The sequence below is a fragment of the Nocardiopsis sp. L17-MgMaSL7 genome (assembly GCF_003182025.1).
In the GTDB taxonomy this organism is placed as follows: domain Bacteria; phylum Actinomycetota; class Actinomycetes; order Streptosporangiales; family Streptosporangiaceae; genus Nocardiopsis; species Nocardiopsis prasina.
This window is the reverse complement of the sequence record NZ_QGTF01000023.1, coordinates 1-52,659: the sequence shown is the minus strand read 5'-3', so window position 1 is coordinate 52,659 and position 52,659 is coordinate 1. Positions and strand designations below refer to the sequence as shown.

Genomic DNA, 52,659 nt, shown 5'->3' with positions numbered 1-52,659 from the left:
TGGCAGCCACCCCGTCCCACCCCACCTCCAGACCCTCGCCCCGCCCACACACCGGGCACACCACCGACCGGTCGTCACCGTGGTCGTCGGGCACCACGAGGCGGCCCGAGAAGATCGTGAGCACGCGAATCTTCCCGTCCTCGGGTACGTCCCGACCCTGGCTGATGATGTCGGCGTCGCCCAGCAGGGCGAGCCGCACCCCGATCCGTACCCGGACCCGCTCCTCCTCGCTGGCCTCCAGCACCCGCTCCAGCAGCATCCGGTCGTAGTCGGTGGCGGCGGCGGGCACCTCGGTGGGCCACTCCAGGTCCAGCCCGTCCACCCCGGGATGCTGCGCCTCCGGTCGGCCGCGTCCCTGGTCCCACAGCTGCCAGGAGAGCACGATCAGCAGCACGTCGTCGGGCACGCCGGGGCACACGTCCAGACGGGCCCCGACTCCGCGCTCGGTCAGAGCGGCCAGCCGGGCCCGGTACATCACCTGCACTCCGATCCGGTAGCCCAGAATCCACGCGTCATCATCGGTCAGCAGAGTCATGCCGCCAGTGTGGCCGCCCCGCGGGCACGGGTGCCACAGCCCGGGAGGCTGGTCTCAGTGGCCGGTGCGCAGCGGAGGTCGGCGTCCCATGGCTGGCCACCGCTCGCCCGGATCCACCACCGGGCGGAACCCACACGCGGCCAGCCACTGCACCCGTGCCTCGACCTCGAGGTCCTCGTCCGGGACGGCGAACACCCACCCCACCCCCGCCCGGGACGCGGCCGCGACGAACTCCTCGACCAGCGCCCGACCGATTCCGGCCCGCCGGTGTGCGGGGTCGACGACGACCGCCTGGACGTACCCGTGCGGCGGCGGAACCGGTGCCCCCGGGCCCGGGTAGACACCGGCGAGCGTCCCCGACAGCCACCCGACCACGACGCCGTCGTCCTCGGCGGCCAGGAGCACGTCCCCGTCCGGGGCGTAGGCCACCCCGGCCCGGACGGCCAGAGCCCGCAGCTCCCCCACCTCGACCTCGTTCATCCCCCCAGGATGCCCCTCCGGGGGCGGGGCATCCCGGATGGCACACTGGCACCCCACCCCGCACCCGAGGAGGACACGTGCGTGATCATCTGGCCGTACTCACCTGCGACGCCCCCGGGTGTCCTGCCCAGATCTCCGGACCCGCGTCCCGGCTGACCACACACGCCGAGACCGCCGGGTGGCAGGTCACCGCCCCCACCACCGCGTCAGTCGACGAGGACGACGCTTACGTGGACACCACCGACAGGTGCCCTGACCATCCCGTCGAGGTGATCGACTTGCCCACCGCCGAGGCGGAGCTGCGTTTGCCCCGCGGGATGCTCGCCCAGATGATCGACCACCGCCGGACCCTGCCGTGAAGCCGACCCTGCGCCTGCCCGACGACGGCGGCGGCGGCGGGCAGGGTGTGGTGTTCAGCGGATGGGTCCTGGCCCCCGGCGTGTGGGTGCCCCAGGTCATCCGCCCCATCATCCGCAACCACAGGAACGACGGAGCAGTCCTCTACGGCACCGCCCGCGAGTGGGTCTTCTGGCCACCCCAGGACCCCGACCCCGAGACCGGAGAAGCCGTCTGGACGACCCGCCGCGAGGAGTACTCCCCCTACACCGGGACGGGCGGCGGACTGCGCCAGGTGGCCACACCAACCATCACGGTCGGTGCCGGCACCGCCCACCACTGCGCCTGCGGAGCGAGCGGCCCCTGGGTGCTGGAGTGGGTGGTCGGGGCCCTGGCGGCCACCGCCCGCCTGGAGTGCCGCGTCTGCTGGGAGCAGGAGGAACGCCACCCCACGTGGGTGGTCGAGCTGGTGCGCCGGCTTCAGCCCCTGGACCTCCCCGAGGACGTCGCCGTCGACCTTGGACCCACCTGACGAGCAGGATCTGGCGACTGGCCGAAGTCGGCCATGAACCGATTGGTGTGCACGTGCAGATGCACGCGCACATCTGGCGTGATCCGCGATACATTCGCCTCGTGCCGGGCCCGGAAGGCGGGTGCCCCTCCACCCCTGATCGCGTCACGCCGCTGAGCGTGACGCGGCCCCCGCCCCCGAAGAAGGAAGGTCCGGCATGAGGTTCCCGAAGAAGCGCGCCCTCGAGGAGGGCGGCGGCCCGCGGTGGTGGCTGTGGCGCCTGGCGGCTGAGGCCGCCCGCACACTGCTCGCCGCGATCCGCACGCTGCTGTGGCTGTGGCGCGAGAGCGGGGACGGCCCCGGCGGCCGGTAGACCGCCGGGACCCCAGAGGGCCCGCGTCGTGTCTGGCAACCGGGCGCGGGTCCTCCTCCTCGACGACCCGCGTGCGGATCGACCCGGTGAGCCTACTCCGATGACCACCAGGAACCCCGCCTGCACCCCCACAAACCCCGCGAACCCCTAACATCCCAACCCCTGGCCCGGTCACCCCGGCGGCGGCCCGCCACGATGTGTTGCTGCGTGGGTTCTCGCGCGGACGGCCCACACCCCGCGCACACCCGGTGTCGCGCGAGGTTCCGCGTAGCGCTCGGGGGTCCCGGGGGCAGAGCCCCCGGGTACTGCCAGTCCCTGAACAGGGGTGATACGTCTCGCACGTGTAGCACCCGTGCGAGAGGTGCGAGGGGTGCTACAGCCCCAGGCTTGGGGCGTCACGCTCGGCCGCCGCTCGCTGGGCGGCCTCGCGCTGAATGCGCTCCTGGTACTCCCGCTGCTCCTGATCGGCGGATTGGGTGCGCGGCTCCCGTTCGGGGATCTCCTGGACGCGGTCACGGCGCTCGGGATCGCGGGTGAGGTCGCTCAGCTCGATGGCATGGCGCCGCTGCATGTGCTCCAGGTCCTCGCGCTCCATCTGTGCCAGCTCGGCCCGGGTGATGGCTCGTTGTTCGGCGATGTGCTGGACCCGCTCACGAAGTTCCTCGACCTGGTCGCTGACCTGGTCCATCTGAGCGCGGCCCACGTCCCGCTCCACGGCCCGATCCTGTAGTTCCCGGGCCCGGCCCCGGGCCTGGTCGCGGTCGTCGATCGCCTCGTCGAGGGCTTGGAGGGCCTGGTCGCGTTCGCGGCCGGCCGCGGATCGGGTGGTGCCCTCCAGCATCAGGGCCAGGTGCCCGCGTCCGGCCCGCTGTTCGGCCTGCTGGTAGCGCTCGCGCAGCTCGGTCAGCTCGACCTCGCGTTCGGCGGCCCGCTCCCGCAGCGCGGTGACTTCCTCGGCGACCTCTCGGCAGGCCGGGCCCTGGCCCTGACGGGCCGCTTCCACACTCACCCGCTCGACCTCGACCTCGACGTCGAGGTCGGGTTCGTGGGCCTGTTCGGGCTCGCGTGAGGCGTGGAGGTCGTCCTCGCGGACCGGTTCGTGCTCGGGGTCCACCTCGTGGCCGGTGCCGGGCAGGTCGGGGTGGCCCAGCTCGTCCAGGACCATCCCCGGCGGGTCCTGGGTCAGCGATGCGGCGTAGGCGGCCACCACCCGCTCGCACCGCTCCTTCTCGGTGCGGGCCTGGCCCAGTTGCCGGGTGATCTCCTCGCGCTCCAGGTTCGCGGAGGGCAGGTACAGATCGGTGCGCTCCCGGGCCCGGGACATGCCCGCGTACAGGGAGTGGGCATCAGCCCCCAGCCCGTAGACGTGAGCGCGGTCAGCGGTCACCCCTTGGGCGGCCGCGATCGTGATGGCATACCCCAACGACAGGTCACCGCGCCGCAGCTGCTCCGGGTCCAGGCGGGCCTGCTCGGCGCGCTCCTCACGGCGCCACTGGACCAGCGCGCCCCGACGCTCGTCGACCTCCAGGACGATGCCGCGGTACCCGTTGAGCACGTCCGGGTCCGAGGAGGTTCGGGAGCGGTAGTCGTTGCGGCGCACCCGCACCTGGTCCCCGGCGGCCAGCTCCAGGCGCTGCCCACTGTCCAGGGTGAAGGCGACGTCCTGGCCCTGGAGCAGGCCCCCGCCCCGGGCCGCCGCCCGCGCTCGTTGGTTCAGTTCGTTGACGTCGGCGTTGGTGGCGGCCAGCATGAGCAGCCGCTCGACCGCCTCGTGCGGGTCCTCGTGGCGCTGCCGGTCGGCCCACCAGCAGGCCGCCATCTGGTTGTGGGCGGCGTCGGCGTCGAGGGTGGCGTGGAGCATGCCGCGCTCGCCCCAGGCGGCCAGGGCGGACCTGCGCGCCCCCAGCCGCCAGTGGTCCAGGGTCCGCCGGTCCGCCTCGGAGCGTTGGCGGCGGTTCTCGGTCAGCTCCACCCCCGCCACGATCCGGTGCACGGTGGCGAAGGACCCTCCGGCGGCTACCGGCCGCAGCTGTTTGGGGTCGCCCACCAGGACCAACTTGGTGCGGGCCCGGCTCGCGGCCTGGGTCAGCACGGCCAGGTCGCGGTCACCGATCATCGCGGCCTCGTCCACCACCAGCACGTCCACGCCCTCCAGGGCGCGGGGGTTCTCGGTCAGCTTCTGGGTCCAGGCCGCCACCGTGCGGGAGGTGATGCCGGCTTCGGCGCGCAGCCCGGCGGCCGCGACCGCGGCGACGGCGGCGCCCTCGACGCGGTACCCGGCCGCTTCCCAGGCGGTGCGGGCCGCCGAGAGCAGGGTGGTCTTCCCGGCCCCGGCCACACCCAGGACGGTCTCCACACCGTGGCCCGTCTTGATGAGGCGCCCCACGGCCCGAGCCTGCTGGCCGGAGAGGGTGAACCCCTTCTGGCGCACCCAGCTGGCCAGGGCGCGCTCGGCGCGAGTCCGCTCGACCACGGCCGCCCTGGCCCCGGTGCGGGAGGCGGTGGTGGCCACGATCAGCGCCTCGGCATCCACGATGTCCGCGCTGGTGAACCGCTGGCTGTGGGACATGTGGACGGGGCCGCTCTCGGGCAGGGGCACCGCCCGGGGATCGGCCAGCACGTGACGGGTCAGCTCCTCCAGAGCGGCGCTGTCGGCCAGCCCGCCACCGTAGGCACCGGCCACATGCGCCATGACCTTCGCGGTCGTGACGACCTTCTCGTGGGCGGTCACTCCGACCTGGGGGTCCCAGACCGCGGCCGCGACCCGATCCGGATCAGGCCCGCCAGGGTCGTTCCCGCCCCCGGCCCGGGTGCCGGGGCCGTCCTCTCCCAGGACGTCGGCGACCACGTGGGCGGGATCGAACCCCGCCTCGACGGCGCGCTCGTGCCAGGACGCGCGCTCGGTGGTGGGGGTGGAGGCGTGCTTGGCCCGCGCGGTGGCGCGAGCGGCGCTGCGCTGCTGAGCCACGCTCGCGTCGTGTCCGGCGGCCTTGAGCACCTGCTGTTGCCTGCGCGAGAACGTCGCCTTGAGTTCGGCCGGGACCCCGGCCACGTCCCAGCGCTGGGTCTTGGGGTCGGCCTCGAACCGAACCCCGAACTCGGCGGTGAGCTTGTGGCGCTCCAGGGCGCGGTAGAGCTGGCCCACGGCCGGGATGTGGCGCATCAGGTCCCGGCCCCCGGCCGCGATGGTCCGCCACTTCCCATCCCGACCCAACGCCATGTTCGCGACCAGGACGTGGGTGTGCAGGTGCGGGTCCCCGGGGGAGCCGTCCACGGGCCGGGCGGTGCGGTGCACCGTCATCGTGCCGGTGAAGCCGCGGGTGGCCACCCGCTCCGCTCGCTGGCCGTCGCCGTGGTGGCCGGCCATCGCGTAGGCGGTCCAGGACTCCAGCGCGGCCATGGACTCACGGACCGCTTCGAGGTGGATCTTCTCCATCCGGGCCGCCATCTCCGGCGGCGCCATGGCCTGCAACACGCTGATGCCCTTGGGGCGGTCGAAGGTGACGTCGAACCCCATCACCCCGACCCGGACACGATCCTCGCGGTGGTCCTGAGCGCAGGTGAGCTCCTGGTCCTCGTAGACCGTCGCCAGGTCGATCCCGGCGACCTTGGCCATGCGCTCCAGGTCAGCGACCGGCACCCGGTGGCGGTCCCCTTCGCGCCGGATGCCTCGGGCGAGTCGGCCGGCGCGCTTGAGCGACCAGGGGTCGGCCTCCAGCAGGGCCTCGATCGTGGTCTCGCGTTCGGCGGCCGCCGCCTGGAGCGCGGCGCCGAACAGGTTGGCGGTCAGCTTCGCGGCGGGGGCGACGGCGACTTTGGGCTTGACCAGCTGGGTGCGCTCGGTGGGGTGGCGCCCGGCCAGCAGACGGCGCACGGCCTCGACGTCCTCGCTGTTGGCCAGCACGCTCCCGGCCTGCTGGTCGAACACCGACCAGCCGCTGCCCACGCGTTCGATGGGGCGGGCACCGCCGTTCAGGCGGTAGGAGACCGCGACGTTCTCGGCGGTGATGTCGTCGGCCCCGCACTGCTGCGCGAGCCGGTAGTCGCCCTGGGAGGGGTCATGGATCGGGGTCGCCATCGCCACCCTGCCACCCACCTCCCGGGGGTCCTGGGAGCGCCCTGAGCGCTCTATCGCGTATCGGAGATACCTGCGTGCTCCTTTGTGTGAACTATGGCAGATCCAAAATTCATAGGATGATAGGACGACTGGGATATGTCAGTGGGATCGAGCATGGGAATGTCATTGGTTGGCCAATGATCGGTTCCTCGGTTCCTGGCCTGTCCGTGTGCAGGGGCGGCTCCACGTGGACCTGGCCACCGGGCTCGCGCCGGAACACTCCCACCGTGTCCCGGTACACCCCGCCGGGCCGGACCCAGGCCTCTACGCTGCCCGCACCACACCCGCACCGACCCAAGGGCGAGCACATGGGCAAGCGCAACAAGAAGGCCCGCAACAAGCGGCTGGGACCGCAGAACCCGGCCGCCCGCGAGGAAACCGCGGCCGCCGCCTTCGGCCTGCCGGACCTGGCCTTCGACGACTTCGACGACCCGATCCCGATGACCTACCAAGGGCGCGTCATCACCCCCGAGGTCATCGCGCAGATGCGCGCCCAGGACCCCGAGCACGCCGACCAGATCGACGCCGAGTGGGAGGCCATGGTGTTGGAGAACAACCGGCCCTGGCTCGAGGACCACGGCCGACTCCAGGACACCGAACAGACCTGGGACTGGGCCCGCCAGGCCTTCCCCGGCGCCTTCACCGACTGCGGGTGCGAAGACGAAGACCAGGCGCCCGACCCGGAGCAGGAGACCTCAGGACGATCGCGGGAGCAGGTGCGCGACGAACTCGTGGAACGTCTTGCCCGTATGGTCCCCACGGAAGGGCTGGACCCGGTGCAGATCCTGTTGCGGGTGGAAGGGATGAACTCGATCGAGGACTTCGAGGCCACTGACGCCCGGGAGTGGCGTATCGACGGTCGTCCGTTGACCCGGGAGGAGATGCTGACGGTGCTGGAGATGGAGCCCACCGACTTCATGCGCTACCACCTGGCCCAGGAGGGGTTCGGCTCTGAGATGACCCAGGAGACCACGTCCGACTGAGGGGCGGGGAAGGCCTCTCACCCCCGCAGGAGCGGGGGTGAGAGGAAGATGTCGGGGCCCGGCAACCCTTCGGCAACCCTGCTGTCCTGCGACGACGGCGACGATCACCGAGCGTCGATGAACCCCCGCTCGAACCGTTGCTTCAACCGATGCCGCAACCATTGGTTGAACTGTTCTCTCAACCGTTGTTCGAACCATTGGTTCAACCCCGCCACTCCCCGCTCACGCGCGATGAGGCAACCCGCTGGAACCGCCCCCACGCCCGCCCCTGTGTCGGCACACTGGGCCACATGAGCCAGGAACAGCGGCCGGTAGCCGACCCGCCGTCGCGGGGGCGCGGCGGTTCACCCGCAGCCATCCGTGGAGTCCTGGCCCGCCCCGGCCCGGCCGGGCTCGCGCACTGGAGCGGGCAGCCTCCACATCGCCCGCCCCACGAGGTGCCGGTCGACGTCGTTGGCGTGCGGCCGCCGGGGCGATTGCCGCCGACCTGACCCCTGAAACACGACCACCCCCGCAACCAAGAGTTTGCGGGGGTGGTGGCTGGCGGACGTGCCTGCCCAGCCATCGCATCACGCGATGAAGGGGGTCCATCCCATCCAGGTCGCTACGGTCACCAGTGAGCTCAGCAAGGTTGTCACAGCTACCACCAGGCCCAGGTGACTACGTAGCCATGCCGAATGCCTGGGGGGCCTAGGCATGTCGGGCGCGGTTGACATAGTCTTCTCCTGTCAAGTCTTACGTGCAGATTTGATCACGCCCCGGATTTCAGGCCTGAAATCCGGGGCCTTTTCTTTGTTTCCAGTGAGACGCAGTCGATCATACGCCCTTTCGGAGTGGGGTGTGCGGCGCGCCCAGTCGCGCCAAATCCCGTGCGACATCTCCCTTTGGAGTGCTGTGGTATGGGGCAAGGAGAAACCCGGTTGAGCTGCACAGATTCTTCGCTTGCGCATGACCAAAGCCCCTGGTTGCTCGCCTGCGGCGAGATGTTCTCGCTCTTCCTCAAGTCGCTAACGTTCGTTTTCTCAAAAAAAATGATCCTCGTAATTAACGCTCCGTGAACCACGAGAGGGAAAACGGCACGCTTTCGCTTTGGAGCCTCCTTGGGGGTCTGGGGGCTGGCGCCTGAGGCAGGCCCGGTTGGTTGAATCACCTCCAGTCCTCTGCGGACAGTGTCAGGCTCGATCCCATGAGCGAGACCACCCCCTCCACGACCCATGTCCGCCTGATCGGCGGGCCCGACGACTGGCGCGAGCAGCTCCTGGACCACGTCACCCGAGAAGAGCTCGCGGGCCCCCGTGAGGACCTCGGTGGCTACTTGATCAGTTCCCACGTCCCGCCCGGCCACCCCGACCCTGGAGCTCGGGCGGTGTACGAACCCGACAGTGAGCCCGCGCGTGCCGACGTCTGGTTCTTCCGGGGATGGATGCCCACGGGTCCCGCGGACCTCGAGCTGCGCAGCGCCGACCACCACCAGGCCGCCACCGTGGTCCTGGACCACGACGGCCTGGTGGTGGAGTGGGCCTCCGGGGATGGTGGCCTTCACCGGGTCGAGCGAGTGCTCGCGCACTGGGAAGCGAGCGGGGAGGACGACCTCGGGTTCGACGTGTGGCACGTCCACAGCGCGGGGCGCGACTGGGAGCTGCGGTGCCACGGCCCCGACATGTGGGAGGCCGGCCGACTTCCCGACCTCTAGACCGGCCCCAACCGAACGAGTGATGGGAGCACAGCCTCATGCCATGGTGGAAAAGGAAGAAGCTCAAACCCCGAAGGCCTCTCGACACCGACCCGGACCTGGCCAGGTTCCGACAAGACCTCGTTTACCACCTCGGAGAGGACGCCGCCTACCAGGTCCGGCTCTCGCCGCAGGGAACACCCACCGAGTTCCGCGCCACATGGGACCCCCTCTCCTCCCACGAGGCCGTAGAACACGTCGGCCACTTGACCAAAGGTCCGAGGAGAAAGATCATCCCCGCCGACCTCGAAGTCCAGCCGAAAGGGGCGGGCCTCTGGGTCGTCCTGTGCCGTCCCGGTGCCGGATGGTCGCCCCGCTGATCTCCCGCAGGCCCTTCCAGGGGTCGCTGACAAGGCCCTGTCCCGGAACTCGTGTTCCGGGACAGGGCCTTGTGGGCTGGATAGGGCCTCGTGCTGTTCTTAGGCCGCGTCCAGCTCATCGAGCAGGCTCTTGATCGCAGCAGCCTGGAGGTGACCCAGGAGCCCAGGACGAGCGACTCGACGTAGCTGGGTTGGCAGCAATTCCATGCGGGACAGAACATTGCGGTGCAGACGGGTCCCGGACGAGCGCGTTGCTGGCGGACGAAGCCCCTGCGCGACCTGATACGAGATGGCCCACTCCGCAGCAGTCTCGGCCCGGTCCGGGATGCGTTCCAGCGCGGCATAGATGTAGTGGCTCATGGCCAGTGAGGGCAGACCGTAGGAGCGCTGGTCCGCCTCCAGGCGCTCTTCCAGCCGTGTCCACAGCGCCTCGGGCAGGCGCACGCTGTACGGTTCCCAGCTGCGCGGATCGGTTCGGGCGAGGATCACGGCGGCTTCCCATCCAGCACGAGCACCGGCAGACGCGGCTGGCTTCGGAGCGGGGACAGACCGCTCTACCGAAGGCGAAGGAGTGGGGGGCTCTGCGGTCTTGGTGTCTCCCACGATGAGGTCCTCCTGGGCGGGCTTCAGCGGAGTCCTGGACGCGGCTTCTCCCGGCCGCTGGCCACGGCGCTTGGCGCTCACAGGCCCACCCGCTTGGCCAGGGTACGGGCGTGGACGTCGAAGAAGTCGGCCATCTTGCGACCTCCCGGAGTGCTGCGCATGGGGACGGCGTCGTCGTTGGTTTCCTTGATCGCCGTCATCTCCGGAAGGCGTGGCTGCCAGATGTTCTCCACACCGAAGGTGGTGTCGTAGCCCTCCAGCTGGTACTTGTGCGCTGCGAGCTGCTCCCGCACTCGCGTGGGCACCACGCCCAGGAACTCGAGCTCGGGGTTGTACAGGTTCACGCCCTGCTCGGTGATGAACTCCTGTACTCGGATGGCGCCCTCGACGTCGTCGTACTCGGGTGCCGACATCACCAGCGCTCCCCCGACTGCCGCGAGGACCATTTGGGTGAGGTGGCCCAGAGACGGCTGGGTGTCGACGAGGGTGATGTCGATGTCGTCATCCACTCCTTCCAGCACGACGTCCAGCCGCCTCACGGCCCCGGGGACTCCGGCCTCGCTGATCCGGTTCTCCAACGCCTTGACCGCGGGAAGAACCGTGATGCGCTCAGCGAAACCCTCCTCCCACCCGCATGGGTGAAGGGCCTGTGCTGCGATCCCGGGTGCTGCGTCCCTGATGGCATCAGACACGCTAGGCCGAGAGTTTTGTGGGTCGAGTGGAACGCCGAGACGTCGTGAGGCGTTCCTCTGCGGGTCCATGTCGACCACTAGGACGCTGTATCCAGCGTCCGCGAACGCCTCAGCTAGGCCGGTCACACCGGAGGTCTTCATTGTGCCGCCCTTGTTGTTGCAAAGGGCGACCCGCCGCTTCTTGCGCGGGTTCATTGTCATCTCCCGTCTTTGTGCGATCGCTTGTGCGAATGACTGTGCGACTGTGCGATCGCTTGTGCGAATGACTGTGCGACTGTCGCTCCAGGCTTTCGCAGTATGGCATGTACCGTGGCGAGACCCCTGGAGTGACCTCTTCGCCTATCCCAGCAGCCGGTGGAAGAACCGCTCCTTGCCCTCGGACGCGATCGACGCGGGCAGGGCGAGCATCGTCTCCAGACGAAGCGGTTCCCCCAGATCCAGCACTGTGAAGTGCTGACGGCGGTAGAACGGCTCCAGGTCACGATCGGCGGTGAACTGCCCGTACATCACGTGGAAGCCGCTCTGGGCGTACAGCTGCACACTGCGCTTGACCAGCGCCGCACCGATCCCTTGTCCGCGGTACGCGGGGTCCACCGCCAACCCTTTGAGCTTGGTGATGACCAGCATCAGCGCCAGCCCCTGGACCTCGTTGACCCGTCGCACCTGGGCCAGGAAGCGGCCCGGCGGGATCATCAAGGCGCAGCCGATGACCTGCCCTGCCCGGTCGGTTGCCACCAGCAGAGCTGACAGGCCCGCCATGGGGTCGATCTGACGACCGTCCAGTGTGCCACCGGCGACGGCGCGCATCGCGCTCTCCTTGTTCCGATGGGTCAGGCACTCGTGGAGCAGTACCGAGGTGTTCGCGTCCCCGGCGGCGATGTTCAGGTCCTGGGTGATGTCGGTGCCCACGTCGGCCAGTAGTTCGGCGGCCCGAGGAAGATCGTCGGGGCGGGCCGGGCGGATGCGGCCGCCGACGGGGGCCGCCCATCCCTGGGCGAGTTTGGAGGGGGTGATAGAGGGAGCGGGAGCGGAGCGCTTCTTCTGTTTGGCCACGAGCTCACTCTAGAGACGGGGCGAACACGATACGGGGGGATGGGGCAACGACCTCCGTTGCCCCATCCCCCCGCACTGTGGCGGTCCCTAGTCCTCGGTGGGTGGTGCGTGCAGGGTCTGGGCTTCGACCCGGTCGACGTCGGCCTCGACCATCCGCACGAGCAGCTCACCGCGTTCCTCGGCGGTGAGCCCGATCAGCTCGGTGACCTCGTCCAGCAGCGCCTGACCGCGTGAGCGCACCGGCCCGTCCGGGGTGGGGAAGGCATACTCCACGAGAACGCTGGCGCCCATATCGACGATCCGGGTGATGCGCTCATCCTCCGACTCCAGGACCTGGCCGTCCTTGGCGGTAGGGACCTCGGGATATCCGGCCAGCCCGGCGATGCCCTCGCGGGACTTCTCCATGTACTGCTGGGCGCTGATCAGGCGCTTGTTCATCCTCTGGCGGGTGTCCTCGGGGATGGGCCGGTCCGGGTGGCGCATCAGCTCGGAGTCGAACTCCGCGCCCAGCAGGGCGGCCTCGTAGGCGGCGACCAGGCACCCGTTGGCCATCGTGACCACGCCCCGTCCACCGACCGGGGTCAGGGCCAGGCCGGTGAACCGGATGCGGTCGGCGAAGCGCTCGTACATCGGTGTGCGCTCCTGCGGCGGGGTGTCGTTGTGGTCCAGGAAGTGGTTGTAGGAGCTGACCGTGTGCATGATCAGCTCGTCGTCCTGGCGGTGCAGGAGCTCGTCGGTGTAGGGGGTTGAGGAACATCGGAACAGGAATCCGCGCTAAGCAACTTTGATCTGCTCGTACCGTCTGTGGGCATGCCAGTTGAGTTCCTCACCGATGAGCAGGCGGCCGCCTACGGCCGCTACACAAGCCCCGTCCCCCGAGCGGACCTGGACCGCTACTTCTTCCCGGCGCATCACCGAGATGGCCCGCTACGGGCTCTCCGGCAAGGCCACCCTGCTGCGCCGCCACGGCTCCGAGCGCCGCCTGGCCACGCTGGTGGCCACCGTGGTCCAGCTCCAGGCCCGCACAGTCGATGACGCCCTGGAACTGCTGGATCTATTGATGACCACCCGCCTGCTGGCCCAGGCCGAACGCGAGTCGGTCAAGGAGAAGGTACGGCGCCTGCCGCGGTTGAGCGCGGAGTCGGCCAAGCTCGCCGCCGCGGTGAACGTGCTCCTGGAGGCCGCCCCGGCGCGGGAGGAGGCCGAGGGGGTGAACCTGGCGCAGGTGTGGGAGCGCATCGAACGGGTGGTGCCGCGCGGGGAACTGGCGGCCGCGCTACTGGCGCTGGAAGAGCTGCTGCCCGCACCCGGCTCCGACGATGACGAGGCGTGGCGGGCCGAGCTGGTCAACCGCTACGCCAGCGTGCGCGGCTTCCTGCCGATGCTGTGCGAGGTCATCGACTTCGGCGCCACCGTCGAAGGCACCGCGGTACTGGAGGCCATGCGCGCCCTGCCGGAGCTGATCGGCCGCAAGAAGATCCGCGCCCGCGAGGTCGACACCGACCTGATCACCGGGTCCTGGCACCGGCTCGTCTTCCCCGAAGACCCTGACGTGGTGCACAAGGCCGCCTACGTCTTCTGCGTCCTGGAGCAGTTCCACCGCCACCTCAAGCGCCGCGACATCTTCGCCCCGGCCTCGGCCCGGTGGGCCGACCCGCGCGCCAAGTTGCTCTCGGGGTCCGCGTGGGAGCAGGCCAAGCCCCAGGCTCTGGCCGCCCTGGGGCTTCCCGAGTGCCCGGATGAGCTGTTGGCCGAGCACGCCCGGCTGCTGGACGCCACCTACCGCCAGGTCGGCGGGCGGATGCGCGTCAACGACGCGGTCACCGTGGACGAGGGCGGCCGCGTCCACCTGCGCAACCTCACCGCCATCAAGGACCCTCCCAGCCTGGTGGACCTGCGCAAACGGGTGGTGCGGATGCTCCCCCGGGTGGACCTGCCCGAGCTGATCTTGGAGGTGATGAGCTGGAACCCGGCCTTCATGGACGCCTTCACCAGCCTCTCCGGGGCCGAATCACGGTTGGCCGACCTGCATGTCACCGTGGCCGCGCTGCTGGTGTGTCGGGCCTGCAACCTGGACTACACACCCATCGTCAAGAACGGCGTCACTCCGCTGACCCGCGACCGGCTCTCCCACGTGGACCAGAACTACCTGCGCCCGGACACCTACTCTGCGGCCAACGTCCCCCTCATCGAGGGCCAGGCCGACAACGCTCTCGCCCGGGCCTGGGGCGGCGGCCGGGTCGCCTCGGTGGACGGGATGCGGTTCGTGGTCCCGGTCAACACCATCCACGCCCGCCCCAACCGCCGCTACTTCGGCCGCCGCAGGGGTTCCACCTGGCTGAACATGGTCAACGACCAGGCCGCCGGGCTCGCGAGCCGGGTGGTGGCCGGCACCCCGCGCGACACCCTGCACCTGCTGGACGTGCTCTACAACCAGGACGGCGGTCTGGCCCCCGACATCATCGTCACCGACGAGGGCTCCTACTCCGACCTCATCTTCGGCCTGGTCCACCTGCTCGGGCGCCAGTACCGGCCCCAGCTTGCCGACGTGCCCGACCACCGGCTGTGGAGGATCGACCGCACCGCCGACTACGGACCCCTGGACACCGCCGCCCGCGGCCGCATCGACACCGAACGCATCCGCCGCCACTGGGACGACATCTGCCGGGTGGTCGCCTCCATCCACACCGGCGCTGTGCGCGCCTACGACGTCATCCGCATGCTCTCCCGGGACGGCAACCCCACCCCGCTGGGCCAAGCCATCGCCCACTTCGGCCGCCTGTTCAAGAGCCTGCACGTGCTCACCTACCTGGACGACGAGACCTACCGGCGGGCGATCAAGTCCCAGACCACGTTGCAGGAGTCCCGCCACGCCCTGGGGCGGCACATCTTCCACGGCAAGCGCGGCGAGCTACGTCAGCGGTACATCGAGGGCATGGAGGACCAGCTCGGCGCCCTCGGTCTGGTTCTGAACTGCGTCACCTTGTGGAACACCGTGTACATGGACGCGGCTTTGGACCAGCTCCGCGGCCAGGGCTACACGGTGCGCGAGGAGGACGTGGTGCACCTGTCGGCGTTCGCCCGCACCCACATCAACGTGCACGGCCACTACTCGTTCCTGCTCCCGGACATGCCGGGCGGTCGCCGCGACCTGCGCGATCCCGACCAGGTGCTCGATGGCGAGGAGGAGTAGCAGACCGTGGTGTTCACGTCAGGGCCCCGGCCTGTGCGGTGCCCACCGCAGGGGACCCCATGTGTGAACGGTGCCGTGGTGATGGCTGGCGGTTCGGGTCGGCTGCCGGGTGAGCGCGGACGTGGGGTCCTGCCTCACCCCGCGGCGCCCTCCCCCGTGGCGGTGCGCAGCAGGGCGTGCAGCTGTGCGTCGACGGCGTCCAGGGCGGCCGTGGAGCGTTGGGCTCGGCACATGGCGACGGCGCCCTCGACGGCGGCGACCGTGAGCGCGGCGAGCTGCGCGGCCTGCTCCGGCGGTGTCCGGTGTTCGCGCAGCGAGGCCGCCAGCAGGCTCTGCCAGGTGTCGAAGGCCTCGGCCGCCGCGTCCAGGGCCGCGGGCCGCTCTCCGGATCCCGGCTCCTCGATGGCCACAGCCAGGACCGGGCAGCCCACCCGGTAGTCACCGTCCACGATGATGGTGCGCCACAGGTCGAGATAGGCGCCCAGCCCGGCGACCGGCCCCTGGCGCAGTGCGCGCTCCAGCCCCGCGGCGACCCTGCCTCCGGCGTAGCGCACGGCCTCGGCGGCCAGCTGGGTCTTGCCGTGGGGAAAGTAGTGGTAGGTCGAGCCCAGCGGCGCCCCGGCGTGCTTGGCCGTCTCCCGGATGCTCGTGGCGTTCAGGCCGCGCCGGCCGAGCATGTCGGCGGCTCCGGCCACGATCTTCTCCCGCGGGGACGGCTCCTTCTCGCTCACTCGGGCGTCCCTTCCACTCCACTGGTCATGACAGTCGTTATAGTCTACGCTCACCGCGACTTATAACGGTCGTTATAGCCAGGTTTTTCCTGGTGGAGGGAGAACACCATGCCGATGATCCGACTGACCTGCCCTGCGGGTGCGTTGACCGAACAGGGGCGCGCTGGTGTGCAGCGCGACCTGGCCGCCGCCCTGTTGCAGTGGGAGGGCGCCCCGGACACGGACTTCTTCCGCGCCCAAGCGTGGAGCTACCTGGAGGAGCTGCCCGCAGGGGCGCAGACCACCGCCGGGGACGCCGAGCCCCGGTTCCTGGTCAACGTGACCGTGCCCCAAGGGGCGCTCTCGGAGCGGCGCAGGGCCGGGCTGGTCCAGGACGCGACCCGGATCGTCCTGGACGCGGCCGGACTGGCCCAGGACCAGGCGCTGCGGGTGTGGGTGCTCATCCACGAACAGCCCGAGGGCACCTGGGGCGTGGGCGGGTCGATCGTGCGCTTGGCCGACCTGGCCGACCTGGCCGGCGGCGGACCGAACACGGACGGGGAGGGGCGGGCCGATGCGTGAGCTGACCTACACCGGCCGCTGGGCGGCCGCATGGCGCCAGGCTCCCGACCCCGTGCTCGATTCCGACCTGGGGGCGATCGTGGCCCCCGTGGCCGCGACCTCGTGCGATGTGGACTCGGCGATCCTGGCCGGGCACGGCTTCCTCGACCCGCCCTTCCCCCTTGGACATGAGTGCGTCGCCCGCGTCGTGGACGTCGGCGACGCGGTGACCGGCGTGGTCCCGGGGGACCTGGTCGTCGTGCCCTGGTCGATCAGCTGCGGCACCTGCGACCCGTGCCGGTCCGGGCTCACCGCGCACTGCGCCTCGGTGCCGCACATGGCCATGTACGGGGCCCCGATCGGCGGCGCCTGGGGAGGGCTGTTCTCCGACCTGGTCCGCGTGCCCTGGGCCGACGCGATGCTCGTGCCCCTGCCCGCCGGACTGGACCCGGTGGCCATGGCCGCGGCCAGCGACAACTGGTCGCTGTCCTGGCGCCTGGTCGCCCCGCACCTGAAGGCACGGCCCGGGGCCCGCGTGCTGGTCGTGGCCCGCGGCAGCATCGGCCTGTACGTGTGCGACATCGCCCGCGCCCTGGGGGCCGGGGACGTGCTGTACGTGGACCCCGACCCCGGCCACCGGGCGATCGCCGAGAGCTTCGGCGCCCGCACCGTCGAGGCCTTGGAGCCCATCCGCCACGGGTTCGACATCGCGGTGGAGGCCACCGGCCGCGTCGACCAGTTGGAGTCCGCCCTCAAGAGCCTGGCCCCCGAAGGGATCTGTGAGAGCGCCGGCAACCACTTCCGCCCCGGCGGGCTTCCCCTGCTGGACATGTACCTGACCGGCGTCACCTTGAGGATCGCCCGCGACAACGTGCGCGGGCACATCCCCCACGCCCTGGAGCTGGCGGCCTCGGGAACCGTGGCCCCCGGCCGGGTGGTCTCGCACGTCCTGGACTGGGAGGACCTGCCCCAGGGCCTGGTGGCACGCCACCTCAAGCCCGTGTTCGTGCGCCGCGACCTCCTGCCCGACCGCGCGAGCTGAACCCGCCCTGCGCGGACCCGGTGCCGCCCCGCCGGGAGCGGGGCGGCACCGGTGCGTCAACAGGAGGGTTCGGTGGCCAGGAGCGGCTCGCGGCGCAGCACCACCTTGGTGGCGCGCTGTGCGTAGGCGTGGGGCGCCTGTTCCCAGTCGGCGGTCAGGGTGGTGACCCGTTCGGCCTCGAACCCGGTGCGCGCCACGAAGCCCAGCAGTTCCTCCAGCACCGCCCGGGGGTGGGAGACCCCCAGGCGCAGGGTGGAGTCGTTGGCGTACATCTGCATGAGCGGCACCCGGGTGGTGGGGGCGACGTAATAGCCCACGGCCGTGCACACCCCGCCCGGGGCCAGGGCGCGGACTGCGCGCTGCAGGCCGCGGGACTTCGAGGTGGCCTCCACCGTGACGTCGTAGCCGCCCCGGCGGGGCCGGGTGCCGGGGTCGTTCAGCGGCCGGGTCCGGACCCCGAAGGACTCGGCGATGGCGCGGCGGTCGGGATCGTCGTCGAAGTAGTCGACCTCGGCGGCGCCCAGGGCGACGGCGAGGCCGGCGGCGTACAGGCCGATGCTCTTGGCGCCCCCGCCCAGGACCAGCACGGTCCCCCCGGGCCGCTCGGCGAGGGGCCCGGCCACCGTGCGCCAGGCGTCGGCGAGGTTGTCGCTGGCCGCGGCCACGCGCGCGGAGGGCACCCCGTCCGGGACGGGGACCAGCATGTGGTCGGCGAAGGGCACCCGGAAGGCGTCGGCGACCATGCCGCCCCACTCCCCGCTGGCGGGCCCGAACCCGTAGGCGGCCAGGGTGGAGCGGGCGGTGGTGGCGCACTTGGAGGTCAGCCCGCGGCGGCACCGCTCGCACGTGCCGCAGGAGACCGACCAGGGCACGACGACGCGGTCGCCCGGCCGCACCCCGCGCACGTCCGAGCCGGTTTCAAGGACCTCGGCGACGCATTCGTGGCCGATCCCGAAGGGCCCCTGGAAGGGGACACGTCCGCAGATCGAGCCCACGACCGGGTCTATGGCGCCCAGGGCCATCCCGGCCTGCATGGCGCGCGAGACGGGCCGGTGGATGGGCAGGGTGTCGCCGTCGCAGCGCCCGGCCAGGATGGGCCGCACGATCGCGTCGGTCCCCTCCTCCAAGGTCGGGGCCGGGCGCTCGCCCCATTCGAGTACGCCTGAGCGGCGGAACAGGAGTTCTCGCACAGTGTTCTCGCGGGCAGGGTGGTGGTGCATGAACGCCTCCGGGGCGGCAGAGAAAGAACCTGAGATTATAACGAACGTTATAACAGGGGATCAGTGGTTCTGCCGTGCCCCCTCGGCGCCGCGGCCTTCGATGGGCTGCAGCAAGGCATTCGGGAGACAGCTGCTTCTGGAAATACGCATTTCCGGAAGTAGACTGCCGGGGTGACTTCTGGAAACACGACCCCTGGCCCGACGCAGTCCCCCGAAATCACTTCTGGAAACACACGAACCGGACGGCCCCGCCACACCCCCGAACTCCCGGCGGATCTGGCGGGCGAGCTCGCCGCGTTCACCGGCCGCCTGGCCTCGGCCACCGACCTGGGTCCGGCCACCCGGGACAAGTACCGGCGCAGCGCCGCCGCGTTCCTGGTCTGGCTGGCCCAGGCCCGGCAGGACGGCGCAGTGGACGGCGACCCCCTCACCGATGCGGCCGCGCGGGACTGGGCGGTGCGCGACTGGCGCCGGCACCTGAAGAACACCCGCACCGCGCGGGGCACCCACCTGGGCGCGGCCACCATCAACAACCGCCTGGCCGCCGTGGACGCCTTCTTCGCCCTGCGCGGCTCGGGTCGGCCCGCGGTGGTGCGCGAACACCTGCCCCGCCCGAGCGCGCCCCGCGCCCTGGACCAGCGCACGCTGCTGCGGTTTTTGCGGACCGTGGCCCGCGACGCCTCGGCGCGGGACCGGGCGATCTGCCACCTGGCCTACTATGCCGGCCTGCGGGTCGCCGAGATCATCGCCCTGGACGTGGCCGACCTCCGCCTCTCCGCGAGGAAGGGCAGCGTGCGGGTACGCGGCAAGGGCAGGTCGGGCGGCAAGGACCGCACCGTCCCCCTGCACGCCCAGGTGCGCACCACCCTGGAGGAGCTGCTCGACGAACTCGGCCGCCCCGCCGCGGGCCCGCTCATCCGCAACCGCGACGGCGCCGGCCTGTCCACCCGCGCCGCCAGCACCGTGGTGACCACCCTGGGGGCCGCGGCGGGCATCGGCCCCTCAGACGACGGCGAATCCTTCGGCCCGCACGTGTTGCGCCACACCTTCGGCACCGACCTCGTCCGGGGCCGCGGCGAGGTGGCCGCCGCACCGGTCGACGTGGTCCTGGTCGCCGAGCTGATGGGCCACGCCGACCTCAACACCACCCGCCGCTACACGTTGCCCACCGACGCCGACAAGACCCGCGCCCTGAACGCGCTCACCACCGACCGGTGAACAGGCCGGGGAGCCTTAGCGCGGATTCCTGTTCCGATGTTCCTCAACCCCCACCTCCGAGACGATACGGGTCCCTCCAGTCCGGATGGCGCGGGTCCAGCAGGCTCGCCGTACCCCAGCCCCCGCGGTCGCCCACATGGCGCCCCTGGCGTTCGTGGATCCACGCCAGCCCCGTGTTGTCCAGGCGGTCCATGGCGCGGGTGACGGTGACGTAGGCCAGCATCGAGTCCGCCCGGGCGACCTTCTGACCCGGCTGGGGTTCACGGAAGTCGTCCGCCACCTCGACCTTCGACCACTCGCGCCCCTTGGCCTTGTGCGCGGTGGAGAACAGCGTCTGGGCGCCCTTCTCGTTGCCCAGACGGCCGGTGGCGGTGATGATCTCCTCGGCTCCGTGGTCGTCGATCAGCTCCACGAACGTGCTCAACTCGCCTGCCTCTTCGGGCTGGTCCTCGACGTAGGTGCGGACCTGCTGCCAGGTCTCGAACGCGAACAGCTCGGGGTGGGAAGTGGCCTTGCCGGCCTGGAGGTCGCGGGCGGCATCGGCCAGGCGCCGCATGGAGCTGGTCCCGCCCACGATCGCCGCCTTCTCCCCGTCGGCCAACGCGCTCATGGCGCGGCCCATGGCGGTGGCGTTGGTGCGGCACAGCACCGTGCGCGGCCCGCCCCCGAGGGGGCCGATCACCGAGTTCTTGCCGGGGTTGCCGGACAGGCGCATGCCCATGCCGAGTTCGGCCAACCAGACGTTGGCCTCGTTCGCGACGGCCGGGCCGAACCTCCAGGACTGGGTGAGCTGGAGGCGCTGCTGGGTCGGCCAGGTGACCAGGGCGTCCTCCGCGCCGCGCCAGCCGTAGATCTGCTGCGCGGAGTCCCCGACCACGATCTGCTGGGCGTCCTGGCGGCGGATGACGTCGACGAGCACGGGGTTGGAGTCCTGGCCCTCGTCCAGGAGCACGAAGTCCGCCGACAGCGACGGCCCCGAGAGCTGCCACAGCTTGAGGTAGTGGTCGTGGCCGAACTTCAGATTGCCCGAGGTGCGCTGTAGGTCCTCCCACGCCCGGCGGGCGATCGGCACCAGGTGGCGGGCCAGCGCGTCGCGCTCGCCGGGGGTGAGGCCCTTGACGAACGGCACGTGCTCGGTGGTGATGTCACGGGCCGCGCTGTAACAGAAACGCCCCACGGTCTCCTGCGACAGGACGGCCTGCTTGGCCGGGGACAGACGCACCTCCCCCACGATGAAGTCCTGACTCAACCCCAGGAACACGGCGGCCTTGGCGGCCGGCACCCGGGGCCCGTCCAGGCGGTCCTTGTAGCGGCGCCCCACCGCCCTGAACGCGAGGCTGTGCGCGGTGGAGGCGGTGACGTTGTCGGGCATCTTCGCCTGCGCCTCGCGGGCGATGCTCCTGTTGAACGCGATGTAGAGGCCGCGACGGCGGGGCATGGCCTTGGCGGCCAACACCAGCGTGCTGGTCTTGCCGGTCCCGGCTCCGGCCTCCACGACCAGGTGCCCGCCATCGGCGGCCGCCGCGATGATCGCCTCCTGCTCGTGGGTGGGCGCGAAGGAACCGTCCGCACGGCGCACCGGGGCGACCGGGGCGGCGGCCGCGGGCGCGTCCGGGGAGAGCGGGAGCGGCTGGTGTTCAGCGCCGACCATGGGCGGCGGCGTCCTCGAGGTGGGCGCGTGCTGCTCCTCCAGGGCGGCGGGCAGCGCGGCGAGGATCTTCTCGTGCATGGCCCGGGCCCGACCCACGTGTTGGGCCAGCGCGGCCAGGTCCTCGTCCGGGATCAGCTCGAGTTCGGCCGCGCTCAGGCGGGGCAGGAACCGCAGCTCCTGGAGGCCGTCCGTGATGGACTCCTCCAGCGCCTGGCGGCTGGGGGCGTGGCGGGCGCGGTAGGCGGCCTGGCGGCACCGCCCGGAGCAGTACCGGCGCAACCTTCCGTTGCGCGGCTCGTGGGACTTGCCGCGGGGCATCTTCGGCACGACCATCCGGTCGCACCCGGGGCCCTTGCAGGGAACGAGCGGGAGATCGCTGGGGGGTGAAGCGTCTGTTTTCGTCACGCGCACCAGTGTGACAAAAACAGACGCTGTTGTCAGGCGAATCCGCCCACTGGCCGCACTCGGCCGTGGCAGGCTCGGTCCCATGAGCGAGACCACCCCCTCCACGACCCATGTCCGCCTGATCGGCGGCCCTGAGGACTGGCGCGAGCAGCTCCTGGACCACCTCACCGAGGCCGACCTCCAGGCCCCACGCGAGTCGCTGGGCGGATACCTGATCAGCTCTCACGTCCCCGCCGACCACCCTGACCCCGGGGCCCGGGCCGTGTACGAACCCGACAGTGAGCCCATGCGGGCGGACCTGTGGTTCTTCCGGGGATGGGTCCCCCTCGGCCCTTACGACCCCGAGCTGCGCCGCGCTGACCGCCACCAGGGCGTGACCGTGGTCCTGGACCACGACGGCCTGGTGGTGGAGTGGACCTCCGACGACGGCGTTCACCGGGTCGATCGGGTGCTGGCGCACTGGGAGGCGAGTGGGGAGGACGACCTCGGGGCGGACGTGTGGCACGTCCGCTCTGCCGGGGTCGACTGGGAGCTGCGCCACCACGCGCCGGACATGTGGGACGCCGGACAACTTCTGACCAGCGAAACCTAGGTAGATAGGTGCGCGCGAACACGCCTACGCATACAGCAAGGTGCGCGCGTAGGTGTGTCCGCGCGAGGATAGGCCCATGACGAACCCACGCATCATCGCTCTGGCCAACCACAAGGGCGGGGTTGGAAAGACCACCACCACCATCAACCTCGGCGCCACGCTCGCGGCCGCGGGGCGCCGGGTCCTGATCATCGACCTAGACCCGCAGGCCAACGCGACTCTGGCTCTGAACCCGATCGTGGGGGACTACACCCTCGCTGAAGTGCTGTCCGTGGACGACGTGACCCAGGAGACCGTGCCCGGGTCGGCTGCTTCCGCGATCGTGCCCGCAGCGGCGGTCTGGCCAGAGGGCCTGGATGTCCTTCCCGGGTCGATCGCCTCGGCCAGCCGGGAGAACGAACAGTGGGAAGCCCGCGAGTACAGGCTCCGACGGGCGTGCGAGGGTGCCCTGGACGACTACGACGTCGTCCTGATGGACCTGCCCCCGTCTCTGGGCCAGCTCACCATCAACGCCCTCACCATGGCCGACGAGGTCTGGACCATCACCAGTCCAGCGTTCTTCAGCGCCCACGGCATCGAGCTGCTGATGACCACGGTTGACCGGGTACAGCGCTTCTACAACCCGAATCTGGTCATCGGCCCGATCATCGTGAACGACTTTGACATCCGGACCACAGAGGCCCGCTTCCGTCTGAACGAGATCCAGGAGGCCTACACCGACCGCGTGTACGAGGAGCCCTGCCCTCGTGCGACCGTGATCGCCAAGGCCGCCGGTGCGCAACACCCGCTCTCCGCCTACGGCGCCGAAGGCGCGCGGTCTGTCGCCTGGTACGCCACCCTGGCCAAGACCCGCCTGGGTTTGGTTGCCTGATGCCCAAGCCCCAACCGACACGTGCGACCAAACCCGCGCAGCCCGCACAACCTCCCGTGAAGCGCTCCGACGCGCATCCGCTGGACCATCAGCAAAAGAGGACGCAACAGGAAGCCGGGCCGGAACCAGCCGCCGCTCCTCCGGTGACGGCGGCTCCCGTGCCTGTGCAGGGGACCGGGGCTCCGTCCGTGCCCCCCTCGGTGGAGGAGGTCAAGGCCACGCCCGCCTCCGAGCGCCGCCAGTTCAACATCGGGGTTCCCAAGGCCCTGCTGCTGCACCGACGAGCAGGCCTGTACGCCGAAGACCACGGAGTCTCCCGGCAGGACCAGGTCGCGCTCGCGCTGGACGCCTGGCTTCGTGAACGTGGTTACTGAACAGTGAAACCTAGGTGTGCGTGTAAGCGCCTACGCGTGGACACGCACACCTAACCCCCTGATTGGAGAAGGTCGTGAGCGTAGACGTGCTCTCCCCCTTGGGTCGGGCCCGCCACAACAAGCTCCTGGAGGAGCTGAAGCAGAGGGTGTCCACCACACTGACCAACGCAGGCCTGACGTTGTTTCCGGCGGGGGAGGAAGGCTCCGACCCAGGCGGCGCCGTAGTGAACCTGGAGAAGTCCGGGGTTTCCGTGGGTTGGTTCACCTCCGATGCCCTCATCGATGGGGGCTCGGGGGAAGAGCTCATCGAGGCCTGCCAGGCCGCCATGGTCAACGCGATGGTGACCATCCTCGTAGCTGCGGGGATGAGCGTGACCTTGCGCCCGTGGGATTTCGACGGTGACGCAGGCAGAACCAGTCTCTATGTCGCCTTGAGCAGGGAAACCTAGGTAGGTAGGTACACGTCTAGGCGCGTAAAGAGGTATGCGCGTGCCTACGTTCACGTTTACACGCGCATGACAACACCCCCGCAACCAGTAGTTGCGGGGGTGTTGTTGGTGGCGATTACTCCTGTGTGGCCAGTCCGGTCAGGGTGCCGGGTGCCTCGGCGTCTGCCCACGGGGTGGTCTCCTCGACGACCTCCAGGAGCTGGAGGTCGCGCCAGGACACGAAGCCACCGTCCACCCTGCACATGCTGTCCAGGCGCACGGTCGCACCGCCGAACCCGTCGAGGCGGGCGATGGCCTCCTGGCCGCTGGCGGTGCGCACCCGCAGGTCCAGGTGCCAGTCCCGGTCGGCGCGTCCGCAGCGGCCCCAGCGCGCGATGGCGCGCTGATCGGCCTGCTCGCGGTCGCGGCGGCTGCGGTGCACGTCGCCCCGAGCGCGGTTGGCATCGCGCACTCCAGAGGTCTGCGAGCGCAGGTACCGCCGCTCGGCGCCTTGGCGGCTCATGCCCAGGGCGTCGCCGATCCTCTCCCACTCCACGGGGGCGCGCCCCTGGTCGTCGGGTTGGCGCAGCTGAGCCAGCAGGCCAGCCTCGGCCTCCTTGACCTGATCGCGCACGACGTCGACCAGGGTCAGCGCGGCTAGGAGTTCCTCGTCCGTACTGGGCGGGTCCTGGATGCTCCCGCTGTGGTCCTGGATGAGGTCCCAGGCCTGGTGGAGGGCGCCGTAGTAGTTGCCGTACCGGTCCTGGAGCAGAGTGCGCAGGGCCTCGGTGCGGCGCTCCTGGGTGGATTTGGACTCGATCGCCACGGCGACCTCTCCTTCTGTGGGGTCGAGGAGGATTACTACAGGATTTAGCGGTAGCCCACACCTGTTCCGCGGGCGGAAGACCACCCTCGCACAGGCGAGCAACCCTTGGTTGACAAACGACAGTAGCAACCAAAGGTTGCGGAAGCAACTAAGGGTTGCCTCGCGTTTCCGTCACGACACCCGCGTGACGGAAACGATCCTGACTTCCGATAAGCCAGCTTCACAAGGTTGGGCCAGCCCTCACCTTCGAGAGCTGGCCCAACGTCAGCGACGGTGGCTTAGGCGCCGTCACCCCACAGCGGCCACCTCGCAGGCCGAACACCAGGTCGCCGCTTCCAGGTCCCGGATCGCGGGCCGAGGGCAGTCGGAGCAGTCCACACCCGGCCTGCTTCTCCCGAAGCTACGGCGAGACACTCACGGGCTCCTGAACCCGGTACCCCGAAAGGCGTCGACCGCGTTCTGGGTCACTCACCGCCACCCCCATCACCGCCCTCGCCGCTGCCCCCGGGCAGCAACATCCCGAGGAACCACATGCCCATTCCGAGTAGAAGGAGCCACTCGCCCGATCCCGCCGCGAAGCCAAACTCTTGTGCGAGGATCGCGGTTAAGAATGTGAGGCCCCCGCCAATGAGCAGAGCGATCGAGAACTTCCTCAGGAGTTTGAGAACTTTTTCCGAGTTCATTCGGTAGATCCTTCCTTGTCCTCAAGCGACTGTCCCCCGTAGGGAGCGCACGCGAAATCCTCTGGGGTCTCGTGGCACGGAACGAAACTCATCCCGGGCTGGGGATACGAGGCGTATGCCTGCCAATCCTGCTCGGGTTGACTGGGCGCAACCTCGGTGAAGAAGGGCTTGCCATCGTCGCGCAGGGTGACCTTGCCGGTGTTCTGCTGGGTGTCGACATACTCGGCCTCGATCTCCCACTTGCAGGACTGACCCTTCACATTCGCCTCCACTCGGAGTCCGCCCGATGCCGCTCCACCTCCGAGATCGATGCGTGTGTGCTGGAAGAACTGCTTCCCTTTGTGGGGCCCCTCGTCGGTGCTGTAAAAAACTGGGGCGTTGTGGTTGAGATCCACAACCACGCCGGAATAGTACTCAGCGCCCTGAGGAGGGTAATTGATCACGGTGACGGCAGTCGGGTCTTCGCAGGAGATGATCACGGGAGTCATATCGATGATACTTAGAGCGGAGGATCGCTCGGAGTGAAGGGTCATGTTGAAAACGGCCGAACCCCATGTTCCCGTTCCTTTCTCCCAAGTGCCTCCGAGTGGCGTGTCAGGCACCTCCCCACTGGTATAGGGGATCAGCCGCCCACCTAAAGGGCGAAAATAGTCCCAGAGTTCTGAGGGGGGAATGATCTGGAGATTCTCACTTTCTTTGGCTGTTAGGGGCCGATCCAGGACGATCTTGAATGACTCAAAGGACGTGGTGTCGTAGGCGATGGAACTGCTGAACGCAACTTTTTCCTGGTCTATTTCTCTCGCCGCGTCTTGTTGCGCGCGAAGTCGCGAATCTGTAGTCCACCGCTCGTAGGCATAGTTTCCCGCGTATCCACCCAAGACAGCGAGGAGGGTTAGCACGACGTATATCGACCACGCCCTCACGCGATTGTGCCGCGAAGCGCCCTTGCCTTCAGGGAAGTACCGCTCTTGGAGGACGGCGAAGACCGACGGCTGGTCGGTGCGTGGTTGGGCGTGAGCTGGTGATCGCCTTCTCTGACTCTTCGGCGATCGCCGACGACGGGAGGCCGAACCGGCCTTTCGGTCGGCGGAGCGCTTCTTCTGTCCACGCTTGCCCATGGGCGCCAGAGCTCCTCGCGATGGTCATCACGTGAACGAAGGCACACGTGGAGTAAAAGGTATCCGGCGTCACACATCCGCATCAGCCGTTGGCCGAAACCGGACTCCCCTTCAGGTGGGCGTATTCGGCTGCGAGGAACTCCGCACTCGGCGCGCTGCCTTAACCCCACCTAGTGCACTGCCTTCCCTGGCTTCCGATAATCGAAGGTTCTAGGAAGCCAGCCACCCATGCGAGACGGAGCGTCTCGCCAAGCGGGCATGAGAAAGCCCCCGCAACCGATGGGTTGCGAGGGCGGTGTGGGATCACTCTAGAGCGGAGGCAAGGACTGCATCGCCTCCCGAGCCCACCCTTGTGCACCCTCAGAAGCTCCAGCACGGGCGCCTTGAGCGATCGGCTCCAGGATGCGCAGGATCGCTCGCACCCCTCGCTTGACGCGCCCCTCGTCGTGGTGCGGGGAGCGAGCCGCCTCCAAAGCCTGCCCGCCCGCGTCTTCAAGGTCTTCGGCATCTTCGGCGGGAAGTCCGTCCCGAGGCATCTGCTCCAAGATGCGCGTCAGGGCCGCCGCCAGCTCCTCCTGCCCAGAACCCGCGTGGCTGGTCTGATTCAGGTTCGCCTGCCCGTCACCCCAGACCACGGAGGAGCCTGATACGCCCCCGTAGACCACCGGAGCGTGGTGGTTCACCACGCTCACCGGCTGGGGCGATCCGTCTGCCTGCACAGGGATGGTGATCGGGTTCTTGGCGAACTCCTTCTCGATCTCCCTGCTCATCTTCTGGATCCCCCGCCTGTTGATCTTGAAGCCGCCACTGGGCATCGAGCCTCCCGTGGTTCGCAACAGCCCCGCCCCCGGGGGCACCCAAGACCATCCTGGAACGCGAACCTCATGAACCACTATATATGGGCCCTGTCACATTCGAAGGCGCTATATGTGCCCCTCACCCTCCCGGGTAGGGGCGCGCCCCGAAGAAGCAGCGTCGGAGGACCTCGTTACACCGTCGGAAAGTTGTACTTTCCGATTTTCTGCCACATGCTGGAAGTGGTAGTGCACGAGCTTGCGCGTGGACTACTGATGCTTCCCCCTGCCGCCAAGCACAGGGAAGCGTCTTGGGCGGAGAGCCCGGCCCTCGCCCCCCAACGCTACGAAACGAGCAATCGCATGGAAACCACAGAAGGCAGGCGTCGACGACGATCGGTGATGCGTCGTAAGAACCAGGTCACCCTGCCTCGGGAAGTCACCGAGGCGCTGCACATCCGTGAAGGCGACGAGGTCGAGTTTGAGATCGGTGAGGACGGCCAGGTCGTGCTGCGCGGCATGACCGTGGTCCCCGCCGATCAGGCCTGGTTCTGGGATCGGGAGTGGCAGCAGGGCGAGCGGGAGGCCAGCGAGCAGATCGCCGCCGGCCGCACCGAGGAGTTCGAGGACGCGGAGTCGATGTTCGACGCTCTTGAACAGGAGCGCTGAAGAGCAACGTGGCGACGTTCGCTACCACCCCCCGCTTCAAGGCGGACTTCAAGAAGCTGACCAGGGAACAGGAAGCGCGCTTTCGGCGCGTGGTCACGGGCGAGTTCGCGCCCGACGTGCAGAAGGGGGAGTTCCGGCCCGGGCTGCGGGTCAAGGGCGTCCAGGGTGCCCCGGGGGTCTACGAGATGACCTGGGGCCGGGATGGTCGGGCCACGTGGGAGTACGGGGACGAGCGCTTCCCCGGCACTCCGCACGTGATCTGGCGGCGGGTGGGCACCCACGCCATCTTCAACCCCGGCCCGCCCTGATCCCGGATACACCACCGGCCCCGCAACCGTTGGTTGCGGGGCCGGTTTCTGTGAGGCGCCTTGCTGGTTCACGGCTCGGGGACCGTGTCGTCCAGCACCACACGCGGCGCGGGCTCCTCCTCGCCGCGTGGTCCGTCGATCTGCTCGATGACGGGGGTGATGTCGTCATAGACGCGCCGGTGCACCTCCGGGGTGCCCGCCTGTTGCAGCCAGCCTCCGTAGCCCAGGCGCCGGTTGTGGTTGAGGTAGTTCACCAACTGGCTACCCGAGAGGGTGTACAGCTCCAGGCCCCGGTCGGACAGGTCCCCGCCGGGGTCGCTTCCTTCCAGGTCCCGCAGGGAGGAGTTGCCTGTGGACGGGATGGTTCTGGCCCACAGGTCCGGGGTCACCACCAGCTCGAAGGCCGACACCCCGGTCGCGGTGGTCAACAGCTCACTGTGCCCTTCCGGGGGAGGGTTGTGGGCACCGCAACCAGTGGTCAGGCCAACGCTCAGCACGAGGGCGGCCGCACAGGCCGCGAGGGGAGGTCGAATCACGAGGTGATCCTAGACAGAGCCCCGCCCCGAGCGGGGGCGAACACCGAAAACCCCCGCGGCTTCCTCTCCTTCTCCGCGCCGTGCTGCCCTGCGCCGACCCACCACCGGCGGCGGCCTGGACCCCGTGGACGTGGCCGGCCTCGGGACCCCGGACGGCTCCCGAGGACCTGAGGCCAGGACCGGAAACCGCGCAGGTGGGACTTCCGCCTCCGACTTTTCGCACCCGAGGACGCGGGTTGGTCTCCTGCGGAGCGGGTGCCGGGTACGGGCCCGGGGGTGGAACCCATGCTCGCCACCGCCGTCGACCAGCTCCCGACCGGCCCCGGCCTGCTCTACGAACCCAAGTGGGACGGCTTCCGATGCCTGGCCCAGACCGGGCCGGTCAGGATGTCCTCCAAACGGGACCGGCCGCTCCACCCACGCTTCCCCGAGCTCGTCGAGGTTCTGGACCACCAGCTGCCCGAGGGCGTCCTGCTAGACGGGGAGATCATCCGGTGGGCGGACGACGGGCGGTTGGACTTCGGCGCCCTGCTGAGGCGGAACGGTGCCTCGACCCGCAGGGCCCGCGCCCTCGCACGAGCTGAGCCGTGCCACCTCGTGGTCTTCGACCTCCTTCGTGTCGGCGGCCGGGATCTCATGGGCCGCGCGCTCTCTCACCGCCGCTCCGAGCTGGAGCATCTGCTGGCCCTGGTCGAGCAGCCCTCCCTGCTCACGCTCGGCTGGCAGAGCGACAACCCCGAGGTCGCACTCCAGTGGTGGGAGGAGATGCCCGCCGTGGGGGTGGAAGGGGTGATGATCAAGGACGGACGCCGCTCCTACCGGCCCGGCACACGGGGGTGGCGCAAGTACAAGCACCGCGTCACCACCGAGGCGATCGTGGGCGGAGTGGTGGGTCACGCGCGGGCTCCGCGGGCCCTGATCCTGGGCCGGGTGGACTCGGTGACCGGCGAGCTGCGGGTGGCGGGACGGACGACGGACCTGTCCCCGCAGGAGTCCGAGGAACTCGCGGGCCATCTGGTGAAGACCGACGACCACCCCTGGCCCCGCACCCTCGCCGCGACGTGGGGGGACTCCTCCCGCCAGCACTACACCCAGGTCGTACCGGAAGTCGTGGTGGAGGTCTCGCCGGACTCGGCGGAGGTGGCCGGCCGGTGGCGGCACGTCGTCCGGTACGTGCGAACGCGCACCGACCTGAGGCCTGGAGACGTCCCCCAGGACCTCGATGCCGAGTAGACCGAACCACCTCGGCGAGCAGCGGAAAACCCCACCCGAAGGTGGGGCTCACCCTCCACACGAACGCGGGGAGCGGATCGGCGCCCCTGGCGCCGGGGCTGTCAGCAGCGCCAGACGTTGACCTTCTACGAGGCCTTGCCAGGTGTTGAGGATGTACCCGTTCAGCGCGGCTCCGGGCCGCCCTTTCGAGGCCTGACCGGTACGTCAGCCTGGACATCCCCGGTGCGCTTGTAGCGCTCCAGATGGGTGCGGCACCACCCCTTGGTCACGTGCTTACGCCCGCACCCTGGAACCTCGCACACCCGAGCCGGGCGCGACCGGGAGGCCGCAAGCGCCTGCTCGCGACGTGACTCCAACGCCTGAGCACGAAGGGGTTCTCGGAGCGCCGCTCGCGACTCCTTGCGCGCCGACTGGGGGTCCCGTGCAGCTTCGAACCGCCGCCACTCGGGGGAGCCGACCCGCTCGGATGATCTCTCGCCCCACGTGGCACGCAACTCCTCGGAAGCGAGAGAAGTCCGCCGCCCGAGTCCGTGAGCCTCCCGGTAGGTCGCGGCGGTCATGCCGTGCTCGCGGACGTGACGGCCCAGAAACTGGCGTTCCTGCCCGCACTCGTGGCAGATCAGCCCGCCATCATCACCGGTGGTGAGCTGGCCGTAGACGCCGTGGCCGTCAGGGTCGCCGTAACGCATCCTGGCTACTCGCTGGCTGCGGCGTCGATGGACTCGCGGATGGTTTCCGCTGCGTCTTTGGTGACCCACAGGGTTTCACCGATGACCCGCCCGGACGCGTTCTTCAGCGGTTTGCGCTCCAGGACCACCTCCTCTTCGCCGTCGATCTCGATGATCTGGCCGAGGTAAGTCTGGATGGCGTCGTGGGCTTCCTGTCGGGAGGGGAAGCGGTCCTCGATCTCGTCGAGCAGTGGGTAGCTTCCGATGGCGGTGGGGATCTCGATCATGACTTCCCTGTAGATCTGGCCGAACCTGGCGGGGGACAGACCCAGGTGTTCGGCGGCGGCCTTCTTGGTGCCGTGGTGGGCGTGCGCCTGGTGGGCCATGCGGCCTCGTTCGGCGCCGATGTCTGCGCGGACCTGCTCGAAGATCTTCGCGAGCGCCTCCATCTTCTCCGCTGGCGAGAGCTGGTCGAGGGCGTCCCAGTCGATCCGGTAGTAATCAGTGGGGTTCAGTTCCACGGGTCTTCGACCTCGTCTTCGTCCTGGTGGTCTTCGGTGTCGCCGCCGACCGCTTCGGCCCACCCGTTGCCTTCTTCGGTGCGGTGTTCGGGGCGGGCGTGCAGGACCTCGGGGAGCCGCTTCTCGGCGGCTGCGAACAGCTCTGTGGCGATGCCTTCGCGGCGGTACTGCGGGGCGGTTTCGATGTTCTCGATGATCAGCGTGTTCATGTCGACGTACAGCTCGGAGGCGATCTGGCCGTCTTCGGTGATGGCCTGGAAGCGGTGCGCGGGGGCGTCGGTGCTGGAGTAGGCGGCGACGGTGTAGCTGATCGTGTACTCGATGCCTTCGGTGCTGATCATCTCTGCTGCCTCCACGTGGTGTTCCCTGCCGACACCCCTGAATGTAGGGTACCTACATCAGAGTGTCAATAGGGTACCTATATTCCCCTCGGCAGAGTCCCATGATTCTGGGCATACCGGACCACTACTCGTTCCGGCTGCCGGACATGCCGGGCGTGCGCCGCGAGCTGCGGGACCCCGACCAGCCGCTGGTCGGTGACGAGGAAGAGTAGAACGCACCCCCGCGCACGAAAAAGCCCGGTCCCACGGTGCGTTCCGTGGGACCGGGCTGTGATGTGGTTTCTACGTCAGCGGGGCTGTTCTGCGGCGGGGTGGCTCTCCGAGGGGCCGACGCTGCCGTGGCAGACGTTGTAGCGGGCTACCTCCAGCGCCTGGCCGACGCGTTCCAGGACGTCCTCGGGGGACTCGGTGGTCTCGATCTCGAATTCGAGGGTCAGACGGGGCACAGCGAACTCCTTCAGGTCAGAGGTGGTCAGGCACCGCGGGCGGTGCCGTGCAGCTCGATCGAGGCCAGCAGCCCCCGGGTGTAGGTGCGGGCCGTTTCCGGAAAGGAGGGGTGGGCCGTGTTGTAGCGCAGGCACGCCAGCGCGGAGGCCTTCGGAACGGCGGAGTTCTCCAGCAGCTCGACGGCCGCGTCGAGGACCTCGGGCAGTGCCTCGGGGTCCTTCAGCGCCAGCTCCCCGACGGGGTGCACGATCTCGCCAGGGATGTCGCAGTGGTCCATGTTCTCCTGGTAGCGGTGCCAGTGGTAGTACATCGCTCCGTAGAGCGCGTGGTAGAGCACGGTGGTGTTCAACAGGGGGTCTCCTTGTCGTGGGGTGCTGCGCAAAAATCAGGGCGCCCAGATGGCTGCTGCGGGACGATCTCCCGCCATCGTGGAGGACCACCCTCGGGCGGGGGGTGCGCGGCGCGTTGGGCCTTTGGCGGCCGGTTGGCGTCGCCCACCCCCGAAGGGCCGGTCAGAACCGGACGCTGGCCCGCAGACCGCGGGGCCGGTTCCAGATTCCCGACCTCAGGGCTACTCGCGTTCGGCGGCGGCCATCGTGGCGGCCGCCAGGGCCAGGGTCGCGTGCACCTGGGCCACGGCGGCCAGAGCGGAGCCGATCGCCGGGTCCGTGGCGGCGTAGTCCGCCGCCTGCTCAGCCAGCCGTTCGGCCGAACGGCGGTCCAGGTCGTACTCGTGCTTGTAGCTCATGGGGCTCCTCGTCGGTGGGGGTCAGCTCTGGGCAGCGTAGAGGGCCAGGCCCTGGCGGGCCGCGTGCAAACTCAGCAGGAACCGGCTGTCCAAGCTGTAGTAGAGGTCGATGGTGCTGTCAGGGAAGGCCAGGCCCTGGAAGTCGTCGGCCACGACCTCACGGGCCCGGCGCTCGGTGCTCAGATCGGCCCCGCGCAGCAGCTCGTCGATCTCTTCGTAGTCAAGGTCCAGCTCGTGGTGGGCCTCATCCAGCAACCACTCGGTGAATGCGCCGTAGTCCCAGGACCGCGCGGTCCCCGCGGTGAGCTTGTCCGCCCAGTAGACGGGGTCGCCCTCGGTGAAGGCCATGGACGCGATGATGTCCTCGGCGCCGGTGACGAAGACGAAGTCGCACCCAGCGAAGCGCCGGACCAGGAAGCCGCCGGGGAAGAGGTGCACCTCCCAGTCAGTGGCCATGCGCCGGAACCGCAGGTGCTTGTGGGCGCCCTGGTCCAGGACGATCTCCATGGTCGGGGCCGGAAGGGTCGCCGTCGCTGTGCTCATCGTGTCCTCCAGAAGATGTGTGTTCAGGATGGCCCCCAGCGAACTGCTGGGGGCGGGATTCAGCGGATTTCGGTGGCCAGGGACTGGCGGGCGGCCCCCAGGACCCCCAAGGCAACCTCGAGGCTGCTCACCGTCGCCTCGCCTTCTTCGCCTTGCAGCCCTGGCACCGCCACACGGTGCCGTCCGGGTCCCCTCCACGGACCGCGAACGCCACACCGCACACGGCTTGCTTTCGGGGGCGGGTGCGCTGCCCGATACGGGTCACGTGCGGAGTGCCGCACACCATGAGTCGCTCGTGGTGGTCCAGCTCCACGAGGGCCTGGACCACGGAGGGATAGTCGGCGGTGGCGGCGGTGCTCGTGGTGTGGCCATCCGTGGCCAGGAAGAGGAGCCGCACCATGTCTTCCCGGGTGTGGGGCGTGATGGTGATCGTGGCCCCGTGGCGGCGCTCCATCACCCGCAGGGCGTGGCGAAGCGCGCGGAGGCTGCTGGTGCGCACGGGTGCGTGAGTGGACAACTCGGACACCGGATCGGGGGTGTCCATCTGCTGTGCCTGCGCGGTGATCGTCATCGGGCTGCCTCCATGGTCGTCGGACGGGGAGCCGAAGGGCACCCCCAGGGCATGCAGTTGGTCCCGCCCCGGCAGGGCCAGATGTGTAGGTGCAGGTGGAACACCGTCTGCCCGGCGGCCGCTCCCGTGTTCACTCCGAGGTGGTGGCCGGGCCGTAGGAGCTGTGCGGCCCGGCGGGCGGTGATCGCGGTCATGACCGGGTCGACGGCGGCGTCGGCCACGTGCACCTTCGGGATGACCAGCACGTGGCCGGGGGTGACCGGGGCCAAGGGGACGATCGCGATCGCGTCGTCCCAGAACCGCACGATCTCAGCGGGCTCGTGGCCGTCGATGATCTGGCAGAAGACGCAGTTCTCGCTCATCGGGCCACCACCGGCTGGTGCAGGTCGCGGTGGTGCACCTGGACCTCGAACCCCCGCTCCCGCAGGAGGCTGGCGGCCTGGGCGGCGATGGTCGGTGCTCGGTGGCGGCCTCCGGCGCAGCCGACCGCGAGGTCGATGTCCGTGCCGCTGGGGCCGGCCGCCATCGCGGCGGCGGTCGCCGCGATGGCGTGGATCAGCGCGGGGATGCCGGGGGTGGCCAGGACTCGCTCGACGACCGGCTGGTCGTGGGCGGTCATCTCCCGCAGGGCCGGGTCCACGTGCGGGTCCCGGAAGTGGGAGCGGGCATCGAAGACGGCGTGCGCCGGTGGCGGGGCGTGGTGGAGGAACCCGAAGCTGGTCAGGTGGATCATCGGCGTCCTCCCAGCCAGTACTGGGGCGGGGCGCTGGTGTACAGGCGGGCCACGGCGGCCCGGTCGGCGTCGGAGACGGTGATGTCGCCGGTGAGCGCCAGGAGCTCGACCCAGACCGCCTCCAGTGACAGCCGCGGCTGGTGCTGGGCGGGGCGGCCGGTGTGGGCGAAGACGATGGTGACCTCGGCCAGGCGCTGGAGTTCCTCGGTGGTGACCCACTCGGCGCCGGTGGTCTCGCCCGGCGCCGGGGTCAACGTGGTGTCGGGGGTCTCGATGTCGAACACGGTCCACAGGTGCCCGGGGACGGGCTCGTGGGGCAGGGACGCGCACAGGTTGGGCAGGTGCACGGTGACCAGCTCACTCAGGCCTGTGACCCGGATGCCGAGTTCCTCGGCTCCCTCTGCGGTGACGGCCTCCTTGAAGTCGGCCTGGCCGTGGTCGCGGGCGTGGCCGGCGAACAGCCCCCAGGCCGGGGGCCACCAGCCGCGGCCCAGGATCGCGAACTCGATCAGGCCGGTGGCGGGGTTGGTGCGGGTCAGTCGCCCGCCCACGCTGGTGCCGCAGCACCTCTTCACGGCGGTGGTGCTCGCTGTGGTCGTCATACTGGGTGTGCTCCATTCATGGGGTGTGCGGCCCGCCCGGCCTTGTTCGGCAGACAGCTCCGGGTGGGCCGTTCTTCTATCCACCTTCACAAGGTGACCTTGCCAAGGTAAGCCGGAACTCCGAACCTTGTCAAGGTCATCTTGCGGAGGTAGGGTGTTGCGCATGATCGAGGGCTATCTGAGCAGCAAAGACGTCGCTGAAAGACTCGGCGTGAAGGTCGCGACCGTGCATGAGTACCGAGCCCGAGGGACCCTCCCTCCGCCCGACGAGATCGTGGGCCGCTCCCCGCTGTGGAAGAAGGCGACCATCGACGCCTGGGAGGAGTCCCGGCCGGGCCAGGACTGGCGCAAGGGCGGCTGAACACACGAAGGCGGCCCCGAGGACCTCTTCCTCGGGGCCGCCTTCGTGTGTGTGGGCCGGCTGGTCCCCCGCTCACCCCGCACGCGTGCGCGGGGTGAGCAGAACCAGCAGCGGTTCAGGCGGTGAGCAGGACGCGGGCCCGGGCCAGCGGGATCCGCGGCTGGGTGGTGGAGTCGAGCGCCTGACCGACCCAGGACCACTCCGCCCACCGGTCCGGGCGGTCCGGGTCCACACCGTGCACGGCCAGGACGACGATCGGGTGCCCCTCGACGGGGTCGCGGCGCTGGGTCAGCGTCCAGGGCAGGCCTGCCTCGCGTGCTCCCTGCCAGAGCTGGTCGGCGGCCGGGGGAAGCTCCGAGGGCGGTGTGGTCGTGGTGGTGATCTGCCACCCGCGGCTGCGGGCGGTGTCCAGGTCCTCCTCGGTGAGGTGGTCGGCGTGGATGGCGCCCTCGTGGGCGAGGTCGGGGTGGATGGCTCGGATCACGGCGGTGAATCCTTTCGGGAGGCTCGGTGGACCGGGCGGTCCCCCCGCACGCCCCGCAACCAACGGTTGCGGGGCGGTCAGGGCCAACGCCCGGGTCAGACAGTCGCCGAAGCCGACGCGGACGCCTTCGAGGTGGCCTCCAGCGCGGTGCGGCCGCGCCGGGACAGGTCCTCCATGGCGGCCAGGACCAGCACGCACCCACCGGCCATGGCCAGCGCCACCGCCGCGCTGGGCGCGGTGGCGATCAGCGCGGCCGGGACCAGCCAGACCACGTGCGCGGCCTGGTCCATCGCCTCCGCGTCGCGCCGGTAATAGCCGTGGCGACCCAACGCCTTCGCGAGTCCTTCGAGGGTGCGGCGCCGGTCGATCCAGAAGTGGCTCACCGCGGTGACGGCCAGTCCGACGGACAGCTGGGCGGGGGACAGTCCGCCCTCGGCGGCGGCGACCACGGCCAGCAGGACCATCTGGCACAGGGTCAGGGTCGCCACGTGGGCGGCGCACGCCTCCCACCCCGCCCGGCCGGGAAGGTGCTTGTGGGTGGCCTGGCGGTCGGTCTGGGCCCAGCGGTCACCGGCGTGGTGACCGGCCAGCAGGACGAGGAAGACAGCGGAAAACGACATGGGGGCTCCTTCGAAGAGTGCGACTGCGCGGGAACGTCGAGGGGCCCCGCCGTGACTCGGCGGGGCCCCTCGACTCGTTCGGTTACTGGGTCAGGTGAGTGCCCAGGGAGACTTGCGCGACTGAGTGGTCTTCGCGATCTCTCCACGTGTGGACAAGGCCTTGAGTGCTTCGTCGATGAAGTACTGGCTGTACCCGGGGTGCTCAGCCAGGACCTCATGGATGGCGTTGGAGTGCATCGGTCCCCGCTCCCGGAGAAGTGCGAGCACAGCTTCCAGAGCGTGTGGTCCCGCTCCGAAGTCGGCTTTCTCTTTGGGGGAGGTGTCGGCGGCCACAGCGGCCTGCCAGGCTGCGGCGCGCTGTTCGGAGACGAAGGCGACCAGGGCCTGCTCGGTGAACTCGATCGTCCACCCGCCGTCGGCGGCGGGGCGGGCGTGGACCCCGGGCCTCTCGACGACGGCGTGGATGGCCGAGACCACAGGGGGCGGGTTCTGCTCGGGCACGGGGGTTCCTCTCGACAGGGTGGGGAGCGTCTGACACCTCAACGCTCTTGATCACTGTGGGTGTTCGTCATGCGGGTTCACAACCGGATCTGTGAAACGCCGAGTGCGGGGGGTGGAGGCGTTCACAACCCCCGAGAATCATCTGAAAGTCATACAAACCAGTACAGAACGGGTCTGTGAATCTCGGATTCACAGACCCGTTCACACCTCACCCAGCGTGGCTAAATGAGTGTCCAGGGGGCCTTGCGGGAGGCGTCGGCCTTGTCGATGGCCCCCTCGGTGCGCAGGGTCTTCAGGGCCGAATCGATCGTCCCCCGGGTGCAGCCGTCGCGGTCTTCGAGCGCCTTTTGGAGGGCGCCGGTGGTCGTTGGCCCCTGCGTCTGGAGGACCTCGAGCACCCCCTCGATGGCGGGGGAGCGGCGCGGCCCCGACGGGGCCGGGGCGGCCTTGGCGGCCGCGGCTTCGCGGGCCTGGGCGATGTCGATCACGACCTGGCGGGGCAGCTTCGGCGGTACCGGCCGACCGGCCTGGGCGGCCTCGCGCCGGTGATCGACCTTCCGGTCGCCGGCCTCGCTGCTGTCGCGCGGCGTCGAAGCGCCGCTCAGACCCTGGCGCATGGCGGCCAGCATCGAGCGGACCTGGTCCTTGCGGCGCGCGGCCTGTTCGTGGCGCCCGGAGTAGAGCCCGCGCGAGCCCGCGTCCAGCGCGGCCTCGGAGTCGGGGTCCAGGCCCTTGACCGCCTTGGCCTTGGCGGCGGCCATGATCCGGTCGGTCTCATCCTCGGGAGCCCACGCCCCTCGGAAGGGCACCGGGCGACCCAGCAGGGAGAACGCCAGCCCCTTGTTGCGCTTGTGCTTGGCCGGGTCGGGCAGGTCGCCCGGGTTGACCGACATGCCCATCTCGCGCTTGAACACCCCGGCCTGGGTCGCACCGAGTTTCATCGACACCGAGTTGGTCGCGGTCATGTTGCCGCGCAGCACGTCGTCCTGGCCAAAGCGCTCCAGCCCGAACCCCTGGGAGGCGCCGACCAGACCGCCGCCCACCGCGCGGATCTCCGAGCTGATGCGGTTCAGGCGGCCCTTGCCCGCCGCCTCGATCTGCGCCCCGGCCTCGTGGAACTCGTCGATGATCACCAGCACCCCCGGGTATTCGGGGGTGGCCACGAAGTTGGAGGTGTCGTTGAGCTCGTTGATCAGCCCCCGCATCTCCATCATCTTGATGACGCCGTCGACCAATGCCGTTCGGGAGGCGGCGTCGGCCTCGATCGTCCAGTGCGCGTACTTCGCGATCCTGGGCGAGGGGCCCTTGCGGGGCTTGGCGTAGATGACGTAGGTGCACCCCGACTCCAGCGCCCCGATCACCAGGGTCTCCAGGATCGTGGTCTTGCCCGCGCCGGTCTTGCCGGCCACGAACCCGCCCCAGGCGGACTCGCCGTCGTAGAGCATCCACTCCGACTCGCCCTGGTGGTCGATGTAGGAGCCCAGGCGCACGAACAGCTGCTGGCCCCGGCGCACTACGCGGGGGCGTCCGTCGTCCAGGGGCACCGGGCGGTCGGAGGTGGCCTGGGAGACCACTCGCAGCCGCACGATCGACGCGTCGGGCTCCTGACCGCCCTCGGGCTCGATGTCCTCGAACGTGATCGCGGACGGTGAGAGCTTGAGCGCGGTCGCGATCCGGCCCTTGGCGGCCTCGGCCGTGGCCTTCTCCTGGGCGCCGGGGACCAGGTGCAGCACGGCCGTGGACCCGTAGTCGGTCCGCTCGATCTCGGTCAGTTCGGCGCCGGGCAGCGCTCGGTTGGAGGCGGCCACGAACTTGGGCCACCTCTCGTTGAGGCGGCGGACCAGCTCGTCGGGGTCGGCCACCTCGGCCTTCGGCTGCTCGGTGTCACGGGTCCGCAGCGCGGCCAAGCGGGCGGCCTTGGCCGCCCGGGGGTTGAGCACCACCGTGTTGTGGCGGTGCCACTGCCAGTACCGGGCCGCGGCCGTGGTGAACGCGCCCAACCCGACCAGGCCAGCGGTGGCGATCACGTCCGGGGACCAGCCCACGCTCAGCCCCACCACGTGCGCGGCCACCGCGCCGGCCGCCCCCACGTTGGCGACCAGGCGGGTGTGGCCCCTCTCGCGGGCCGCCCACTCGGCGGCGTGCGGGTGGGCCTTGGCAGCCTTCTTGGAGCGCAACCACGCCGGAATGACGTTGGCGGTAGCCACTGACCCGGCCGCCACGGTCGCCAACGAGGCGGCGCCGCCCAAGTCGTTGGCCACCACGAGCGCCTCCTGGGCGGCGATGGCCCCGGCCGCCGGCAACGCCCAGTACCAGGGGGTGAGCGTGTGCCGGTACAGGTCACGCATGCTGCCCTTGGGCGGGCGGGCCAGCGCCGACCAGACCTGCCCGGGGATGCCCTCGGCGGTCCACCGCTTCTTGCGAGCGTCCTTCTCCTGGGCAAGCTTGGCGGCCTCCAGGGTGCGCAGGGCCTGGTCCAGTTCCCGGGCCCCGGGACGGCGGGCGGCGGTGGTCTTCGTGGTCGTGTCGGGGGTGCTCTTCTTGCCCATCATCGTCCTCTCGTCGGGGTGCCTGCCTCGTCAGCGTCGGGGCGGCACCCCCAACGGACACCGCCCACACCATCTGGTGTGGGCGGTGTTTCGGCTTCTCGTGGTTCGGGTCAGTCGCCGCGGAAGTAGTCCGGATCCAGCGCGGCCTCACCAGCGGATTCGTCCTGGGCCTGCCGAACCGGTTCGTTGGTGGTGCTGACCTTGGCGATCGCCTCCCGGCTGGCCCCCACCGCCGTGCGGGCCGCCTCCAGGCCCGCCCGCAGCGCCTGCATCGTTTTGGGCCCGTTGCCGGCCTTCTCGGCCTGGCTGATCAGCAGCTCGTAGTGCGGGATGACGGTGTTCTCCGTGTACTCGACTTCCTCGCTCATCATCGCGATGTCGCTGCCGTAGGAGGCGTCACCAGCGGAGGAGACATACCCGCCCCCCTCGTCGGAGGTGGACCCTCCCGAGGCCGGAGCATCCTCATCCGCCGCGTCGGCCGCGTCGGGGGCGGACCGCTCGTCCTTGTCCTCTTCCTTCTCGCGCTCTTCCTTCTCGCGGCGCGCCTGGCGCTCGCCCTCGGACAGCTCCTCCTCCGGCACATGCGGCTCCAGCGTGGCCGCCGCCCGGTCCATCGCATCGGTGATCGTGTCCTGAAGGACCTCGGTCACGGTCACGTTCATGCCCTGGTGATCTTTGAACATCGTGCTCCCTCGTTCTCCTGGTTCAGTGCGGTCGGTGGCTCGGTCAGCGGCGCTGGAGGTACTCGCCGTGAGCGGCGTCCGGCGAGCCAGCTCGGGCCTCAGCAACGCGCGTGTTGGCCGCCTCCAGCGCATCGGCGGCCGCCCGGGCCTGGGCGGCGGCGTGGGCGTAGGCGGCGCGGGAGGCGTCCACCGCCGCCACCGTGGTCTCACCCATATCGGCGGCGGTCATCCCCGCCGCGAGCTGCTCCTTGGCGGTGCAGGTGGAGTCCCAGTAGGTGCCGTACTCACGCAGGGACGCCAGGTGCGCTCCCAGGGAAGCGGCGTCGGACAGGTTCAGCATGGGTGTCTCCTTCTCTTCGGTGACCGGCGATGGCGCCGGTTCGGTGGTCTCGGGCTGGCGCTTGCGGCGCTCCTGGTCCAGGTCCACCACTGAGCTGAGGGCGGCCTTTTCCTCGATCGGGTGCGGGGGCTCCCAGGGGCGGCCGCGCCCGTACTCGTGGATGGCGTCCCGGAGCCTCCACTCGTGCAGCTCCCAGGCACTGGGATAGGGCACCGGGCGCCCCCAGAAGTCGACCGGGGCGGGCTCCGGGTCCGGTGCGGGCTCGGGCTCCTCGGCCGGTGCGGGCTCCGGGTCCTGAGCGGGCTCCGGTTCCTTCGCCTGGTCCTGGAGGAGCTCCTCCCTGCGGCGCAGGATCTCCGCTTCCTCCCGCTCCCGCAGCTCCCGCTCCCGCTCGCGGAGATCGTGCTCGCGCTCCTGCCGACGGAGCTCCTGCTGGACCTCATCAAGATCGCGCTTCCAGGCCTCACGCTCGGCCTGGCGGGCCTCCTCCGCCGCTTCCCGCTCCTTGAGCGTGCGCGAGGCCCTCTCGACCCGCTCGATCCACTCCTGGTGCTCGCGATCCAGGCGCTCCATGCGGGCCTGGGGGTCCTCGTCCTCGGGGACCGGCTGCTCCTCAGAAACAGGAGTGTCGTCCTTCTCGCGACGGGCTTCCTCCTCCCGCCGCCGGCGGGTCTGCCAAGGGAACTCGCCCTCGACCGGATCGATCTCGGGCTCCTCCTCGCGGCCCTCGAAGTCCTCCAGCCCCATCCGGCGGTCCCACCGCTTCCCGGCCGTATCCTGCACCTTCTCCCAGGTGGCCGCGCGCTTGGCCCGGCGCTTGGTCCGCCGGGATTGGGCGGCCTTCATACGCTCGGGGTAGCGCTCGATCGCGCGCTCCCACTGGTCCTCCCACACGGTGCCCAGGTAGCGGCGCATCGCCCCCGACCCCGGACGACGCCGACCGCTCCGGCCGCGACCACGGAGCTTGTCGCGGTCGGCCTGGGCCCGCCGGTAGTTCGCGGCCTCCTTGAGCGTCCCGGCCGGATCCCGGCAAACAAACGCGATCGTGGCCATGATGATGAACAGCTCCATCAGCGCCTCACCCCAGCCCGATCAGGGAGCCGAACAGGTTCGCACCGGCATCGGAGACCGTGCCGGTGGCCTGGGCGCCGTACATGCCCAGGTCGCCGCCGGTGATCGCCAGCAGGGTCGGCAGCACCAGCGCGGCCACCCGAGCGCCCCCATCGGGCTCACCGTCGAGCAGGTCCACGACGGCGCCGAGCAGGAAGAACAGGGCGATGACTCCGGCCGCCCCGGCCGGGGCGCCCAGCACCCCGCTCAGCACGGCGGTGATGGCCATCCCGGCCCACTGGCCGACGAAGCACAGCGCGGCGGCCGACCCCGCGATCAGGGCGCACGCGAAGACGCACCACTTGGTGACCTTCTTGAACTTCTTGTGCTTGCGCAGGGGGATCATCATGGCCAGCGCACCGAGCATGACCAGGAACATCGTCGATCCGAACAGGAACCCGAGCATGGGTGTTCTCCTTTCTTCTGGGGGGTTGTCAGCGCAGTGCCAGTACCAGGGCGAGCGCGCCGATGAACGCAAGCAGCACCGCCTGGCGTGCTGCGGAACGGTTGATGTGCACCAGCAGCAGCAGGACCGCGTTGATCGCGGTCGAGACGCTGGTGCGGGTGATCTCCGCGGCCCGCCAGGGGCCGCTCTGGGGCAGGTGATCGCCCCGCCGGGCCAGCGCGATCTCCTCGCGCAGGGTCGGGGCGGGGGTGTCCCACACATCCGGCGGGCGCAACCGCGCCCACCAGGGCTCGGACACCCGGCCGAAGTCCTCCAACTCCTCCGGCTCCCGCTGGACCTGGCCCTGGTCCTGGCGGTCGTTCTCGACCACCGGAGCAGGCTCAGCCGACACCGGTTCCGGTGTTGGGGCGGGTTCGGCCAGCGGCGGTTCCGCGGCCGGGGTCGTGGGCCGCGGAGCCGGGTCGGCCGGAGACGGCCGGTCCTCGCTCGGGGGAGTCGGGGCCTGCGGGTGCCGAGGCACCGCGAACAGCGGCGGGGCCGCCTCCGGGCGGCGCAGTGGTGCCCCCGGTGGGGGCTCGCGGTCAGGCAGGGCACCCATGGCCCCTCCCATCAGTCGTGATCATGCAGGTCAGGTGAGTGGAAGCGAGACCGCCCCGCCCGCGTCCAGGCCCTCGAGGCCGGGCAGCGGCAGCTGGCCTGCGCACAGCGGGCAGTGGTCGTGGGGGCGGGTGCGGTGCTTGTGCGGGTCGCGGCACCGCTCGCTCGCGGGCGGCGCCACCTCCTCCAGGTGCTCCAGCCGGTCAGCGGCGGCCGCGTTCTTGGCGAAGCGGGGCTCGAAGCCGGTGTCGCAGCCGGGTGAGCAGTGGACCCGGTACACCCACGCGAACCCGTCCGGGGTCATTTCGTGGGTGCGCCGCACCTGGGGGCGGTGCTTGGTCGGCCGCCTGTGGCGGCCGGTGGTGTTGGGGTGGGTCATCGTCCTCCTCGAAGCAGAGAGCGGGCCGCCACCCACGTGCGGGGTAGCGGCCCTTCTTCGGTGGCCCCGGGCGGGGCCCGAGCGTGTCGTCGGGGTGGGTCGATGCAGGCCTCCTTCACTGAGTGGTGTTCGTGGTGCACCAGGACGGCCGGGGCGCGTGGCGCCGGTTCACCCCCACAGGGGGTGTCGCCGGTTCACACGCCGGACCGGAGTGGTGCGCAGACCCACCGCAACGCTTAGTTGCGGTGGGTCTGCGCACCCGCCGGAAGGCGGGGCCCGGGCGCCCGCAGGGTCAGTGCGGGCGCCCGGGGAAGCGGGTTAGTCGATCAGGCCGGCGGCACGCAGGTGGCGACCGGCAGCACGGTCGGAGACCCCGGCACCACGCGCGACCGCCGCGATGCTGGGCGCCTCCCCGGTCGCCTGGTGCAGGACCTCGAAGACCTCCGCGACCCGGGCGCGGTTGACCTCGGCTTCGGCGGAGGAGTGGTGCACCACCGCACCCGGCACCTGACCCGGCACCTGCGGCATCTGCTGGTCAGAGCCACGCACGTGGCCACCCACGTGCGCGGGAGCCGTGCCCGCGTGGGCCATCGCCCCGCCGAACCCGGCACCAGAGGCCACCCAGCTGCCGGGGGTGCCGCCTCCGCCCGGCTGGAGGGCGGAGGCGTCGTCGGGCACCCGGGGGGTGGTGCCGGAGGTGAGCGCGTAGGGACGGGTCAGGGCCATCTCGACCTCCACCTCCTGGCGGCGCTTGAACAGTCGGGCGTTGGCTTCCAGCGCGGCCAACTCCTCCTCGGTCTTGTTCTGGATCGCCTCGCGGCGCATCCGCGACTCGCTCTGGCGGCGGATCCGCTCGGCCTCGGCGTCGGCCTCCTGGCGCAACCGGTCGGCTTCGGCCTGGGCGGTGGTCAGGTCCGTCTCGGCGGCGGCCCTCAACTTGGCGACGTTGGCCTGGCGGCGCAGCTTCGCGATCTCGCGCTCGTCCTCGTCCGTGGGGTCGACCGAGAGCGCCAGCTCCCGCTCGGCGCGCTCGGCCTCGACCCGGACTCGCTCGGCTTCGGCTTCCGCACGTTCGGCTTCGGCACGGTCGGCTTCGGCCTGCTCGGCCTCGATCCGCGCCCGGGTCTCTTCGGCCCTCTGGCGGGTCTGCCAGTGCCAGCCCGCCTTGGCCGCCAGCGGCAGCACCGCGAGGATGGCCAGCGCCGGGGAGGCCAGCACCCCGTGCACGGCGATCACCACGGCGGCCAGGGTGGCCAGGATCCACCCGGTCGCGGTGAGTCCGCGGCTGTGGTCTCCGGTGAGGTTGGCCCTCTTCCACTCGGTGGCCAGCACGAACAGCCAGACCAGCTCCACGCCGGCGCCGACCGCGAGCGCGACCAGCGCCGGGACGGTGGGGGTGGCCAGGTCGTAGACCGACCAGGTCGTGAACACCACGGAGGCCGCCGTCACAGCGGTGGCGATGACAGTGGTCGGGTCGGGGATCTTCTTCCAGAGCATGACGTTGTCCTTCCAGTTCAGGTCGTGTTCGGGGTGGCGCGCTCAGCTCAGGGCGAGCAGCGCCAGGGCCACCAGCGCGGCGGCGCTGATGACCAGGAGCAGGGTGTGCACGGGCTTCACGGGCGGCTGATCTCTTCCCACTCGAAGTTGTCGTCGTCGAGGACCTCACGTCGGATCTCGGCGGCGCTGCGCGCCGTACCGACCAGGGCCAGCAGGAGAGAGACCCACATCAGCCAGTTCGTGCCGGTGGTGATCAGCAGGATGCCGATGATCGGCGCCCACACGGGGCAGACCAGGTGCAGCAGCCTCTCGGGGATGGGCATGGCGTCCAGCACGAGCAGGACACGGACCGCCAGCTCCTGGCGGGTCATGCGGGTCATCGGGGTCCTTCCTGGTCACGAGCGGTCGGGGCGGGCCGGGGGCGCACCACGGGGTGCGCTTCGGCGTGGTCGGTGCGGGCGAGCAGCACGAGCGTGACCGCGGCCCAGAGCAGGAGGGCGGCCACGGCGATCAGGTCGATGAGCATCACTGCGTGGCCCCACAGACCTGGCAGATGTAGGCCGATCGGGGCAGGTCCTCGTAGGTCATGGGGACGCCGCAGTGGTAGTAGACGATCGCTCCGGGGGCCCAGGTCAGGACGCTCATGCCGCCCTCACCTCCGCCCGTATCTGCTCGGCGGGCCAGGTGCCGTCCGCATCGATCGGGACCAGGGCGAGCACCCGCTCGTGGAGGAGTTCCTCCCCGAAGCTCTCCTCGAGGAGGGCCTCGGTGGCCGGGCGGATGCGGGGGCGGCCGGTGGGGGTCTCGGCCAGCCCGAGCAGCCTGTGGTCTGCGATCACGGTCCGCTCCAGGACCCGGGCGGCGTCGGCGGGGTCGTCCCACCCGGTCTCGGCCAAGGCCTCGGCGACGTCCCAGGAGGGGTGCTCCCAGGGGTCCTGCCGGAGCAGCTCGGCGGCGTCGGCGTCCCAGAAGCGGGGGCTGTGCGCGGCGATGATCTCCGCGTTCTCCAGGGCGGCCTCGTAGGCGGCGAGGTCGTAGTCCTCGAAGGTAGGCTCGGGCTCGTACATGTTGTTCTCCTTGCAGGTGGGCAGATGTGCGAGAGCCCGCCCGGGGTACCGCCCGGGCGGGTTCGTTGTGTTCGTGGGTGGGTGTGGACTCAGAGCGAGTCGCGCTCGATGGAGAAGAAGATCGTGTTCGGCTCCCCACGGGTGGGGTGGCCCTGCGCCCGGACCTGGGCGATCATGCTCTGCCGCAGCTCCTGGAAGGCCTGGTGGCGGCTGTAGCCCGGGGGGATGTCGAGGGTGCCGCCGGTCTCGACGATGAAGTGGTTCATCCCCCCGCCTGCCAAGGCGAACTGGAGGGTGAGGACGTAGGAGTAGGTCACGAGCTGGTCGGTGGCGCGGCTCTCGGTAGCGGTCATCGTCACGGGGTGCTCCCTCGCATCGCAGTTCAGGTCGGGACCCTGGTGGTCCCCGCACTGCCCGGCAGGACGGGCCGGGCAGCACAGGCACCCCCAGGTCACGCGGTGAGAACCTCGACGTCCTCGGCGGCCCGCTGCTCGACCTCGGCCAGGGCCAGCAGCCGCTCGCGCAGCTCGTCGGGGATCGCGGCCTCCGTGGCGGCGTACTCCAGGTCGCGGCAGGCGGCGATGATCTCCTCCAGGGCGTGCTCGGCCGCCTGGAGGTCATCGGTGAGCGACTCGACCTGGGCGGTGAGCATCTCGGCTTCCGCGTCCAGAGCGGTGGTCTCGGTGCGGCAGCGGCGGTGGGTGAGGCGGATCATGCGGCGACGCTCCTGTTCTCGGTGTCGGTGGTGATCGGGAGGACGTCCGCGAGGCGGCCCTCGGCGTAGGCCTCCAGGTCGGCGCGGATGATCGCGCTGACCTCCTGGACCCGGGCGGCGACCCCTCCGGGGCGGGTGGTGTCAGCGAGGTCGATCTCGGCCAGCTGGTCGACGAGTGCGGTGTGAGCGGCGGCCATCAGAACGGGCCTCCCATCGCGTCCTCGAGCTGGGCGCTGCGGCGGGCGTCCAGGAGGGCGTCGCGTTCGGCGGTCAGCGCCGCGATCTGCCCCTCGAGGAGGACCAGGCGGTCGACGCCGCCGACCAGGACGGTGCGGCCGTCGATCTCGGTGACGGTGTAGCCGCTGGCCCGCAGCATGACCGCGACCAGCTCGCTGCTGTCGTGGCTGAGGCGGACCAGCAGCCCGGCCGGGGTCTCGGCGGTGCTCCAGATCTCGCGTGCGGTCTTGATGATCGAGCAGACAGTGTTCTTGTCGGGGGACATGAGCATGGCGGTGTCCTTTCAGCTGGTGGAACAGGGTGTGTGGGTCAGAGTCCGAGGGCGTCGGCCGCGCTGGTGTGCACCGGGATCGGGACGATCTCGTAGCCGCTGGAGGCTGCCTCCAGGCGCTCGTAGGTGTCCAGGAGGGCTTGGGCCTGGGGGCGGGTGGTGAGGGCGGCGAGGACGTCGTCGGCTTCGCTGGGGGCGGTGGCGTAGCGGATGAGCAGGAACAGCTCGCTGTGCGGGGCTGCGGCCGTGTCGGCGGCGGTGGGGCGGGGCTTGCGGGTCCAGGTGAAGTCGAAGTCGTCGATGGACTCGGGCGGCAGGTCGGTGAAGGGCATGGCGAAGCTGTCCTCTCGGCGTGGGAGCGGGTGGTGCGGGTCGGTTAGGCGGCGGCCACGTAGGTCTCGCGCAGCCGGGCGGCGCGGGTGGAGCGGGCGGTGCGCATCACGTTCGTGAAGCCGGCGTGGACCGCGCGCCGGGTCTGCCACTTGCTGACCATGCGGTCGATGGCGTCCTTGGTGGCGCGGGTGAGGTTCGCGATGGCGGCCCAGGCGAGGGTGCGCAGCTTCGCGACCTCGGCCTGCTCCTGGTCCTCGACGACCTCGGCGGGGTCGCCGGGGTGGTGCGCGATGACCTCGCGGTTCTCCTCCGGGCTGGTCTGCTCGGGGTAGACGCGGATCGTCTTGTCGTACTTGGCCTTGGGGTTCGTGGGGGCGACCTCGGGGGTCTGGTCGCGGGAGTCGGCCCAGATCTGGGCGACCTCCTCCTCGCGGCCCGCCAGGAGCATCAGCTCGTAGGCGGAGCGACCGCCGGCGGCCTCGATGGCGTGAGCGATGGCCCAGTCGGTGCGGGTGGTCCCGCCGGAGGTGGCCACGCGGATGACGTCAGCGCGGGTGGCGCCGGTGGTCTGGATGACCTGGGCGAGCATCTGCGTCGACGTCATCACGTTCCTCCTCATATCTGCTGGTCAAAGAAGTGGGACGCAACGGAGTCCTACTCCGAAGGGGGTTTCCTTCGCGACCCATGAGAGATACTATCTCTCGCAAGAGATACTATGTCAAGCAGGTTGCTATAAAGGGTTGAGACGAAGGGAAGAAGCCACCGACATGACCCGATTCCGAGAGATCGCTACGGAGATGCGAGCACGCATCGCCGCAGCCCAAGAGGGCTACAGCCCGGGTGACCGCTTGCCGCCGCAGAAGGCGCTGGCGGAGGAGTTCACCGTGTCCCAGCCAGTCGTGCAGCGCGCGATCTTGGTACTGCGCGCGGAAGGGCTCGTCCGGATCGAGAGGGGGACCGGCACCGTGGTGCACGAGATCAAGCCGATCGTGAGAAACGCGACCGCTCGCTATACGAAGACAGCCCGTGAACAGGGGCAATCGCGGGGAGCCTTCGCGACGGAGGTCCGCAATCTGGGCCACACTCCTCGCAGCGAACTGGTGAAGCTGGGTCCAGTAAGTCCGCCCCAGGAGATCGCGGACATCTTCGACTTCAGCCGAGATGACGTCGCAGCCATCCGACACCGGCACATGAAGGCCGACGACACGCCGGTGCAGATCGCCACGTCCTACGTCCCGTGGTCCATCGCGAAGGACACCTCCATCACGCAGGAGGACACCGGGCCGGGGGGCACATACTCCCGACTGGAGGAGCTGGGGCACCGCGTCACACGGTTCACTGAACGCATCCGCACACGCCCGCCGGCAGAGGAGGAAGCCTCCTTCCTGCGTCTGGGGGAAGACCAGCACGTCTACTCCGTGCTGCACATCGCGTACACCGAAGACGGCACTCCCGTAGAGGTCACCCAGCATGTGATGCCCACGTTCCAGTGGGTCCTGGAGTACGAGTGGTCGGCGGATTGATCGCATGACTTCACGGTGGCGAAAGCACTCCTGAGCAGCGAGAGGCATCTGGGGGGCATGAGGATGCCCCCCAGATGCCACCTAGACGAATCCGCGCGAGGTGGAGAGCGTAAAGACATGGACGAGATAGCGCCGTGGGCGCGGAGGATCAAGAAAGAGCGGGATCTGCGGGGCTGGACGCAGCGCGACTGCGTCGAGCGGCTCCGCTACGAGACCACACGAGAGCTCCCTCCTCTCCAGACCATGCTGGACCAGTGGAAGCGGTGGGAGAGCGGTCGTGTGCTGCCGTCTGCGGAGTACCAGCGCATGGTCGCCAGCCTCTTCGGGTCCGTGTCGGGCGCTTTCTTCGTCACCCCCCGCAGCCCGCAGGAGATTCTGACCACTGCTGCACCCGGGTCAGACACGCCCGATCTACTGGCGCGACTGCGCCGGTCCGCCGTGGACCAGGCCACCCTGGAGTCCCTGAGGCTTACGGTGGACCGGCTCTGTTCGGACTATCCGGTGGTGGGCGCCCAGCAACTCCTGACGGAGGGACGAGCCTGGCTAACGCGGCTGGCAGACCTGCTGGACCTGCGGGTTAGTTTGACTCAGCACCGCGAGATCCTCTCTCTGGCAGGGACGCTTGCGCTTCTGGTGGGGTGCTTGGAACAGGACATCGGCCGCACCCCAGCAGCTGAGAGCACACGACGATCTGCACTGACCCTGGGCAAAGAGGCCGGGGACACGAACGTCGTCGGCTGGGCCCACGAGATGCACTGCTGGTTTTCGCTGACCCGAGGTGACTACCGCACGGTTTTGACCTCAGCGGAAGAAGGCATCGAGGCGGCCGGTCACCAGTCCGTGAGCGTCCAGCTCTACGCCCAGCAAGCGAAGGCTTGGGCGCGCATCGGCGACCGTCGGCGAGTCGAGGTCTCTCTCGACCGCGGTCGGGCGCTGCTGGAAGAACTGCCGCCGCCGATGGATCCGTCACACCACTTCGTCGTAGACCCGGCGAAGTACGACTTCTACGCGATGGACGTCCTCCGACGCTCCGGCAACGACAGGCTCGCTGACGGCCTGGCCGACGAAGTTCTGTCCACGTCCACCGACTGGTCGGGGCGTCTGGTATCGCCCATGCGAGCTGCGGAGGCCTACGTGACCAAGGGCGTGGTCGCAGCCCGCTCCGGAGACCTGGAAGGGGCCATCACCTACGGGCACCAGGCCCTGGAAGGAACCCGTCAGTCCGTTCCCTCGCTGCTGATGGTCGGCCAGGAGCTGGGCCAGGTACTCACCGAGCAGTACAAAGACGAGCAGGAGGCGCAGGACTACGTAGAGGAACTGCGATCCCTGGCGAACCACGCCGCGTAGAACCTGGTAGATCCCAACGGGGCCCCGGACAGTTCGTTGTCCGGGGCCCCTGCCTGGCTAGAGTGGCCAGGAAGCACATGGGCGGGGACCCCTCCCCGCCCCAAAAAGAAAGAAGGCCAGGAGTTGGCGCTCCTGACCTTCTCGGAAGTCGATTGGTGTCCTCGCACCTAGACCTCGATAGCTGTGACCATCGTACCCAATGAGTGCGACAGGTCGAAGAGGTAGGTGGGGAGGACGCCTGGAAAGGCGTACGTGTCTCTGCACACCCCGTCGTCGCGGCCGCGTGTCGGCATGCGGGCGAAGCACAAGATCAAGTTCTACCCCTACCTGTGGGCGTCGAAGAACCTCGACACCGCCAACCCCACTCTGCACGCCGTCGTGGAGACGATCGCGGACGTGGTGGACCCGGACGGCGGGTACTGCTGGCTGGCCTACGCGTCCATCGCTGATCGGTCCCAGCACATCTCCAGCAGCGCGGTCGAGAAGGCCATCCCGACGCTCGTCAAGCACAAGGTGCTGCGCAAGGTGACCGGCCAGGAGCGCCTGGACGTCCTCGACCGAGCGGGAGCTCACTACAACCCCAAGCAGCCGCCAACGGTCCTGGAGCTACTCATCCCGGCCTCGGCCTACGGTGCTGAGGACCTGGAGCGGGTCAACGCCATGCGGGCTGAACTCGGGCGACCCGCCATCACCGTTGAGACCCGGCCCGACATCATCGGGCTGATCGGGGAGGCCAAGAAGCCCCGCGCGGATAAGGGCAAGTCCTCGCCGAACCGGCGTCCCAAGGACGTGCGCGAGGCCAAAGCCGAGTTCGCCGAGCAGCAGCCCTCGCTCTACGAAACCCAGGACCTTGAAGGCCCCCCTGAGGACCCATTCGGGGACACCCCCCCCTCTCACAGAGGGGAGTACCCCCCTCTCACAGAGGGGAGTACCCCCCTCTCGCAGAGGTACAACCCTTATGAGGGTTACCCCCGCGATGCTGACCCTTCTTCCAGTCCGTCCGTGGACAGTCACCCACAGGGTGCAGAATCCGCAGGTCAGGACACGGACGGAACGGAAAACGGCGAGGTAGCTCAACAGGGAGAAGACCAGGACACGCCAGAGGCCGGCGGGGGTCCGTGGTCGTTCGTAGGCTCGGGCGGGTAGAGCACCCAGCAGACCTCGGACCTCAACCCCCTGGGAGCAGCGTGGCGGAGTACAAGGAGCGGTGGGAGTACCGGATCGAGACGAGCCCGGACGGACTCCACAACGGACAGCTGAGCAACCTCGGATCGAAGGGGTGGGAGCTTGTCAGCGAGGTGGTCGTCCCCGACCGCAAATCCCACACCGGACACTCGATCCGCGCGGTGTTCAAGCAACGCCGCAGCTGAACCTCGCGAGTGACAACGACCCCCAGGTTTACACTGTAAACCTGGGGGTTTCGTTCCACCCGAACACGCCGGGACCCTCAGGCGGCCCGTGAAGCGTCAGGAGCCCCCGGCCGCGCCCGGAACACCAGATTGGGACTCTTCGTCGCTCTCTGGGGCCGTGAGCGCCCTCAATGCGGCCGATGACCGCGACTTCCGCAGAGCCTCGCGGGCGTCGGTGGCGCCCTTGTGAGCGTCCCCGGTCAGGCTGGCCCGCACCCGCTCACGCTCCTCCAGGGCCTGGCCGATCTCGGCCTGGGTCATCCCCTCGAAGTCGTACAGGCTGTCGAGGGGTGTTCCCTTGTGGTCGCGCCAGACGCCATCTGCGCCCAGAGTGCACTCCTGGAGCTCGCCGCGAGCGAGCGCGGCCTGGTAGTCAGCCTCTGCGCACTGAGCGCACCTACCGTTGCCATCGAGAGCGGTCTGCGGGTGGAACCCGCACATCGGCACCTGGGGGCCTCCCAGGGTGGTGCCACCGAAGTCCGCCTGCTTGACCTTCGCGAACCCGTTCGGGTCGGCCAACCGGCCCGTCAGGGCCCACTGCCGTCGGACGTTGTGCAGACCCACCGACGCGATCGACCACAACGTCCCGGGGTGCATCCCGCCCTCGATGGCGCGAGCGGCCAACCCCACCATGTGAGCCCGGTCCTGGACCGGGTTCTCCAGCTCCCGAGCACCCAGCCGGGCGGTCTCGGCCAGCAGCCGGTCCACGACCTTCTCCGCCATGGTCGGGGGCGTGGGCTCGCTCTCCTCCTGGTCCTCCTCGGAGACCCGGGGGCGTGGCGGGCGCGGAGCGCCCCCGCCGGCCTCTGGCGTGTCCTGGTCTTCTCCCTGTTTAGCTACCTCGCCGTTTTCCGTTTCGTCCCTGTCCTGACCTTCGGGTTCTGCACCC

At 69.9% G+C, this 52,659-nt stretch carries 67 protein-coding genes, 1 other RNA gene and 1 pseudogene (1 of these 69 only partly in view); 22 read left to right on the top strand and 47 right to left on the bottom strand.

From position 1 onward, the window contains the following. Positions 1–535: the 5' portion of a hypothetical protein gene (locus tag BDW27_RS25960; protein WP_110052282.1), read on the bottom strand. It extends 101 nt beyond the left edge of the window; only the first 535 of its 636 coding nucleotides appear in the window; its start codon is at positions 533–535; the stop codon falls past the left edge of the window. A gap of 54 nt (positions 536–589) precedes the next feature. Next, positions 590–1,015, bottom strand: a complete 426-nt coding sequence (locus BDW27_RS25955) for a GNAT family N-acetyltransferase (RefSeq protein WP_110052280.1) — start codon at positions 1,013–1,015, stop codon at positions 590–592. Positions 1,016–1,092: 77 nt separating this feature from the next. Between BDW27_RS25955 and BDW27_RS25950 the strand changes: the two genes are divergently transcribed. The 3 genes from BDW27_RS25950 to BDW27_RS27325 all read left to right on the top strand — a co-directional run bounded on the left by BDW27_RS25950 (position 1,093) and on the right by BDW27_RS27325 (position 2,235). Then, positions 1,093–1,374, top strand: coding sequence for a hypothetical protein (locus BDW27_RS25950; protein WP_110052278.1), 282 nt, complete (start codon positions 1,093–1,095; stop codon positions 1,372–1,374). Then, positions 1,371–1,883 (top strand): hypothetical protein, encoded by a 513-nt coding sequence (locus tag BDW27_RS25945; protein ID WP_110052276.1) that lies wholly within the window; start codon positions 1,371–1,373, stop codon positions 1,881–1,883. The genes BDW27_RS25950 and BDW27_RS25945 overlap by 4 nt, the downstream gene beginning before the upstream one ends. Positions 1,884–2,079: 196 nt before the next feature. Beyond that, the gene (locus BDW27_RS27325) at positions 2,080–2,235 is read left to right on the top strand and encodes a hypothetical protein (RefSeq protein WP_158543610.1); all 156 of its coding nucleotides are present in this window, start codon (positions 2,080–2,082) and stop codon (positions 2,233–2,235) included. A gap of 373 nt (positions 2,236–2,608) precedes the next feature. Here BDW27_RS27325 and mobF read toward each other — a convergent pair whose 3' ends face one another. After that, positions 2,609–6,313 carry a MobF family relaxase gene (gene mobF / locus BDW27_RS25940; protein ID WP_110052274.1) on the bottom strand — a complete coding sequence of 1,235 codons (3,705 nt, stop codon included), beginning with the start codon at positions 6,311–6,313 and terminating at the stop codon, positions 2,609–2,611. A 266-nt stretch (positions 6,314–6,579) separates the two neighbouring features. Here mobF and BDW27_RS25935 point away from each other — a divergent pair, with 266 nt between their 5' ends. The 3 genes from BDW27_RS25935 (at position 6,580) to BDW27_RS27185 (ending at position 9,387) form a co-directional block, all read left to right on the top strand. Further along, positions 6,580–7,335 carry a hypothetical protein gene (locus tag BDW27_RS25935; protein WP_146223308.1) on the top strand — a complete coding sequence of 252 codons (756 nt, stop codon included), beginning with the start codon at positions 6,580–6,582 and terminating at the stop codon, positions 7,333–7,335. 1,186 nt (positions 7,336–8,521) lie between these two features. After that, positions 8,522–9,028, top strand: coding sequence for a hypothetical protein (locus tag BDW27_RS25930; RefSeq protein WP_110052271.1), 507 nt, complete (start codon positions 8,522–8,524; stop codon positions 9,026–9,028). 38 nt (positions 9,029–9,066) lie between these two features. Next, complete coding sequence (locus BDW27_RS27185; protein ID WP_146223307.1) at positions 9,067–9,387, top strand: hypothetical protein; 321 nt, start codon at positions 9,067–9,069, stop codon at positions 9,385–9,387. 99 nt (positions 9,388–9,486) lie between these two features. On the opposite strand, the gene BDW27_RS25925 is transcribed toward BDW27_RS27185, so the two are convergent. From BDW27_RS25925 to BDW27_RS25910, 4 genes are all read right to left on the bottom strand, one after another. Then, entirely contained in the window at positions 9,487–9,876 is a 390-nt protein-coding gene (locus BDW27_RS25925) for a hypothetical protein (protein ID WP_110052269.1), read from the bottom strand. A gap of 191 nt (positions 9,877–10,067) precedes the next feature. Continuing rightward, positions 10,068–10,877, bottom strand: a complete 810-nt coding sequence (locus tag BDW27_RS25920) for a ParA family protein (protein ID WP_110052267.1) — start codon at positions 10,875–10,877, stop codon at positions 10,068–10,070. A gap of 144 nt (positions 10,878–11,021) precedes the next feature. After that, the gene (locus BDW27_RS25915; RefSeq protein ID WP_110052266.1) at positions 11,022–11,735 is read right to left on the bottom strand and encodes a GNAT family N-acetyltransferase; all 714 of its coding nucleotides are present in this window, start codon (positions 11,733–11,735) and stop codon (positions 11,022–11,024) included. Between the two features lie 87 nt (positions 11,736–11,822). Continuing rightward, complete coding sequence (locus tag BDW27_RS25910; RefSeq protein WP_110052264.1) at positions 11,823–12,434, bottom strand: hypothetical protein; 612 nt, start codon at positions 12,432–12,434, stop codon at positions 11,823–11,825. Between the two features lie 190 nt (positions 12,435–12,624). On the opposite strand from BDW27_RS25910, the pseudogene BDW27_RS25905 reads away from it, so the two are divergent. After that, positions 12,625–14,928, top strand: a pseudogene (locus BDW27_RS25905) (Tn3 family transposase); the annotation flags it as partial. 134 nt (positions 14,929–15,062) lie between these two features. On the opposite strand, the gene BDW27_RS25900 reads toward BDW27_RS25905, so the two are convergent. After that, on the bottom strand, positions 15,063–15,659 hold the full coding sequence (locus tag BDW27_RS25900; protein WP_199560770.1) for a TetR/AcrR family transcriptional regulator: 597 nt from the start codon (positions 15,657–15,659) through the stop codon (positions 15,063–15,065). A gap of 108 nt (positions 15,660–15,767) precedes the next feature. Here BDW27_RS25900 and BDW27_RS25895 point away from each other — a divergent pair, with 108 nt between their 5' ends. Next, positions 15,768–16,220 carry a tautomerase family protein gene (locus tag BDW27_RS25895; RefSeq protein ID WP_110052262.1) on the top strand — a complete coding sequence of 151 codons (453 nt, stop codon included), beginning with the start codon at positions 15,768–15,770 and terminating at the stop codon, positions 16,218–16,220. Then, positions 16,213–17,241, top strand: a complete 1,029-nt coding sequence (locus tag BDW27_RS25890) for a zinc-binding dehydrogenase (protein WP_110052260.1) — start codon at positions 16,213–16,215, stop codon at positions 17,239–17,241. The genes BDW27_RS25895 and BDW27_RS25890 overlap by 8 nt, the downstream gene beginning before the upstream one ends. 56 nt (positions 17,242–17,297) lie before the next feature. Here BDW27_RS25890 and BDW27_RS25885 read toward each other — a convergent pair whose 3' ends face one another. After that, positions 17,298–18,461 (bottom strand): zinc-binding dehydrogenase, encoded by a 1,164-nt coding sequence (locus BDW27_RS25885; RefSeq protein ID WP_110052258.1) that lies wholly within the window; start codon positions 18,459–18,461, stop codon positions 17,298–17,300. Between the two features lie 171 nt (positions 18,462–18,632). Between BDW27_RS25885 and BDW27_RS25880 the strand changes: the two genes are divergently transcribed. Then, complete coding sequence (locus tag BDW27_RS25880; protein WP_110052257.1) at positions 18,633–19,679, top strand: tyrosine-type recombinase/integrase; 1,047 nt, start codon at positions 18,633–18,635, stop codon at positions 19,677–19,679. A gap of 43 nt (positions 19,680–19,722) precedes the next feature. Here the strand turns inward: BDW27_RS25880 and BDW27_RS25875 are convergent, their stop codons facing one another. After that, on the bottom strand, positions 19,723–21,663 hold the full coding sequence (locus BDW27_RS25875) for a UvrD-helicase domain-containing protein (protein WP_199560769.1): 1,941 nt from the start codon (positions 21,661–21,663) through the stop codon (positions 19,723–19,725). A 154-nt stretch (positions 21,664–21,817) separates the two neighbouring features. Between BDW27_RS25875 and BDW27_RS25870 the strand changes: the two genes are divergently transcribed. The 4 genes from BDW27_RS25870 (at position 21,818) to BDW27_RS25855 (ending at position 24,021) form a co-directional block, all read left to right on the top strand. After that, positions 21,818–22,327 (top strand): hypothetical protein, encoded by a 510-nt coding sequence (locus BDW27_RS25870; protein ID WP_110052255.1) that lies wholly within the window; start codon positions 21,818–21,820, stop codon positions 22,325–22,327. 76 nt (positions 22,328–22,403) lie between these two features. Continuing rightward, positions 22,404–23,198, top strand: coding sequence for a ParA family protein (locus tag BDW27_RS25865; protein WP_110052253.1), 795 nt, complete (start codon positions 22,404–22,406; stop codon positions 23,196–23,198). Between the two features lie 188 nt (positions 23,199–23,386). Further along, the gene (locus tag BDW27_RS25860) at positions 23,387–23,572 is read left to right on the top strand and encodes a hypothetical protein (protein ID WP_146223306.1); all 186 of its coding nucleotides are present in this window, start codon (positions 23,387–23,389) and stop codon (positions 23,570–23,572) included. 74 nt (positions 23,573–23,646) lie between these two features. After that, complete coding sequence (locus BDW27_RS25855) at positions 23,647–24,021, top strand: hypothetical protein (RefSeq protein WP_110052250.1); 375 nt, start codon at positions 23,647–23,649, stop codon at positions 24,019–24,021. Between the two features lie 115 nt (positions 24,022–24,136). Here the strand turns inward: BDW27_RS25855 and BDW27_RS25850 are convergent, their stop codons facing one another. The 4 genes from BDW27_RS25850 to BDW27_RS25835 all read right to left on the bottom strand — a co-directional run bounded on the left by BDW27_RS25850 (position 24,137) and on the right by BDW27_RS25835 (position 27,442). Beyond that, the gene (locus BDW27_RS25850; RefSeq protein ID WP_110052248.1) at positions 24,137–24,826 is read right to left on the bottom strand and encodes a hypothetical protein; all 690 of its coding nucleotides are present in this window, start codon (positions 24,824–24,826) and stop codon (positions 24,137–24,139) included. A 464-nt stretch (positions 24,827–25,290) separates the two neighbouring features. Continuing rightward, the gene (locus BDW27_RS25845; RefSeq protein WP_110052246.1) at positions 25,291–25,509 is read right to left on the bottom strand and encodes a hypothetical protein; all 219 of its coding nucleotides are present in this window, start codon (positions 25,507–25,509) and stop codon (positions 25,291–25,293) included. After that, positions 25,506–26,627: a hypothetical protein gene (locus BDW27_RS25840; RefSeq protein WP_199560768.1), complete on the bottom strand. Its 1,122-nt coding sequence runs from the start codon at positions 26,625–26,627 to the stop codon at positions 25,506–25,508. The genes BDW27_RS25845 and BDW27_RS25840 overlap by 4 nt, the downstream gene beginning before the upstream one ends. Before the next feature lie 308 nt (positions 26,628–26,935). Further along, positions 26,936–27,442: a hypothetical protein gene (locus BDW27_RS25835; RefSeq protein ID WP_110052245.1), complete on the bottom strand. Its 507-nt coding sequence runs from the start codon at positions 27,440–27,442 to the stop codon at positions 26,936–26,938. Between the two features lie 381 nt (positions 27,443–27,823). Here BDW27_RS25835 and BDW27_RS25830 point away from each other — a divergent pair, with 381 nt between their 5' ends. Beyond that, a complete protein-coding gene (locus tag BDW27_RS25830) occupies positions 27,824–28,090 on the top strand; it encodes an AbrB/MazE/SpoVT family DNA-binding domain-containing protein (RefSeq protein WP_110052243.1) in 267 nt (88 codons plus the stop codon). An 8-nt stretch (positions 28,091–28,098) separates the two neighbouring features. Further along, positions 28,099–28,398 (top strand): hypothetical protein, encoded by a 300-nt coding sequence (locus BDW27_RS25825; RefSeq protein ID WP_233515934.1) that lies wholly within the window; start codon positions 28,099–28,101, stop codon positions 28,396–28,398. Between the two features lie 68 nt (positions 28,399–28,466). Here BDW27_RS25825 and BDW27_RS25820 read toward each other — a convergent pair whose 3' ends face one another. Next, on the bottom strand, positions 28,467–28,826 hold the full coding sequence (locus tag BDW27_RS25820; RefSeq protein WP_110052241.1) for a hypothetical protein: 360 nt from the start codon (positions 28,824–28,826) through the stop codon (positions 28,467–28,469). Between the two features lie 393 nt (positions 28,827–29,219). On the opposite strand from BDW27_RS25820, the gene BDW27_RS25815 reads away from it, so the two are divergent. Then, positions 29,220–30,167 carry an ATP-dependent DNA ligase gene (locus BDW27_RS25815; RefSeq protein WP_110052240.1) on the top strand — a complete coding sequence of 316 codons (948 nt, stop codon included), beginning with the start codon at positions 29,220–29,222 and terminating at the stop codon, positions 30,165–30,167. A 161-nt stretch (positions 30,168–30,328) separates the two neighbouring features. Here the strand turns inward: BDW27_RS25815 and BDW27_RS28190 are convergent, their stop codons facing one another. From BDW27_RS28190 to BDW27_RS25770, 11 genes are all read right to left on the bottom strand, one after another. Then, positions 30,329–30,856 carry a MucR family transcriptional regulator gene (locus tag BDW27_RS28190; RefSeq protein WP_110052238.1) on the bottom strand — a complete coding sequence of 176 codons (528 nt, stop codon included), beginning with the start codon at positions 30,854–30,856 and terminating at the stop codon, positions 30,329–30,331. A gap of 5 nt (positions 30,857–30,861) precedes the next feature. Beyond that, entirely contained in the window at positions 30,862–31,356 is a 495-nt protein-coding gene (locus BDW27_RS25805) for a hypothetical protein (protein WP_110052236.1), read from the bottom strand. After that, positions 31,347–31,697, bottom strand: a complete 351-nt coding sequence (locus BDW27_RS25800) for a GNAT family N-acetyltransferase (protein ID WP_110052235.1) — start codon at positions 31,695–31,697, stop codon at positions 31,347–31,349. Before BDW27_RS25800 ends, BDW27_RS25805 begins: the two co-directional genes overlap by 10 nt. Positions 31,698–31,984: 287 nt before the next feature. After that, the gene (locus tag BDW27_RS27320) at positions 31,985–32,143 is read right to left on the bottom strand and encodes a hypothetical protein (RefSeq protein ID WP_158543609.1); all 159 of its coding nucleotides are present in this window, start codon (positions 32,141–32,143) and stop codon (positions 31,985–31,987) included. 26 nt (positions 32,144–32,169) lie between these two features. Then, positions 32,170–32,493 (bottom strand): hypothetical protein, encoded by a 324-nt coding sequence (locus BDW27_RS25795; RefSeq protein WP_110052233.1) that lies wholly within the window; start codon positions 32,491–32,493, stop codon positions 32,170–32,172. A 222-nt stretch (positions 32,494–32,715) separates the two neighbouring features. Then, on the bottom strand, positions 32,716–32,892 hold the full coding sequence (locus tag BDW27_RS27315; RefSeq protein WP_158543608.1) for a hypothetical protein: 177 nt from the start codon (positions 32,890–32,892) through the stop codon (positions 32,716–32,718). Between the two features lie 21 nt (positions 32,893–32,913). After that, positions 32,914–33,435, bottom strand: coding sequence for a hypothetical protein (locus tag BDW27_RS25790; protein WP_110052232.1), 522 nt, complete (start codon positions 33,433–33,435; stop codon positions 32,914–32,916). Positions 33,436–33,562: 127 nt separating this feature from the next. Then, positions 33,563–34,006 carry a hypothetical protein gene (locus BDW27_RS25785; protein ID WP_110052230.1) on the bottom strand — a complete coding sequence of 148 codons (444 nt, stop codon included), beginning with the start codon at positions 34,004–34,006 and terminating at the stop codon, positions 33,563–33,565. After that, a complete protein-coding gene (locus tag BDW27_RS25780) occupies positions 34,003–34,368 on the bottom strand; it encodes an HIT family protein (RefSeq protein ID WP_110052228.1) in 366 nt (121 codons plus the stop codon). Before BDW27_RS25780 ends, BDW27_RS25785 begins: the two co-directional genes overlap by 4 nt. Then, positions 34,365–34,739 carry an RNase adapter RapZ gene (locus tag BDW27_RS25775; protein ID WP_110052227.1) on the bottom strand — a complete coding sequence of 125 codons (375 nt, stop codon included), beginning with the start codon at positions 34,737–34,739 and terminating at the stop codon, positions 34,365–34,367. Before BDW27_RS25775 ends, BDW27_RS25780 begins: the two co-directional genes overlap by 4 nt. Then, positions 34,736–35,341, bottom strand: coding sequence for an NUDIX domain-containing protein (locus tag BDW27_RS25770; protein WP_110052225.1), 606 nt, complete (start codon positions 35,339–35,341; stop codon positions 34,736–34,738). Before BDW27_RS25770 ends, BDW27_RS25775 begins: the two co-directional genes overlap by 4 nt. Before the next feature lie 163 nt (positions 35,342–35,504). Between BDW27_RS25770 and BDW27_RS25765 the strand changes: the two genes are divergently transcribed. Beyond that, a complete protein-coding gene (locus BDW27_RS25765; protein WP_110052300.1) occupies positions 35,505–35,702 on the top strand; it encodes an AlpA family transcriptional regulator in 198 nt (65 codons plus the stop codon). A gap of 115 nt (positions 35,703–35,817) precedes the next feature. Here BDW27_RS25765 and BDW27_RS25760 read toward each other — a convergent pair whose 3' ends face one another. The 20 genes from BDW27_RS25760 to BDW27_RS25670 all read right to left on the bottom strand — a co-directional run bounded on the left by BDW27_RS25760 (position 35,818) and on the right by BDW27_RS25670 (position 48,095). Next, positions 35,818–36,186, bottom strand: coding sequence for a hypothetical protein (locus BDW27_RS25760; RefSeq protein WP_110052224.1), 369 nt, complete (start codon positions 36,184–36,186; stop codon positions 35,818–35,820). Positions 36,187–36,281: 95 nt separating this feature from the next. Next, the gene (locus BDW27_RS25755; protein WP_110052222.1) at positions 36,282–36,806 is read right to left on the bottom strand and encodes a DUF3307 domain-containing protein; all 525 of its coding nucleotides are present in this window, start codon (positions 36,804–36,806) and stop codon (positions 36,282–36,284) included. A 90-nt stretch (positions 36,807–36,896) separates the two neighbouring features. Next, positions 36,897–37,307: a hypothetical protein gene (locus tag BDW27_RS25750; RefSeq protein WP_110052220.1), complete on the bottom strand. Its 411-nt coding sequence runs from the start codon at positions 37,305–37,307 to the stop codon at positions 36,897–36,899. Positions 37,308–37,528: 221 nt separating this feature from the next. Beyond that, entirely contained in the window at positions 37,529–39,856 is a 2,328-nt protein-coding gene (locus BDW27_RS25745) for a hypothetical protein (RefSeq protein ID WP_146223305.1), read from the bottom strand. Positions 39,857–39,872: 16 nt separating this feature from the next. Further along, an RNA gene (locus BDW27_RS25740) (hammerhead ribozyme type II) lies at positions 39,873–39,952 on the bottom strand. A gap of 14 nt (positions 39,953–39,966) precedes the next feature. Next, positions 39,967–40,539: a hypothetical protein gene (locus BDW27_RS25735; RefSeq protein ID WP_146223304.1), complete on the bottom strand. Its 573-nt coding sequence runs from the start codon at positions 40,537–40,539 to the stop codon at positions 39,967–39,969. Positions 40,540–40,582: 43 nt separating this feature from the next. Next, positions 40,583–41,950, bottom strand: coding sequence for a hypothetical protein (locus BDW27_RS25730; protein ID WP_110052215.1), 1,368 nt, complete (start codon positions 41,948–41,950; stop codon positions 40,583–40,585). Positions 41,951–41,957: 7 nt separating this feature from the next. Then, complete coding sequence (locus BDW27_RS25725) at positions 41,958–42,395, bottom strand: hypothetical protein (RefSeq protein WP_110052214.1); 438 nt, start codon at positions 42,393–42,395, stop codon at positions 41,958–41,960. Between the two features lie 28 nt (positions 42,396–42,423). Further along, positions 42,424–42,765, bottom strand: a complete 342-nt coding sequence (locus tag BDW27_RS25720) for a hypothetical protein (RefSeq protein WP_110052212.1) — start codon at positions 42,763–42,765, stop codon at positions 42,424–42,426. Positions 42,766–43,023: 258 nt separating this feature from the next. Beyond that, entirely contained in the window at positions 43,024–43,371 is a 348-nt protein-coding gene (locus tag BDW27_RS25715; RefSeq protein WP_110052210.1) for a hypothetical protein, read from the bottom strand. Positions 43,372–43,689: 318 nt separating this feature from the next. Then, a complete protein-coding gene (locus tag BDW27_RS25710) occupies positions 43,690–44,868 on the bottom strand; it encodes a hypothetical protein (RefSeq protein ID WP_110052209.1) in 1,179 nt (392 codons plus the stop codon). 116 nt (positions 44,869–44,984) lie between these two features. Further along, complete coding sequence (locus tag BDW27_RS25705) at positions 44,985–45,248, bottom strand: hypothetical protein (protein WP_110052207.1); 264 nt, start codon at positions 45,246–45,248, stop codon at positions 44,985–44,987. After that, positions 45,245–45,394, bottom strand: coding sequence for a hypothetical protein (locus tag BDW27_RS27310; protein WP_158543607.1), 150 nt, complete (start codon positions 45,392–45,394; stop codon positions 45,245–45,247). Before BDW27_RS27310 ends, BDW27_RS25705 begins: the two co-directional genes overlap by 4 nt. A gap of 115 nt (positions 45,395–45,509) precedes the next feature. Continuing rightward, positions 45,510–45,935: a hypothetical protein gene (locus tag BDW27_RS25700; protein WP_110052205.1), complete on the bottom strand. Its 426-nt coding sequence runs from the start codon at positions 45,933–45,935 to the stop codon at positions 45,510–45,512. Positions 45,936–46,024: 89 nt separating this feature from the next. Next, positions 46,025–46,294, bottom strand: coding sequence for a hypothetical protein (locus BDW27_RS25695; protein WP_146223303.1), 270 nt, complete (start codon positions 46,292–46,294; stop codon positions 46,025–46,027). 92 nt (positions 46,295–46,386) lie between these two features. Beyond that, a complete protein-coding gene (locus BDW27_RS25690; protein ID WP_110052202.1) occupies positions 46,387–46,650 on the bottom strand; it encodes a hypothetical protein in 264 nt (87 codons plus the stop codon). Next, positions 46,647–46,847 carry a hypothetical protein gene (locus tag BDW27_RS25685; RefSeq protein WP_110052200.1) on the bottom strand — a complete coding sequence of 67 codons (201 nt, stop codon included), beginning with the start codon at positions 46,845–46,847 and terminating at the stop codon, positions 46,647–46,649. The genes BDW27_RS25690 and BDW27_RS25685 overlap by 4 nt, the downstream gene beginning before the upstream one ends. Beyond that, on the bottom strand, positions 46,847–47,158 hold the full coding sequence (locus BDW27_RS25680) for a hypothetical protein (protein ID WP_110052198.1): 312 nt from the start codon (positions 47,156–47,158) through the stop codon (positions 46,847–46,849). The genes BDW27_RS25685 and BDW27_RS25680 overlap by 1 nt, the downstream gene beginning before the upstream one ends. Before the next feature lie 38 nt (positions 47,159–47,196). Continuing rightward, positions 47,197–47,490 (bottom strand): hypothetical protein, encoded by a 294-nt coding sequence (locus BDW27_RS25675; RefSeq protein ID WP_110052196.1) that lies wholly within the window; start codon positions 47,488–47,490, stop codon positions 47,197–47,199. 44 nt (positions 47,491–47,534) lie between these two features. Next, positions 47,535–48,095 (bottom strand): hypothetical protein, encoded by a 561-nt coding sequence (locus tag BDW27_RS25670; protein WP_110052194.1) that lies wholly within the window; start codon positions 48,093–48,095, stop codon positions 47,535–47,537. Positions 48,096–48,258: 163 nt separating this feature from the next. Here BDW27_RS25670 and BDW27_RS25665 point away from each other — a divergent pair, with 163 nt between their 5' ends. The 4 genes from BDW27_RS25665 (at position 48,259) to BDW27_RS25650 (ending at position 51,731) form a co-directional block, all read left to right on the top strand. Continuing rightward, positions 48,259–49,014 (top strand): GntR family transcriptional regulator, encoded by a 756-nt coding sequence (locus BDW27_RS25665; RefSeq protein ID WP_110052192.1) that lies wholly within the window; start codon positions 48,259–48,261, stop codon positions 49,012–49,014. Between the two features lie 117 nt (positions 49,015–49,131). Then, positions 49,132–50,361: an XRE family transcriptional regulator gene (locus tag BDW27_RS25660; RefSeq protein ID WP_233515933.1), complete on the top strand. Its 1,230-nt coding sequence runs from the start codon at positions 49,132–49,134 to the stop codon at positions 50,359–50,361. Positions 50,362–50,652: 291 nt separating this feature from the next. Next, the gene (locus BDW27_RS25655; protein ID WP_146223302.1) at positions 50,653–51,507 is read left to right on the top strand and encodes a hypothetical protein; all 855 of its coding nucleotides are present in this window, start codon (positions 50,653–50,655) and stop codon (positions 51,505–51,507) included. 41 nt (positions 51,508–51,548) lie between these two features. Further along, positions 51,549–51,731, top strand: a complete 183-nt coding sequence (locus BDW27_RS25650; RefSeq protein ID WP_110052188.1) for a hypothetical protein — start codon at positions 51,549–51,551, stop codon at positions 51,729–51,731. Between the two features lie 96 nt (positions 51,732–51,827). On the opposite strand, the gene BDW27_RS25645 is transcribed toward BDW27_RS25650, so the two are convergent. Further along, positions 51,828–52,493: a hypothetical protein gene (locus BDW27_RS25645; protein ID WP_110052296.1), complete on the bottom strand. Its 666-nt coding sequence runs from the start codon at positions 52,491–52,493 to the stop codon at positions 51,828–51,830. Positions 52,494–52,659 lie beyond the last annotated feature (166 nt).

Excerpts from the sequence above, each read along its gene's own strand:
- BDW27_RS25955 (WP_110052280.1), bottom strand. The coding sequence starts at position 1,015 with ATGAACGAGGTCGAGGTGGGGGAGCTGCGGGCTCTGGCCGTCCGGGCC.
- BDW27_RS27325 (WP_158543610.1), top strand. The coding sequence starts at position 2,080 with ATGAGGTTCCCGAAGAAGCGCGCCCTCGAGGAGGGCGGCGGCCCGCGG.
- mobF (WP_110052274.1), bottom strand. The coding sequence starts at position 6,313 with ATGGCGACCCCGATCCATGACCCCTCCCAGGGCGACTACCGGCTCGCG.
- BDW27_RS25930 (WP_110052271.1), top strand. The coding sequence starts at position 8,522 with ATGAGCGAGACCACCCCCTCCACGACCCATGTCCGCCTGATCGGCGGG.
- BDW27_RS27185 (WP_146223307.1), top strand. The coding sequence starts at position 9,067 with ATGCCATGGTGGAAAAGGAAGAAGCTCAAACCCCGAAGGCCTCTCGAC.
- BDW27_RS25920 (WP_110052267.1), bottom strand. The coding sequence starts at position 10,877 with ATGAACCCGCGCAAGAAGCGGCGGGTCGCCCTTTGCAACAACAAGGGC.
- BDW27_RS25910 (WP_110052264.1), bottom strand. The coding sequence starts at position 12,434 with ATGCACACGGTCAGCTCCTACAACCACTTCCTGGACCACAACGACACC.
- BDW27_RS25895 (WP_110052262.1), top strand. The coding sequence starts at position 15,768 with ATGCCGATGATCCGACTGACCTGCCCTGCGGGTGCGTTGACCGAACAG.
- BDW27_RS25890 (WP_110052260.1), top strand. The coding sequence starts at position 16,213 with ATGCGTGAGCTGACCTACACCGGCCGCTGGGCGGCCGCATGGCGCCAG.
- BDW27_RS25885 (WP_110052258.1), bottom strand. The coding sequence starts at position 18,461 with ATGCACCACCACCCTGCCCGCGAGAACACTGTGCGAGAACTCCTGTTC.
- BDW27_RS25875 (WP_199560769.1), bottom strand. The coding sequence starts at position 21,663 with ATGGTCGTGCCGAAGATGCCCCGCGGCAAGTCCCACGAGCCGCGCAAC.
- BDW27_RS25870 (WP_110052255.1), top strand. The coding sequence starts at position 21,818 with ATGAGCGAGACCACCCCCTCCACGACCCATGTCCGCCTGATCGGCGGC.
- BDW27_RS25865 (WP_110052253.1), top strand. The coding sequence starts at position 22,404 with ATGACGAACCCACGCATCATCGCTCTGGCCAACCACAAGGGCGGGGTT.
- BDW27_RS25845 (WP_110052246.1), bottom strand. The coding sequence starts at position 25,509 with ATGAACTCGGAAAAAGTTCTCAAACTCCTGAGGAAGTTCTCGATCGCT.
- BDW27_RS25840 (WP_199560768.1), bottom strand. The coding sequence starts at position 26,627 with ATGGGCAAGCGTGGACAGAAGAAGCGCTCCGCCGACCGAAAGGCCGGT.
- BDW27_RS25835 (WP_110052245.1), bottom strand. The coding sequence starts at position 27,442 with ATGCCCAGTGGCGGCTTCAAGATCAACAGGCGGGGGATCCAGAAGATG.
- BDW27_RS25830 (WP_110052243.1), top strand. The coding sequence starts at position 27,824 with ATGCGTCGTAAGAACCAGGTCACCCTGCCTCGGGAAGTCACCGAGGCG.
- BDW27_RS25815 (WP_110052240.1), top strand. The coding sequence starts at position 29,220 with ATGCTCGCCACCGCCGTCGACCAGCTCCCGACCGGCCCCGGCCTGCTC.
- BDW27_RS28190 (WP_110052238.1), bottom strand. The coding sequence starts at position 30,856 with ATGCGTTACGGCGACCCTGACGGCCACGGCGTCTACGGCCAGCTCACC.
- BDW27_RS25800 (WP_110052235.1), bottom strand. The coding sequence starts at position 31,697 with ATGATCAGCACCGAAGGCATCGAGTACACGATCAGCTACACCGTCGCC.
- BDW27_RS27315 (WP_158543608.1), bottom strand. The coding sequence starts at position 32,892 with ATGAGCTACAAGCACGAGTACGACCTGGACCGCCGTTCGGCCGAACGG.
- BDW27_RS25790 (WP_110052232.1), bottom strand. The coding sequence starts at position 33,435 with ATGAGCACAGCGACGGCGACCCTTCCGGCCCCGACCATGGAGATCGTC.
- BDW27_RS25785 (WP_110052230.1), bottom strand. The coding sequence starts at position 34,006 with ATGACGATCACCGCGCAGGCACAGCAGATGGACACCCCCGATCCGGTG.
- BDW27_RS25780 (WP_110052228.1), bottom strand. The coding sequence starts at position 34,368 with ATGAGCGAGAACTGCGTCTTCTGCCAGATCATCGACGGCCACGAGCCC.
- BDW27_RS25775 (WP_110052227.1), bottom strand. The coding sequence starts at position 34,739 with ATGATCCACCTGACCAGCTTCGGGTTCCTCCACCACGCCCCGCCACCG.
- BDW27_RS25770 (WP_110052225.1), bottom strand. The coding sequence starts at position 35,341 with ATGACGACCACAGCGAGCACCACCGCCGTGAAGAGGTGCTGCGGCACC.
- BDW27_RS25765 (WP_110052300.1), top strand. The coding sequence starts at position 35,505 with ATGATCGAGGGCTATCTGAGCAGCAAAGACGTCGCTGAAAGACTCGGC.
- BDW27_RS25755 (WP_110052222.1), bottom strand. The coding sequence starts at position 36,806 with ATGTCGTTTTCCGCTGTCTTCCTCGTCCTGCTGGCCGGTCACCACGCC.
- BDW27_RS25745 (WP_146223305.1), bottom strand. The coding sequence starts at position 39,856 with ATGGGCAAGAAGAGCACCCCCGACACGACCACGAAGACCACCGCCGCC.
- BDW27_RS25735 (WP_146223304.1), bottom strand. The coding sequence starts at position 40,539 with ATGTTCAAAGATCACCAGGGCATGAACGTGACCGTGACCGAGGTCCTT.
- BDW27_RS25730 (WP_110052215.1), bottom strand. The coding sequence starts at position 41,950 with ATGGAGCTGTTCATCATCATGGCCACGATCGCGTTTGTTTGCCGGGAT.
- BDW27_RS25725 (WP_110052214.1), bottom strand. The coding sequence starts at position 42,395 with ATGCTCGGGTTCCTGTTCGGATCGACGATGTTCCTGGTCATGCTCGGT.
- BDW27_RS25715 (WP_110052210.1), bottom strand. The coding sequence starts at position 43,371 with ATGACCCACCCCAACACCACCGGCCGCCACAGGCGGCCGACCAAGCAC.
- BDW27_RS25710 (WP_110052209.1), bottom strand. The coding sequence starts at position 44,868 with ATGCTCTGGAAGAAGATCCCCGACCCGACCACTGTCATCGCCACCGCT.
- BDW27_RS25705 (WP_110052207.1), bottom strand. The coding sequence starts at position 45,248 with ATGACCCGCATGACCCGCCAGGAGCTGGCGGTCCGTGTCCTGCTCGTG.
- BDW27_RS27310 (WP_158543607.1), bottom strand. The coding sequence starts at position 45,394 with ATGCTCATCGACCTGATCGCCGTGGCCGCCCTCCTGCTCTGGGCCGCG.
- BDW27_RS25700 (WP_110052205.1), bottom strand. The coding sequence starts at position 45,935 with ATGTACGAGCCCGAGCCTACCTTCGAGGACTACGACCTCGCCGCCTAC.
- BDW27_RS25690 (WP_110052202.1), bottom strand. The coding sequence starts at position 46,650 with ATGATCCGCCTCACCCACCGCCGCTGCCGCACCGAGACCACCGCTCTG.
- BDW27_RS25685 (WP_110052200.1), bottom strand. The coding sequence starts at position 46,847 with ATGGCCGCCGCTCACACCGCACTCGTCGACCAGCTGGCCGAGATCGAC.
- BDW27_RS25680 (WP_110052198.1), bottom strand. The coding sequence starts at position 47,158 with ATGCTCATGTCCCCCGACAAGAACACTGTCTGCTCGATCATCAAGACC.
- BDW27_RS25675 (WP_110052196.1), bottom strand. The coding sequence starts at position 47,490 with ATGCCCTTCACCGACCTGCCGCCCGAGTCCATCGACGACTTCGACTTC.
- BDW27_RS25670 (WP_110052194.1), bottom strand. The coding sequence starts at position 48,095 with ATGACGTCGACGCAGATGCTCGCCCAGGTCATCCAGACCACCGGCGCC.
- BDW27_RS25665 (WP_110052192.1), top strand. The coding sequence starts at position 48,259 with ATGACCCGATTCCGAGAGATCGCTACGGAGATGCGAGCACGCATCGCC.
- BDW27_RS25660 (WP_233515933.1), top strand. The coding sequence starts at position 49,132 with ATGGACGAGATAGCGCCGTGGGCGCGGAGGATCAAGAAAGAGCGGGAT.
- BDW27_RS25655 (WP_146223302.1), top strand. The coding sequence starts at position 50,653 with ATGCGGGCGAAGCACAAGATCAAGTTCTACCCCTACCTGTGGGCGTCG.
- BDW27_RS25645 (WP_110052296.1), bottom strand. The coding sequence starts at position 52,493 with ATGGCGGAGAAGGTCGTGGACCGGCTGCTGGCCGAGACCGCCCGGCTG.